General features: G+C 53.5%; 49 protein-coding genes. 13 read left to right on the top strand and 36 right to left on the bottom strand.

All coding sequences use genetic code 11. From position 1 onward, the window contains the following. Positions 1-49: 49 nt before the first annotated feature. Together VFO10_RS20685 and VFO10_RS20680 are read left to right on the top strand one after the other, a co-directional pair. Positions 50-2,593, top strand: coding sequence for a TonB-dependent receptor plug domain-containing protein (locus tag VFO10_RS20685; RefSeq protein ID WP_325143760.1), 2,544 nt, complete (start codon positions 50-52; stop codon positions 2,591-2,593). Positions 2,594-2,785: 192 nt separating this feature from the next. Beyond that, the gene (locus VFO10_RS20680; protein ID WP_325143758.1) at positions 2,786-3,844 is read left to right on the top strand and encodes a hypothetical protein; all 1,059 of its coding nucleotides are present in this window, start codon (positions 2,786-2,788) and stop codon (positions 3,842-3,844) included. Here VFO10_RS20680 and VFO10_RS20675 read toward each other — a convergent pair. The 3 genes from VFO10_RS20675 to VFO10_RS20665 all read right to left on the bottom strand — a co-directional run bounded on the left by VFO10_RS20675 (position 3,841) and on the right by VFO10_RS20665 (position 6,661). Continuing rightward, complete coding sequence (locus VFO10_RS20675) at positions 3,841-4,941, bottom strand: dipeptide epimerase (RefSeq protein ID WP_325143756.1); 1,101 nt, start codon at positions 4,939-4,941, stop codon at positions 3,841-3,843. The two genes, VFO10_RS20680 and VFO10_RS20675, sit on opposite strands and share 4 nt — an antisense overlap. A gap of 30 nt (positions 4,942-4,971) precedes the next feature. Next, complete coding sequence (locus tag VFO10_RS20670) at positions 4,972-6,129, bottom strand: phytase (protein ID WP_325143754.1); 1,158 nt, start codon at positions 6,127-6,129, stop codon at positions 4,972-4,974. A gap of 91 nt (positions 6,130-6,220) precedes the next feature. Further along, a complete protein-coding gene (locus VFO10_RS20665; RefSeq protein ID WP_325143752.1) occupies positions 6,221-6,661 on the bottom strand; it encodes a CBS domain-containing protein in 441 nt (146 codons plus the stop codon). A 304-nt stretch (positions 6,662-6,965) separates the two neighbouring features. On the opposite strand from VFO10_RS20665, the gene VFO10_RS20660 reads away from it, so the two are divergent. After that, on the top strand, positions 6,966-7,349 hold the full coding sequence (locus VFO10_RS20660) for a response regulator (RefSeq protein ID WP_325143750.1): 384 nt from the start codon (positions 6,966-6,968) through the stop codon (positions 7,347-7,349). 1 nt (position 7,350) lies between these two features. Here VFO10_RS20660 and nrdD read toward each other — a convergent pair whose 3' ends face one another. The 11 genes from nrdD to VFO10_RS20605 all read right to left on the bottom strand — a co-directional run bounded on the left by nrdD (position 7,351) and on the right by VFO10_RS20605 (position 19,298). Continuing rightward, positions 7,351-9,135, bottom strand: a complete 1,785-nt coding sequence (nrdD, locus tag VFO10_RS20655; RefSeq protein ID WP_325143748.1) for an anaerobic ribonucleoside-triphosphate reductase — start codon at positions 9,133-9,135, stop codon at positions 7,351-7,353. A gap of 10 nt (positions 9,136-9,145) precedes the next feature. Then, the gene (nrdG, locus tag VFO10_RS20650; protein ID WP_325143746.1) at positions 9,146-9,592 is read right to left on the bottom strand and encodes an anaerobic ribonucleoside-triphosphate reductase activating protein; all 447 of its coding nucleotides are present in this window, start codon (positions 9,590-9,592) and stop codon (positions 9,146-9,148) included. A 118-nt stretch (positions 9,593-9,710) separates the two neighbouring features. Beyond that, the gene (locus VFO10_RS20645) at positions 9,711-10,430 is read right to left on the bottom strand and encodes a hypothetical protein (RefSeq protein ID WP_325143744.1); all 720 of its coding nucleotides are present in this window, start codon (positions 10,428-10,430) and stop codon (positions 9,711-9,713) included. A gap of 14 nt (positions 10,431-10,444) precedes the next feature. Beyond that, positions 10,445-11,050, bottom strand: coding sequence for an SCO family protein (locus VFO10_RS20640; RefSeq protein ID WP_325143742.1), 606 nt, complete (start codon positions 11,048-11,050; stop codon positions 10,445-10,447). Then, a complete protein-coding gene (locus VFO10_RS20635) occupies positions 11,007-11,813 on the bottom strand; it encodes a formylglycine-generating enzyme family protein (RefSeq protein ID WP_325143741.1) in 807 nt (268 codons plus the stop codon). Before VFO10_RS20635 ends, VFO10_RS20640 begins: the two co-directional genes overlap by 44 nt. Positions 11,814-11,828: 15 nt before the next feature. Further along, positions 11,829-13,253: a copper-containing nitrite reductase gene (nirK, locus tag VFO10_RS20630; protein ID WP_325143739.1), complete on the bottom strand. Its 1,425-nt coding sequence runs from the start codon at positions 13,251-13,253 to the stop codon at positions 11,829-11,831. A 450-nt stretch (positions 13,254-13,703) separates the two neighbouring features. Further along, complete coding sequence (locus VFO10_RS20625) at positions 13,704-14,000, bottom strand: hypothetical protein (RefSeq protein ID WP_325143737.1); 297 nt, start codon at positions 13,998-14,000, stop codon at positions 13,704-13,706. A 167-nt stretch (positions 14,001-14,167) separates the two neighbouring features. Further along, positions 14,168-15,271, bottom strand: a complete 1,104-nt coding sequence (gene galK / locus VFO10_RS20620; protein ID WP_325143735.1) for a galactokinase — start codon at positions 15,269-15,271, stop codon at positions 14,168-14,170. Then, positions 15,268-16,350 carry a M24 family metallopeptidase gene (locus tag VFO10_RS20615; protein ID WP_325143733.1) on the bottom strand — a complete coding sequence of 361 codons (1,083 nt, stop codon included), beginning with the start codon at positions 16,348-16,350 and terminating at the stop codon, positions 15,268-15,270. Before VFO10_RS20615 ends, galK begins: the two co-directional genes overlap by 4 nt. Then, complete coding sequence (gene galT / locus VFO10_RS20610; RefSeq protein ID WP_325143731.1) at positions 16,343-17,437, bottom strand: galactose-1-phosphate uridylyltransferase; 1,095 nt, start codon at positions 17,435-17,437, stop codon at positions 16,343-16,345. The genes VFO10_RS20615 and galT overlap by 8 nt, the downstream gene beginning before the upstream one ends. A 1-nt stretch (position 17,438) precedes the next feature. Next, entirely contained in the window at positions 17,439-19,298 is a 1,860-nt protein-coding gene (locus tag VFO10_RS20605) for a glycoside hydrolase family 2 TIM barrel-domain containing protein (RefSeq protein ID WP_325143729.1), read from the bottom strand. Positions 19,299-19,616: 318 nt separating this feature from the next. Between VFO10_RS20605 and VFO10_RS20600 the strand changes: the two genes are divergently transcribed. Beyond that, entirely contained in the window at positions 19,617-20,798 is a 1,182-nt protein-coding gene (locus VFO10_RS20600; RefSeq protein WP_325143727.1) for a glycosyltransferase family 1 protein, read from the top strand. Here VFO10_RS20600 and VFO10_RS20595 read toward each other — a convergent pair whose 3' ends face one another. Next, positions 20,799-21,674: a 5'-3' exonuclease gene (locus VFO10_RS20595; RefSeq protein WP_325143726.1), complete on the bottom strand. Its 876-nt coding sequence runs from the start codon at positions 21,672-21,674 to the stop codon at positions 20,799-20,801. A 132-nt stretch (positions 21,675-21,806) separates the two neighbouring features. Here VFO10_RS20595 and VFO10_RS20590 point away from each other — a divergent pair, with 132 nt between their 5' ends. Then, positions 21,807-22,364, top strand: coding sequence for a hypothetical protein (locus VFO10_RS20590; protein ID WP_325143724.1), 558 nt, complete (start codon positions 21,807-21,809; stop codon positions 22,362-22,364). 1 nt (position 22,365) lies between these two features. Here the strand turns inward: VFO10_RS20590 and VFO10_RS20585 are convergent, their stop codons facing one another. From VFO10_RS20585 to VFO10_RS20525, 13 genes are all read right to left on the bottom strand, one after another. Then, the gene (locus tag VFO10_RS20585; protein WP_325143722.1) at positions 22,366-24,282 is read right to left on the bottom strand and encodes a 7TM diverse intracellular signaling domain-containing protein; all 1,917 of its coding nucleotides are present in this window, start codon (positions 24,280-24,282) and stop codon (positions 22,366-22,368) included. An 80-nt stretch (positions 24,283-24,362) separates the two neighbouring features. Further along, positions 24,363-24,857: a hypothetical protein gene (locus VFO10_RS20580; protein WP_325143720.1), complete on the bottom strand. Its 495-nt coding sequence runs from the start codon at positions 24,855-24,857 to the stop codon at positions 24,363-24,365. Positions 24,858-24,869: 12 nt separating this feature from the next. After that, complete coding sequence (locus VFO10_RS20575; protein ID WP_325143718.1) at positions 24,870-25,799, bottom strand: hypothetical protein; 930 nt, start codon at positions 25,797-25,799, stop codon at positions 24,870-24,872. A gap of 45 nt (positions 25,800-25,844) precedes the next feature. Continuing rightward, entirely contained in the window at positions 25,845-26,396 is a 552-nt protein-coding gene (locus tag VFO10_RS20570; RefSeq protein WP_325143716.1) for a 5-formyltetrahydrofolate cyclo-ligase, read from the bottom strand. Positions 26,397-26,470: 74 nt separating this feature from the next. Continuing rightward, positions 26,471-27,439: a hypothetical protein gene (locus VFO10_RS20565; protein WP_325143714.1), complete on the bottom strand. Its 969-nt coding sequence runs from the start codon at positions 27,437-27,439 to the stop codon at positions 26,471-26,473. Between the two features lie 137 nt (positions 27,440-27,576). Beyond that, entirely contained in the window at positions 27,577-29,412 is a 1,836-nt protein-coding gene (locus tag VFO10_RS20560; protein WP_325143712.1) for an ABC transporter ATP-binding protein, read from the bottom strand. Further along, on the bottom strand, positions 29,409-30,578 hold the full coding sequence (locus VFO10_RS20555; RefSeq protein ID WP_325143710.1) for a hypothetical protein: 1,170 nt from the start codon (positions 30,576-30,578) through the stop codon (positions 29,409-29,411). The genes VFO10_RS20560 and VFO10_RS20555 overlap by 4 nt, the downstream gene beginning before the upstream one ends. After that, positions 30,575-31,393, bottom strand: coding sequence for an acyl-ACP--UDP-N-acetylglucosamine O-acyltransferase (gene lpxA / locus VFO10_RS20550; RefSeq protein ID WP_325143709.1), 819 nt, complete (start codon positions 31,391-31,393; stop codon positions 30,575-30,577). The genes VFO10_RS20555 and lpxA overlap by 4 nt, the downstream gene beginning before the upstream one ends. A 12-nt stretch (positions 31,394-31,405) precedes the next feature. After that, positions 31,406-31,876, bottom strand: a complete 471-nt coding sequence (gene fabZ / locus VFO10_RS20545; protein ID WP_325143707.1) for a 3-hydroxyacyl-ACP dehydratase FabZ — start codon at positions 31,874-31,876, stop codon at positions 31,406-31,408. 15 nt (positions 31,877-31,891) lie between these two features. Then, positions 31,892-32,473, bottom strand: coding sequence for an OmpH family outer membrane protein (locus VFO10_RS20540; RefSeq protein WP_325143705.1), 582 nt, complete (start codon positions 32,471-32,473; stop codon positions 31,892-31,894). Between the two features lie 36 nt (positions 32,474-32,509). Beyond that, complete coding sequence (gene bamA, locus VFO10_RS20535; RefSeq protein WP_325143703.1) at positions 32,510-34,819, bottom strand: outer membrane protein assembly factor BamA; 2,310 nt, start codon at positions 34,817-34,819, stop codon at positions 32,510-32,512. Further along, positions 34,816-35,514, bottom strand: a complete 699-nt coding sequence (locus tag VFO10_RS20530; protein WP_325143701.1) for an ABC transporter ATP-binding protein — start codon at positions 35,512-35,514, stop codon at positions 34,816-34,818. Before VFO10_RS20530 ends, bamA begins: the two co-directional genes overlap by 4 nt. Then, positions 35,511-36,815, bottom strand: coding sequence for an ABC transporter permease (locus tag VFO10_RS20525; RefSeq protein WP_325143699.1), 1,305 nt, complete (start codon positions 36,813-36,815; stop codon positions 35,511-35,513). The genes VFO10_RS20530 and VFO10_RS20525 overlap by 4 nt, the downstream gene beginning before the upstream one ends. 194 nt (positions 36,816-37,009) lie before the next feature. Between VFO10_RS20525 and VFO10_RS20520 the strand changes: the two genes are divergently transcribed. Beyond that, positions 37,010-37,369 carry a response regulator gene (locus VFO10_RS20520; protein ID WP_325143696.1) on the top strand — a complete coding sequence of 120 codons (360 nt, stop codon included), beginning with the start codon at positions 37,010-37,012 and terminating at the stop codon, positions 37,367-37,369. A gap of 76 nt (positions 37,370-37,445) precedes the next feature. Beyond that, the gene (locus VFO10_RS20515) at positions 37,446-38,528 is read left to right on the top strand and encodes a tRNA-dihydrouridine synthase family protein (RefSeq protein ID WP_325143695.1); all 1,083 of its coding nucleotides are present in this window, start codon (positions 37,446-37,448) and stop codon (positions 38,526-38,528) included. Here VFO10_RS20515 and VFO10_RS20510 read toward each other — a convergent pair. Beyond that, the gene (locus VFO10_RS20510; protein WP_325143693.1) at positions 38,520-39,584 is read right to left on the bottom strand and encodes an SMP-30/gluconolactonase/LRE family protein; all 1,065 of its coding nucleotides are present in this window, start codon (positions 39,582-39,584) and stop codon (positions 38,520-38,522) included. The genes VFO10_RS20515 and VFO10_RS20510 overlap by 9 nt on opposite strands. Before the next feature lie 64 nt (positions 39,585-39,648). Continuing rightward, positions 39,649-40,362 carry a hypothetical protein gene (locus VFO10_RS20505; protein WP_325143691.1) on the bottom strand — a complete coding sequence of 238 codons (714 nt, stop codon included), beginning with the start codon at positions 40,360-40,362 and terminating at the stop codon, positions 39,649-39,651. A gap of 316 nt (positions 40,363-40,678) precedes the next feature. Between VFO10_RS20505 and VFO10_RS20500 the strand changes: the two genes are divergently transcribed. Then, positions 40,679-41,503 carry a hypothetical protein gene (locus tag VFO10_RS20500; RefSeq protein WP_325143690.1) on the top strand — a complete coding sequence of 275 codons (825 nt, stop codon included), beginning with the start codon at positions 40,679-40,681 and terminating at the stop codon, positions 41,501-41,503. Between the two features lie 74 nt (positions 41,504-41,577). Here the strand turns inward: VFO10_RS20500 and VFO10_RS20495 are convergent, their stop codons facing one another. The 3 genes from VFO10_RS20495 to VFO10_RS20485 all read right to left on the bottom strand — a co-directional run bounded on the left by VFO10_RS20495 (position 41,578) and on the right by VFO10_RS20485 (position 50,196). After that, positions 41,578-43,815, bottom strand: a complete 2,238-nt coding sequence (locus tag VFO10_RS20495; protein ID WP_325143688.1) for a cation:proton antiporter — start codon at positions 43,813-43,815, stop codon at positions 41,578-41,580. Between the two features lie 711 nt (positions 43,816-44,526). Further along, entirely contained in the window at positions 44,527-46,380 is a 1,854-nt protein-coding gene (locus VFO10_RS20490) for a hypothetical protein (RefSeq protein WP_325143686.1), read from the bottom strand. A 318-nt stretch (positions 46,381-46,698) separates the two neighbouring features. Beyond that, on the bottom strand, positions 46,699-50,196 hold the full coding sequence (locus VFO10_RS20485; protein ID WP_325143684.1) for a hypothetical protein: 3,498 nt from the start codon (positions 50,194-50,196) through the stop codon (positions 46,699-46,701). A gap of 283 nt (positions 50,197-50,479) precedes the next feature. Between VFO10_RS20485 and VFO10_RS20480 the strand changes: the two genes are divergently transcribed. Further along, positions 50,480-51,661: a serine hydrolase gene (locus VFO10_RS20480; RefSeq protein WP_325143680.1), complete on the top strand. Its 1,182-nt coding sequence runs from the start codon at positions 50,480-50,482 to the stop codon at positions 51,659-51,661. After that, on the top strand, positions 51,658-51,993 hold the full coding sequence (locus tag VFO10_RS20475; protein ID WP_325143678.1) for a hypothetical protein: 336 nt from the start codon (positions 51,658-51,660) through the stop codon (positions 51,991-51,993). The genes VFO10_RS20480 and VFO10_RS20475 overlap by 4 nt, the downstream gene beginning before the upstream one ends. On the opposite strand, the gene VFO10_RS20470 is transcribed toward VFO10_RS20475, so the two are convergent. Then, positions 51,990-52,586 carry a hypothetical protein gene (locus VFO10_RS20470; RefSeq protein WP_325143676.1) on the bottom strand — a complete coding sequence of 199 codons (597 nt, stop codon included), beginning with the start codon at positions 52,584-52,586 and terminating at the stop codon, positions 51,990-51,992. The genes VFO10_RS20475 and VFO10_RS20470 overlap by 4 nt on opposite strands. A gap of 193 nt (positions 52,587-52,779) precedes the next feature. On the opposite strand from VFO10_RS20470, the gene VFO10_RS20465 reads away from it, so the two are divergent. Next, positions 52,780-54,252, top strand: coding sequence for a sensor histidine kinase (locus VFO10_RS20465; RefSeq protein ID WP_325143674.1), 1,473 nt, complete (start codon positions 52,780-52,782; stop codon positions 54,250-54,252). On the opposite strand, the gene VFO10_RS20460 is transcribed toward VFO10_RS20465, so the two are convergent. Next, positions 54,249-54,659 (bottom strand): bacteriohemerythrin, encoded by a 411-nt coding sequence (locus VFO10_RS20460; RefSeq protein ID WP_325143672.1) that lies wholly within the window; start codon positions 54,657-54,659, stop codon positions 54,249-54,251. The genes VFO10_RS20465 and VFO10_RS20460 overlap by 4 nt on opposite strands. A gap of 155 nt (positions 54,660-54,814) precedes the next feature. Further along, positions 54,815-56,158, bottom strand: a complete 1,344-nt coding sequence (locus VFO10_RS20455) for a SpoIID/LytB domain-containing protein (protein ID WP_325143670.1) — start codon at positions 56,156-56,158, stop codon at positions 54,815-54,817. A gap of 207 nt (positions 56,159-56,365) precedes the next feature. On the opposite strand from VFO10_RS20455, the gene VFO10_RS20450 reads away from it, so the two are divergent. Both VFO10_RS20450 and VFO10_RS20445 read left to right on the top strand, forming a co-directional pair. Then, on the top strand, positions 56,366-56,872 hold the full coding sequence (locus VFO10_RS20450) for an AraC family transcriptional regulator (RefSeq protein WP_325143668.1): 507 nt from the start codon (positions 56,366-56,368) through the stop codon (positions 56,870-56,872). Positions 56,873-57,070: 198 nt separating this feature from the next. Then, positions 57,071-57,671, top strand: a 601-nt coding sequence (locus VFO10_RS20445; protein WP_325143666.1) for a TRAP transporter TatT component family protein, incomplete at its 3' end; no start/stop codon positions are given.

Here is a 57,671-nt window from a genome sequence, read left to right as displayed (position 1 = left end):
TCGCTTGGCATTCGCTGTCTCAGGCGGACTGGCTACGGGAACCTTGCTCATGTCGACTGCGCACGCCCAAGGCGTCGAGCCAGTCACGAAAGAGGCGGATTCCACGGCTGTCGAGAAAAAGGCCGAGAAAAAGTCCGAACGTATCCAGGTTACCGGCTCCCGCATCAAGCGCACCGATGTGGAAGGCGTTTCGTCCGTCATACAAATCGATAGCGAGGCGATTCAGAAGTCCGGCGTCTCTTCTGTATCCGAACTGATGCAGAACCTGTCCGTATCGATTGACGGCTCCTACAGTTCCTACTCCGTTGAAGATAAGCGCGGCACCGTGATGAACGTGAACCTGCGCGGTCTTGGTCCTGAAAACACCCTCGTCCTCCTCGATGGCCGTCGTCTGCCGGACGAAGGCGGGGAAGGCGTCGTCGACCTTTCCGTCATTCCCATGGCTGCGGTCGAGCGTATCGAAGTGCTCAAAGATTCAGCATCCGCGATTTACGGTTCGGATGCGACCGGCGGTGTGATCAACATCATCACCAAAAAGGATTTCGAAGGCAGCGCAGTGTTCGCTCGCGGCAGCAAGCCTTCCGCAGGTGATGGCGGCGTCGGCACGCAGTTTTCCTATATGAGCGGCGTGACCAAGGATAACTTCCGTAACCTTACGGTCCTTGGATACCAGCACACCGAGCCCACGTTCTACCGCGATCGCGAGTGGACGGAAAAAGGCCTGAGCATCTATGCCTTCCCAGCGAACCTTCAGACCAAAGGCCTGCCGCTGCAAGCGCATCCCAACTGCGCGGATAACCCGGATAAACTCACGGAAGAAGGTCGGACGCTGTGCGCCTATAACTATGGCCAGACCAGTGCCTTCTCGTCGGAATTCACGCAGATCAGCATCCTGAATAACTTTGAATACCGCATCAACGATAGCGTGAGTCTTTTCACAAGCCTTCGCGCCAACCGCAACACCAACTCCTGGAACCAGGCTCCGAACGCCGGTGAGTTCACCATTCCCCAGGCGATCGCCGCCTCGCGGGTCAATGAGCTGAAACTCAATCAGCTGGGTCTGACGACAGTGGAAGGCGACGTCGATGTGTATTATCGCGGTGTGCCCTGGGGCCTGCGCCGCTTCGAAGAGGAAAACACCGTCATCGGCGGCAACGTCGGTATCCGTGGCGAACTCGGCGGAAGCTGGGAATGGCAAGCGGTTGCCGGTCGTTCGGAAGGCAAGAAGGATCAGGTGAACCCCACCGGCTTCATGCTGAAGAGCGAGCTGGTGAATGCGGTTGCGACGGGTGAATTCAATCCCTTCGAAACCAACCTTGCTGATCCCAGCCTTGCGAACGTCGTAAATCGTGCGAGTTATCAGCCTTTCGTGATCACGGAAACCCAGATGATCACCTATGACCTGAACACCTCGGGCGAACTCTTCGATATGCCCGGAGGCACAGCGGCCTTGGCTGTCGGCGTCAACCGCATCGAGCAGGATTACAAAAAAACCATTGATTCCCAATCGGAAAACAATAACGTCTTCGGCGTTGTGAACGATCAAGGTGATCAGGGCGATCGCCAGGTGAATGCTGTCTATGCGGAATTGAGTCTGCCGGTTGTGAAGGAACTGGAACTGCAGGCCGCTGTGCGCCATGACCAGTACAGCGACTTCGGGGGAACGACCAATCCCAAGTTCGGTTTCAAATACCGTCCCGTGGATCGCGTCCTCTTCCGCGGTAGCGCGGCCACAGGCTTCAAAGCCCCTACTCTGCGCCAGATCTATAAGGGCAAGTCGGTTGGCCTTGATAACCTGAAAGATACCATCCTTTACGCGGGTCAGGCCGATATTCCGACCACGACGGAAGTCGAGATTGAAACGGCAGGTAACAAGGATCTACAGGAAGAAACTTCCCTGTCCTACAGCTTCGGTGTCGTGGCCGATCCTTTCGAAGGCTTCTCGGTCGGCGCTGATTTCTGGTACATCAAGATCAATGACATCGTTCAGGATATGGACGCCCAGAGAGTGGTGGATTCGATCGCCACCGGCCGCACCTATGATGGCGTTCAGGTCATCCGCGCCGGCAACACGCCCGATGGCCGCCTGGAGCGCCTTGTGATCCCGACCATGAACCTCGGCGAATCGGAAAACACAGGCGTGGATACCAGCGCGGAATATCGCTTCCGTGCGGGCGCCACCCGCGCTTCGATCGGTTCGGAATACTCGCGGAAGTTCTATTCGCGCGTCGTTCCCTTCCCTGGTCAGCCTCAGGAAGACGTCCTGGGTGAACGCGGCAAACCCGCCTGGCGTATGGTGAATACCGGAAACGTGGCCGTGGGCAACCAAAGCTTCCTGCTCCGCAATAACATCATTGCGAAGCAGACATCGGCTCTGGATCCTGAACTTGATATCGGCAGCTTCACAACCTACGACGTGCAGTATGCCTGGAGCCATCCTTGGAATGGTTCGATCGCGGTCGGTGCTTTGAACGTGTTCGACACCGATTTCCCACGGGATAACAGTGAACGCGCCGGTGATGACACCCGCGTGAAGGAACTTTATTCTCCGGATGGACGCGTGCTTTACGTCAATCTCAATCAGGTCTTCTAAGACATGACTGCGATTCCTTGAACGACAAGGGGGCCGGCTGCAAGCCGCTCCCTTTTTTTATCAAACGGCCCCCATTGCGGTCACCCGCGCTTAATCCTTCCCGGAATTTCAACCGAGAAAGAATCAGAGACTTTCCAGGGGACCACCTTGCTCCAAATTGATATAAATAGAGGCCTATTGATCCTGTGCATCATGGCAAGCGCCTGCCGTGCGCCCATCAAGGACGCTCGCTCGCAACTGCCTGTGATATTTCCCGACGCCGCGCGTGCCTTAGGGCCTTTTTCCATTCACCTGGAAAAAAGCCGTGAATCCAGCGCGCTATCCTCAGCACGCGTAAAAGTCGAGCAGACCGAAAGCGGCAAGCACATCACCGTTCAAATCAAAATGATTCATATTCAAGAGCAGGTGGCCTTGAGCTTTGTGCCTCAGAGTGAACCTTCGAACGGCTCTCTCAGCGCCTCCCAATGCACGACGTCACCTTCCATGCTTGCCGATGCCGTGGCCCTGCCCTCGGGTCATCGAGCGCCGCCTCTTCAGAAGGCAGCGGCCCTCTTTCACCTGCCCCTGCCCCGCTCCATTCGTGAGGCCTCGTCGCTTCAGGTCACCGGAGCCGGAGATACCTGGAGTGTCTTCGATGATGCTCTGGTCTGGAATCCGAAAAAAGATCGCTCCAGCGAGATTGCGCTCAGCTGGATACGGCAGGACATTCCGGAAACGCGTTATCCCCTGAGAGTGAAAGAACGCCCGCGTCACCTCCAAGCCCGCGTGATTCAGGATAACGAGGGTGAAGGCCTCAGTGTGGACTGGGTCGATGGTTTCGTGACACTCGATGCATCCGATGTGAAAGAGGGCGCCTGGCTTGAACTTCAGTATGATATCGAGGATAGGTCCTCGTCATTGCTTTTGCCGCAAATTCCAGCCTTTGGTAACATGAATATCCTGTCCTTCCAAACCAGTTGTCCGCGGGATGCGTTTCTTCTGGAGAGGGATGAGCTGAGCTGGAATTGTCCCATGGAAAAAGGCCCGCTCTGGGCCGTGTCATATTCCTTCCGTCAGCCCCAGGACGCCTGGGATTTTCATGACTGGCCGGAACTTTCAAGCGAAGCGCCGGCCCTCTTCAACGCCATGGATGATGAAGGCGAAAAAATCGAAGTCGTCGTGGAGCCCGAAGGCCGTGTGCTTCCCAAGAGTCCGCCGGATGCCGCGCGTATCTGCTTAAAGGCCAGCTGGTTTTCCGACAAGGCCCGCTAAACCCTGCGCGTCAGCCCATGACCCACTCCGGGCGGCAGCTGCAATTGGGCCCGGCAGGGGTGCCACGGACTGTCTTCACACACCCGCTCTTTAAAGAAAAAAGGCGTATCGAGATCCGCATAGGTCACAGCTTCCGTCGCACATGCGATCTGCAGCGAAAGTCCCATCGCGACCTCGCTTTCCAGCATGCCGCCTATCATCAAAGGGCAGCCCGCACGCTGTGCCAGAGCAATGATGCGAAGCGAGTCTTCGATCCCTGACTTCATGATCTTGATGTTGACGATGGGCTTCAGCCCCAGCTCCAAAAGCCTCTGCAGATCCTTATGCGAACGCACCGTTTCATCCACGCAGATGGGAATCGGCAGCTTCTGCGCCAGCCGCACAAAACCGGGTACATCATCTTCAGGCAAAGGCTGTTCGAAAAACAGCGGATGAACGTCGATCGCCTTCAGTCGCGACACCAGGGCTTCCGCATTCGCGACGGTGAAACCCTGATTGCCATCCAGGATGAAACGCATGCCCGCAGGAGCCACATGCTTCAGCTCCAGGATCATATCCAGATCATCCTGAACATGTCCCGAGACTTTGATCTTGATCAAACCAAAACCATAGGACTGATAAATGTCCCAAAAACCCTGGACCGCATGCGGATCCATAATAGGCAGCGTGATATCGGTTTCAAGTTGGGTCTGCCGGCCCGCACCCCAAAGCTGCGTCAAAGGACGACCCAGCTCCCGCGCATGAAGATCCCAGAGCGCGCCCTCGACACCCACATAGGCGGTGATGGATTGCGTGATCACTTCCGTTTTCAGTTTACGCAGGCGCTCAAAACCTTTCTGCGTGGTGCAGCCATGAATTTCGTCCAGAAGACCACGGGCGACCTCCGCTGCGGACTTCATCGTATCGCCGGTCAGCGAGGGGAAAGGCGCGCATTCCCCCAGGCCGACCAGTCCATGTTCGCTATGAATTTCCACCAGGATAATCTCTGCCGTTGGCAGGCTTTCCCGGGAAATGGTAAAGGGCACATGGATGGGAATGTTCATCGGATAAAGGGTACTGGACACCACAGCGGCCTTCACAGGATGTTCGGCAGACACAAGCTTAACTCCAGATTCGCAATAATCCTTTCATTTTCCCATGTCATGGGCGGGGCCGCCAGCGAATATATCCCAAAGCTTTTTCAGAGACACGATCTTATAGTTGGCGGGCTGGGTGTTGCCGTCCTTATCCGTGTTTTCATCATCATGAACCACAAGAACACCCTTCGGATAGCGCGGGCCAAGATTTCCGCCCTGGATGGCAAGTCCATCGGTCAGACTTACAGGATCCTTCGCATTCAGACGGATCTTGAAATTCCCCATCCAATTCAATCGATCCAGATCATAGAGAGTGAATTCCGAAAGACCCTGGCTCGAAAAGAGGAGGTAGCTGCGCCCCTTATGCGAGACGATATCCATGCCTTCAATATCATCGGTAACTCGCGGTACGCCCGGTTTGGCCCAGCTGTCCAGGTCCGTCCAGGAGCCTTGGACCGGAATGACAAGCTCAAGCGCCTTCGCCTTCAAACGCCAGATGCCAAGGTTTTCCATGCCGATATACAGCATGCCGCTGCGAGGATCATGCACGCAGCCTTCCAGAATAAAGCGTTCCGCAAGGTTCTCTTCCAGTTCCTCCTCTTCCCCTTCGGCTATGGTTTCCTTGGTCACCACGCTTTGCATTCGGGCGTCCTGCTCCGGCGTCACCACGGCCGCGAGGTCATAGGTGTTTTTCAGAGCGAGCTTTTTCTTTTTGTTCAGGGAGTATTCATAGAGAACGCCGGTCTTGGTCGGCAGGTAAATCCGAACGCTCTCATCATCACCTGGAGCGAGGCAAAGCCCGTAGGGCTCAAACGATTGTCCCTGGGCATCCAGCAGGTACGCGCGCTTCAGAAAGCTCACGCGGCCGTCCTGAATGCGATAAAGGTCAAGCGCGTTGTCGCTTCGATTCGTGGCCACAGCGAGGTTGTTCAGGATATCGACGCTATTGAGTTTACTGCCGGAAAAAAACTGCAATTCCTGGCCATCGAGCGCGTAAACACCTAAACCGCCCTGCCCTCCTTCGTCGTACTTGCTGGTCCCGAGTATGATGCTTTTCTTCGGATCTCTCGGATGAGCCCAAACCGCAGCATCATCGCTATCCGAAAAGCCGGCGGGAATGGGCGCGGTTTCCGTGGTGGCATCCAAAACAGGAACCTGAGCTGCCAAAGTCATGGGGACCAGACAGGCGATACCGAAAATAAAGCGCATGAAACCTCCTCATGTTGGACTGAAGTCATGAGGAGGATGGAAGCAAAATTAGCCCTAAAGATCCAGTATGAAAGGAAACTTCATGGAATCTTCATGAGGGGACCTGCGCATGCTGGCCATGATCCATCATGCTTTCCAGAACCTCACCGGCCAGAGCATGATCGCGGGCATGCGAGGAAAGATCAGAAAGCGAGAGAATACCCACAAGGCGCTTGTCACGATTCAGCACCACCAGCCGCCGAATTTGTTTCACCTGCATCAGGCGGGCGGCTTCCAGTTCATCCTGATCTTCGAAGATATAGACGATCTCGCGGCTCATCACCTCGCGCACGGGCGTGCTGTCCGGGTCAAGCCCTTGCGCGATCGCACGCGTGGCAATATCGCGATCGGTCACGGCGCCTAGAATTCGATCACCGTCAGTCACAGGAATGAAGCCAATATCACTGTCGCGCATAATTTCACAGGCGCGCCGGCAATGGGTTTCCGGACTCATCAAGACAGTTTCCTGGGTCATCATTTCAGAGATCTTCATCGAAAGATTCCTCCATTCAAAATGAAGCCAAGTTCAGACTCATTCATAACAATAAAAGCCCGGGCGGTATCTGGGGTTTTTTATGTAAGACACTTAAACATATAGCAGGAAAAAAGAGGGGGAGATAAATCTGGAACCGGCCTTGTCCAGTTAAGAAAAGTTCAGGCCGTGCAAAAGTATCAAGGACAGAGGGTTTTCACCCAATCAAGAAGACGATTGCGGTTTAGCGAATTCAGCTAAAAAACAGCCGGGACTTCAAGGCAAGCTGTCTTATCATGGAGCTTCCGACAAAGGAGAAATCCCAATGACCGATAAACAGCAGCCAACCATTTTGGTTGTTGAAGATGATGAATACTGCAGGGATCTTCTGGATCAGATCCTGACCATGCATGGTTATGCGGTCAAGGCCGCGGCGAACGGCCTGGAAGCCTGGAAACTCCTGCAAAGCCTGAATCCGGACCTGATCCTTCTCGACATGAAAATGCCGGTGATGAACGGCTGGGAATTCAGCCGCCGCCTGAAAGAGGAGCGTGATCGCACCATCCCCTTTGTGATCATCTCGGCCGCAGAAGACATTCGGCTACGCGCCCAGGAAACAGGAGCCAACGGATGGCTGGAAAAGCCGTTTGAGATGGACGACCTTCTCTCGGTTGTCGATGGTTTTATGAAAAAAGCAGCCCGAGGCTAGGCTATAAGCCGCGAACGTGCCCATAGAACCGTTCCGCATGCTCCTTCTGCCGAGCCTTTGAAAAACTCTTCACGCGCTTCAGATAACCGATGACCCGGGTGGCGTGATCCACATTCCCGCTTCCACAGCGCACGCACGCGCGATGGGTTCGCTTATCGGTATGACCGCATTCATTGCAGAGCGTGATCAGGATGTTGGTACAGAAATAATTGCAGCCGGTCCGTGCCGCAACGCGCAGAAGATCCATGTACTGCGCGGCGGACAGGTATTCTTCAAGATTCAAATGCAGCGCCGAGCCACCGTCCAGGTACTGGCAGGTCTCATGGCCGTGCAGGATGAATTTATCGATCGCGTTCACCCCCTCGGACTCCACGGGATAAAGATAGGAGTTATAGCAGTCGCGCGGCACGAAATAGCCATCCTTGCGATCCCATTGGGCGTTCTTCACGCCCAGGTTTTCGGCCGGGACGAGCTCGGTGTTGAAGAGCCGCCCATAGGTCCTGGAGGCCTTGCGATTCTCGTCATAGATCACCTTCAGATGCTTTTGAATGAACTCGATATAAGCCTCGTTACGGCCGGGCGTGAGACCCTCGGCTTCCGCAGCTTCCAGGAGACCATTCAACCCGATCGTCAGATACTGTTTTTCGAGCGTGATAAAACCAGCGTCATAAACGGGCAGCAGCCCCGCTTTCCGGTAGTCCCGGATCAAGGCGTCATGAGCCATCTGGTATCTATAAATCTTCTGGACCTCGCTGGCCAGATCGCGGCGGTCCTGAATGAGCCGATTCATGTTGATCGTGATCACATTGATGGACCCTGTCGCGATGCCGCCCGCACCCAAAGTATAACTGAAGGTCAGGTCATTGATTTCATTCCGCAGACGGCAGCAGCTGGAAAGGCTGTCGGCCCGGGGGGACGTGTAAACGAAGAAGCTGTTGCCTTCGCTCAGCTCCTGACTGCAAAAGCGGGCGAATTCCAGATCGCGGGGCCCGCTTGCGTCGATGAGCATGGCAGCCGTCACGACCGGAAACGTCAGCACGGCGCGCGTGCGTTCTTCGTTCAGCCAGCCCATGAAAAATCTTTGCAGCCTTTCCACAGATTCCCAGGAAGGTTGCGTGCCGTCTGGATAATAGAAATCGCCGAACATATGCGAGAAATAATGCTGGTCATAGATCGAAATATTCCAAAAGACGGACTGATATCCGCGCGCCGAGGCCGGCTGGTTGATCGAGTAGACGATCTGTTCGAATTTTTTGCGCACGATCTGCGGTGATTCCACAAGATAGTCAGAGCCCAGGGTTTTCTGCGCAAAATGATCAAAATACATCAGGAATTCCACAGTCGCGATAGCCCCAGCAAAGTGCGAGCTCAGGGCGAAGACGAGATTGATGAATGATCCACAGAAACTATCCAGATGCTGCGGCGCGGACGACTCTCCGCCCAAAGGCCTGAGTCCATGCAGCAGGAAGGGGTAAAGGCTGACGGAAGCGCAGTAAGGTTTCAAAGAGGTCTCATCATGAACATAAATCTCATGATCTTCAATCTGCCGCAAATATTCCGCGGCCGTTTCCTCGTCAAATAGTTCCCGAATCTTCTGGCTGATCAGATGCCGGTTGATCTGGATGCTGATATCTTTATGCAGCTCGGCTTCCAGGGTTGCAAGATTCTTGCTGGTCACATTCGCGTTGGCATCAAATCGGGACGAAGAGGCAGCGTTCTCGGGTGACATATAGGACTGAATGAACGCCACTTTATTCTGGATCTGGGGCAGGGACAGCTTGAGCATGGCATGAACCTCATCTATGGAATCGGGAATTAAGAACTTCACCTGTGTCGAGCCGTAGGAATCGTTGATTGGTTCCCGGTTGATCCAATCCACCGAGACGTGGATTCCAGGGACCTGTTTTCAGATAATCAAGATGCGTTTGAATTTCGGGACTCACGCGTTCAAGGCCGGTATAGAGGCAGGTTTTGAATCCCCTTCCCTGCGCGGTCTTCAGGAGTAATGCCAGCTGCTCCGGCCACCACTCGCCGCCGAAAAAAAGTATGCACGTGACAAGACCGGCATAACGGTCGAGCCATTCGCCATAAACATCCAAACTGAGGGAATCACCCTGCTCGGCATTCCATAGGCTTGCCGAATGACAGCCAGGGCAGCGATGCGGGCAGCCACAGATAAAAAAAAGGAGGGAAATTTCGTCGGGAACTTCCTGAAATACAACATCAGCAAAGGCATAGCGCATCACAGCAACTCCGCGCTGAAGAACTCATGCCTTTAGCATATCTAGTGTTTCAATTTCATTTCAACCACTAAATATAGCGTTATTCAGCGCGCCTGCGGAGAACTTCGCGCAGAGGTGATCAGAAGAAGGGAAAGTCTTCGTTGAACTCGAAGCTCAAAGGATCGGCCTCGTCAAAGAGAGCATTATAAAGCTGGCACGCAGGATCATCAGGCGTGCTGCAATTTTTCCACGCGGCTTTTAATTCATCCAAAGGAATATCCAGCGCGGGATTGGGACGCACAATCTGCGAGGCAAAGATCGTCACACCGCCTTGTTTGGAGTATTCCACTGTTGTCAGGTGACAGGGGGCACCGCAGCGTGTTTGATTTTGGCTGCTGCTGAAGATGGGGCCAATGCCGACAAAAGGTGCGTTATCCGCAAGGTTCTCCTGGATGGGAAAAGTCAGTTCGCCCTTGATGGAATAAATACTCTGCCAGGTTTCTCCGAACTCCAAGGTTGCAGTGCCGGGAACGACGGAAAGAAAGAGTCCTTCATGATGCAGGAATATGCGCGGCTTGTCGCGACTGCTCGCCGGCTGCGCGCTGATCACGCTGGCCGTCGCATTCAGTGCGAAAGGACGCCGGAGACTTGCAATCACGCAATCGAGCGTGACGGGCTTCGGCAGACTGTTGATGAGCGCGATCACATCAGTGATGCGCGTGATGGAGGAAGACACGGCCGCGCAACGCGCAGTCGCATCGTCCTGGGCCTCCTGCGGGGCCGGGCCTGACGAGCCGGAATCGCGGCCGCAGGCCAGAGTCAAACTCGTGAGCAGAATGAAGGAAAGGATACGGGACACGGCGCTCCTCCTTTTTATGGAGTCTTCAAAAGGTTCTGCATGACAGCCACGGTATCGGCCCGCCCTTTGAAAAGTTCCAGCTGCTGATGCTGCATCTGCCCCTTCTGATCCACCACGGTGAAGATATTCGAGTGGGCGAAATCACCTGTTTCCATTTTTTTGTAGCGGAACCCCAGCACCGTTCCGAGTTCCAGAACATCATCCTCGGCACCATTGAAAAGACGCCAGTTCGGGTTCAGCTTGCGTTCTGTGGCATAGGCCTTGAGGCGCTCGGGCGTATCGCGTTTGGGGTCCATGCTGAACAGCAGGACGTCCACCTTATCCTGGAGCGCCGCGGGCAGGGATTTCTGCAGAGCGCTCATCTCGCTCATGATCAAAGGGCAGGTCTGCTGACAGCTGGTATAGACCATGCTCACCAGCAGCACCCTGCCTTGGGCATCTTTCCATTGAAAGGTTTTGCCATTCTGATCCTTCCATACGCTTGTCAGTTCGTGAAGGCTGCCCTTGCTGTCCTTGCCCATGAGAGGCTGGGCGGTAACAACAGGCAGAACGACGATGAAGATCAGGACCCAAAGTTTAAGGCGCGACATCGCGCGCGCAACGGAAGCCAAGATTCGCAAGGGAAAACCCTCCTTTTAAGCTGCTGCGAAAAGCAAAGCGCATATAGCTCGCGTAATTCGTGGGATCTTTCCCACCCAGAGTCGATGCGCCACAGAATTCCGCAGTATTGGGCGCGGAATTATCCCGCTGTTCGGTGGATGCAATGTTGGAACTGAAATCAGCCGTCCATTCCCAGATGAGCCCATGCAGGTCCTGAACGCCCAACCGATGTTGAGTGGGCTGCCCCACAGGTCCCAGGACCGAAGGTGAGGGCCGGGAATACCATTCCAGGATCGTCTGCAAAAACGCCTCGCGATCGGTCGCGGACTTGCCAAAAAATTCCGGGCTGGCCGCATATTCCCATTCATAGGTCGTCGGCAGACGTTTGCCCTGAGCCTTGCAGAAAGCCCGCGCGGCGAACCAGGAGACGTGAATCACAGGACTTTGGTCGGGTGCCTGAGATCCTGGTTTTAAAGCGCCTTCCCAGTGGGAAAGATAGGTCGCATCCGCAAAAAGCGAAGTGACCTTATCCTTTTGCCACTCGGGATGGGCTTCCACAAAGCGAAGGAAATCGAGATTGGTGACGGGTGTTTTATCCAGAAGGAAAGCGGCCACCTGAATCAAAGGCGCCTTGAGCGGAGCGCTCGGTGTTTTCTTTTCCGGTACGAAGGACTCATAGACACCCGCTGGAATTTGAATCATGGGCACCGGCGTCTGAGCCAGGGTACGCTCCCTTGCGAAGAGTAGCATCAGTATAAGAGCGGAAACCCTGGTCGTTCTCATAGGCCGTTCCTCGTGTTACTTTTTAGTGGCTTTGGCAGCAGCGACTTCAGCCGGCGTCACTTCCTTGCCGCTGTTGCCCCAGGACGCGTAGACGAAAGTCAGCACGTTGGCCACATCATCGTCGCTTAAAGACCAGGCCGGCATCACGCTGTCATACTCGGCGCCATTGACTGTGATCTTGCCTTCCAAACCATGCACCACGGCTTTTACCGCCCGGGCCTTATCAGCATTCAGGAAGTCAGACTTGGCGAGTGGAGGAAAGGCACGGGGTATCCCCTCACCATTCGGCTGGTGACAGGCTGCACAGTTGGTGTCGTATACTTTTTTACCGACAGCGATGCGCTCAGCTTTGGTCTTGGCAGCAGGAGCGGCCTTGGTTCCCGTATCAATGGTTTGAATGCCTGAACCTTCAGGCAGGTACACATCGTCCCGCTCTTTACCGGAATAGATGGCCTTGTTGTCGTCGCCTTCCACTTTGATCTGAGCCAGTGCCCCTTTGTTGAAGGCGCGGAAGATGGAGTGGTCGACGATGATGAAGGTTCCGGGCACATCGGCTTTGAATTCGACGATAGCCGAGCCACCAGCAGGCACGAGAGTGGTTTGAACATCTTTGTTGATCGCCGTTCCGCCTTCAATGTAAACACGATCGAAGATTTCACCGATCACATGGAAGGAGGACACAAGGTTGGGTCCGCCGTTCCCGACGAAAAGACGGATGGTCTCGCCAACTTTGGCCGTCATGGGTTTGTTTGCAGACGCACCGACCGAGCCGTTGAAGACCACATAATCGGGTTGTTCCCGCAGGGCCTTGTCCATGCTAAAGGCTTGCAGACCGCGTTCACCGTATTTGCCTTTGGTATAGAATTCACTCTGCAGGACATAGTATTCGCGATCAACTGGAGGCAGGGGTTCCTTGGGCTCGACATAGATCAGGCCGTACATACCGTTGGCGATATGCATACCCACAGGGGCGGTTGCGCAGTGGTAAATATAGAGGCCAGGGTTAAGAGCCTTGAATGAGAACGTTGATTCATGACCGGGCGCTGTGAACGATGAGGCCGCGCCACCGCCAGGACCTGTCACGGCGTGAAGGTCGATGTTATGAGGCATCTTGCTGCTAGGATGGTTGCTGAAATGGAATTCAACGGTATCACCTTCACGGATGCGGATAAATTTTCCCGGAACCTGACCGCCGAACGTCCAAAACGTATAGTCAACGCCATCAGCGAGGCGGGATACGAGTTCCTTGGCTTCCAGACGGACGATGACCTTGGCGGGAGTATTGCGCTTCAAAGGCGGAGGCACTTCAGGTGCGAACGTAAGTTTTGCTTCTTCTGTTGGCAAATCAGCGGCCAGCCCCTGAGGAGCGATATTGTGAAGGAGCAACAAGGCCCCCAGGGCAAGGATGGATCGCCTGAGACACAAGCAAGAGGATTTCATGAGAGACTCCGTGAAAAGTGAAACATAAACCTATCGAGGGTTGCGGCTGCGAATGGCTGACCGCATTTTACCCAATGCAATGGCAGAGCCAAGCATTAAAGTATTGATATTATTAGATAAAAATATTTCCCGATCCTGCCCATGCTGAAATAATTAAATCATATGCTCCTTCCGCTGGAGCATTTCACACAAGGGGAGCAAAGGACGATCATGGATGTATCCCTTCACTCAAAACATTCGTTTCGCGTACCTATTTATCTGGCTTTACACGCTGAAGCGTCTGTTGCAAATCAAACGGGTCGCGGAATGTTTTAATATTTCCGGGCATCATCTGATTAAAGTCGTTCAGAATCTTGGGAGTTTTGGTTAAGTAGTATCCTATCGCGGGCGGGGCGGAGGAATCAAGCTGGGCATGGGACGGAATTCACCCCATGCCGCTGGTCCTCGAATTCACTGTTCAGGAAGTCCATAGCCATTGGTTCGCGGAACTTCGTTTTCAAGATTATGCTCTTTTAAAACTTCGACCGCGAACGAACGCGCTGTCTTTTGACTCTCGGGTTCACGGCTTTGAGCCTTCATCACAAAACCATCGGCACGCGATTCCAGGTGTATGGCAATCTTCGGATCCTGAATCAGCGTCTCCAATCGTTCGCAAAGACTCGCGTCAGCCAGTAAAAGAGTGGAAGGGAACACGCCTCCAAACAAGGCGACAATCCATAAGTAAAACCTTCTGAGAAATGCACTCATACATTTATCCTCCTCTAGTTTCGACTTCTGAATACAATGCAAAAGGCCAGCCATTATTACTGGCAGCATTTAACGTGCAGCAAATATGGAAAAAAATAGAGTGGGAATGCAGAGGACTCCTGGCCCATAAGCAGCAATTTGCGCCAGGAGACTAAAACATTGGCTGTTTAGAAACTTTCGGGAACCAGGATGGTAGGCGTTTCATCAAAGCGTTGCCGGGCTCGTTCCACGATGTGTTTTGCGACAAGAAGCGCCTGTTTCGGCTCGCAGATCCCCACGATGGAGCCACCGAAGCCGCCTCCTGTCAGTCGCGCTCCGAAAACTCCGGGCTCGCGCAGGGATTCCTCGACCAGGATATCGATTTCGGGCACAGACACTTCATAATCGTCCCGCATGGAAAGATGCGACTCCTGCATCAGCTTCCCAAGGCGCAGCATATCGCCGTTCTGCAGGGCTTCCACGGCCTCCAGAACCCGTTGATTTTCCGTCACCACATGCCGCGCCCGTTTTTGATAGAGCTGGGGCAGGGAACCCAAACGATCCGGGTCCGTGATATCCCGCAGCTGCTTCACGCCCAGAAGATGGCAGGCTTCTTCGCATTCTGAACGGCGGCTGTTGTAACCGCCGCCTTCGCTGAGCCGGTGCCTCACGCCGGAATTAATGACGAAGAGATCCATCTTATTCCAGGGCAAAGGAATCAGACGCGTACTGAGATCCCGCGTATCCAAAAACAAGGCATGATTATGATCGCCCAGGCTGATGGCCATCTGATCCATAATGCCAACGCGGGCCCCGACGAACTCGTTTTCAACTCTTTGGCACAAAAGAGCGATCTGCACATCGGTCAGACTCAAGGAAAAAGCCTCGCGCAGAGCCCGTGAAAACGCCACCAGGAGCGCCGCACTTGAAGAAAGGCCGGCTCCCATCGGCACATGCGAAGTGATCAGCGCATCAAAACCCTGGACGTTGATTCCTTCGCGCGCGTAAAGCCAGGTCAGACCTTGAATATAATCGCCCCACGCATCCTGAGCATGCTCTTCACCGATTTGATACGTAAAGCGGCGCATATGCCCGTCGCGATCCATGGTGGACAGTTGAACCTTGCGGTCCTTGCGCGGAGCCAGATGCACCAGGGTTTTTTGCGGAATCAGAGTGGGCAGGACGAAACCACCATTGTAATCGGTGTGCTCGCCGATCAGATTCACGCGTCCAGGGGCTTCCACCATGCTCGTTGGGCTGCGATCGAACAGTCTTTGAAAAGCAGTTTTCATAGTTTCACCAGAAAGTCAGGGCGTTTCCGATCCGCAAATTCAAACGTCGGCCAGCGCGGATCGACTGTGAGAATATCGGTCTGTGAACCACGAACCAGGATAGTATCCTCGATCTTTCCACCTTTCACACTGGGATTCCAGGCCAACGCGGTACCATCCGCGACAGGATCCGTGCTCTGCGGTGAAGCCACTTCCTCACGCGCCAGGTAACCCGTGGGGCCGCCCTGATGATGACGACTTGGTTCATCGACGTACCCCATGCTTTCATAGGCTGCGACTATCTTTTCATAAATCTTGCTGAGCGGCACACCGGGGCGGCTGGCCTGCCAGGCTGCAGCTTCCACATGCGCAAGATCGAGTTTGTGTTTTTCTTCGTCCTTGTCCGGCTTGCGGAAATAGACAAAGCGCGAGAGATTCGCATAAAGCCCATGCCGGCGCGCGCAAAAAACCAGCATGGCCCGACTCCCGAGCTTTTCGCGTGACGCGACAGGATGCCGATAACGAGGCAGGCGATTTTCACCACCGGCCATCGTTAATGCGGGATGAATGCCCCTTTTCCAAAGGGCGGCCGAACCCGCGGCGGCCAGATCGAATTCTGTCCAGTCGGGGTGAGCGGCTTCCAAAGTCTCGGTCATCGCTTCTGCCGCTTCCAGGCACAGGAGACGATAACGATCCTGCTCTTCAGGCATCAGCTCACGCCTTAAAAGCCAGAGGTCGCGCGGCAAAGCATACTCAACGCCGCGCGGCCGATCGCTTGCTAAAAGACCGCCTCGGGTTTGGTCCAGAACAAATGCTTTGCGTGCAAAAGGATCCTGCCAGGGCGCACTCCATACCAAATAAGGGGTGGGTGCCTCTTCATTCAGGAACCGTTCGGCTTCGATGGAATCTGTAAGGATATAAGCATCCCGCAGCGTGACCAGGACTTCCGCAACTCCTGTTTCCGCTGCGAGCAGCACTGTGTTGGAGCTGCCACCCGTGGCCCAGGCGAACCAGTCGGTCCCTCGCAAAAGGAAACCGGCCATGCCCTGCCGCGCCAGCAGCTGGCGCATCGTGGCCAATTTCTGATCTATTTCACTCAAAGGTCACCTCCACTCCCTGCAGCTCCCGGGCCTTGTCTTCCGGCAAGCTATCATTGGCGAAGAGGCCCGCGCCAAGCTCTGTGCCCGCCAAAAACTTAAGCCGATCCGAGCTGCGATAAGGAGGACTGAATTCAAGATAAAAATGGGACTCCGGATGTTCACGCCCATCGGTAGGTGCCTGATGAAAAGTCATCAGATAGGGAAATGGACGTGACCAGAGCGCATCAAATTTCAAAAGAACAGTTTTCAAAGCCCGGGCAAGATCCGCCCGTTCATGCTCTTCCAGGCGATCCATGGTGGGTACGGCGCGTTTAGGAGCCACCCACACTTCATAAGGGTAGCGCGCACAGGCCGGCACAAAAGCGACCGCATGGGGCCCTTCATAAATCAGTCGCATGCGTTCGCGAATCTCACGCTCAATGAACGAAGCCAGAAGCCCCGTGCCGTTTTTTTCATAATACGCGAGCTGCTGTGCGTTTTCACGGGCCGGAACCGGCGGTACGAAGGGGTACGCATAGATCTGGCCATGCGGGTGATGCAAGGTTACGCCGACTTCCACGCCTCGATTTTCAAAGGGCATGACGTATTTGATATCCGCGCGTGCACCGATCTCTCGGGTCCGGTCGCCCCAGACCTCAAGCAGCAATTGAATGTGATCGAGCGGCAAACGTCCCAGAGACATGGTCGGGTCTTTGGTGAAGACCACGACTTCGCAGACGCCCAGGGCCGGATAAGTTTCCACGCCGGGAATTTGCGGAGGAGGTACCGCTTTTTCACTCAAAGTCGGAAACATATTTTCAAAGACAGCGACGTCGTAATCCCCCTGAGGCAGTTCCGTGGGAAACTCGGGATTAACCGTCGGTGCCAGGGGATTGAATTCTTTCGGCGGCAGAAACGTCCTGTTCTGCCGGTGGCGCGCATAGGCTACCCATTCGCCACGCAGAGGATGCCAACGCATGTGCGAGCCCTCCAGCGACACCGGAGTCGGCGAGGGACTGGTGGCCACGATATTCGCATCGATGGGACGGCGGCTATAAAGCAGAAGAGTTCGGCCATCCGGTTTGGTGAAACGACTTTTATACTGCATCTCACTCACACCCCATCTGTTGTCCGGCCGTATCCGCGTCTTCCAAAGTGATTTCCGCGCGATCACGTTGGAAACCCCTGGTAAACATGGCCAGAGTTTCGATATCAATCTTCGGTGTTCGATCTGCAAAGAGCAGACCGTTGGCCTCCTGGAACGTGTCCGTGAACTGCGTATAGCAAAAACCACGGAAGAGCTTCAGCTGATGCACCACGCTCAAGAGTTCGCTGTACTGTTTTTTCAAATCCCGCGACGACGTGCATACGGCATAGCCCCAGGCGTTGCTCGTGCCGGGCTTTTCCTTGGTGAATGCGATGCCGCCGAACTCGGTCAGCATTATAGGCTGATTCTGGCTGTTATAGCCCTCGATGGTGATCATCTTTCCAGCCGGACTGCGTCGATTCAGAATTTCGTTCATCGAAAGCGCAGGATCGTAGCGTTCCTTGAAAGCCGCGGGATGATTATCGTAATCATGGATCCCGATGATGTCGGTGGCCGTGCTTTCCCAACCATCATTGCCAATGACGGGACGGGTAGGATCGAGAGTTTTTGTCAGGTGATAGAGAGCCTGCACACAGCTGCGGTGCGAGGCCTTTTCTGCAAGGTCGGGTACGCCCCAGGATTCGTTGAAGGGCACCCAGGTGACTATGCAGGGGTGACTATAGTCACGGTCGATGGCCTCGATCCATTCCCGCGTGATCCGTTCCACGCCTTCATGCGTGAAACGATAGGCGCTCGGCATCTCTTCCCAGACCGTCAGACCCAGGACGTCGGCCCAGAAAAGAAACTGCGGGTCCTCGATCTTCTGATGTTTGCGAACACCATTGAAGCCCATGGCCTTGACGAGTTCAATATCGCGTTTCAAGGCCTCGCCATCGGGCGCGGTCATGAAGCTTTCCGGCCAGTAGCCCTGATCGAGCACCATGCGCAGATAGTAGGGCCGGCCATTCAGCAGGAAATCGCCATGCTGTATGGAAACCGAGCGGAGGGCTGTATACGAATGCATACGATCCACGCACTCATTATCCGCATAAAGCTCGATTTGCGCTTTAATAAGTGTAGGTTTTTCAGGACTCCAGAGGAGTTCGTTTCGGAAGTCATCGACCCCGGGGTCGGAGAGCGCGATTCTGCGATGCACTTCACCCAGAATCACCTGGTAGCTGTCGTTCACCAGCACCTGATCATCGAGCGTCAGTTTCAAACGAATCTGCAGCTCGCGCCGCACGCAGCCCTCAATGAAGGCCTCGAAGCCAATTTCCCAACGCTCCAGATGCGGTGTCCAGCGCACGTTGCCGATATAGGTTTCAGGCACAGGCTCCAGCCAAACCGTTTGCCAGATCCCCGTCGTGCGCGGATACCAGATGCTATGCGGCTCCAACTGCCAGTCCTGCTTTCCGCGGGGCTTGGCCAGATCTTGCGGATTATCTTCCACCTTGACGGTAATGATCTGAGGGCCGTCGTCATTGAGACAATGCGTAATATCAAAATGAAAGGGGGTGTGACCGCCTTCATGCCGACCAACAAATTGATCGTTCACCCAGACCTGAGCCAGATAGTCCACGGCTCCAAAGTGCAGGAGCAGGCGTTCCTGATTCGTGAGAGGAAGCTGAAACTCGCGCTGGTACCAGCAGACCGAGTGAAATGTCACGTCGCCTATTCCACTGCGTTCGGTTTCAGGAGCAAACGGAACTTCAATCGTATGATCCCACTGCGCGACATCCGAGGGCTTTTGAAAGCGGCTGGTGTCATCGTAGCAGAATTTCCAGGGACCATTGAGTGAATGCCAGTGCTTCCGGCAGAACTGAGGTCTTGGATGGAGATGATGCAGATCCAAGTCCAACGACGTTCTGTGCTTCTCCTTCATATATTGCCCACCATGTGTAAGAAGAGAAAATCCGTGCTCTTTGGAGAACCGTTAAGCATCCTGCGAAAAGATAGCACAAGGTAAATTGCCAAAACAATAGGACCGCTTCCGTGAACACAGCCTCTATCCTTCGATATTTCATTATTGCTGGGTGAAGACTGCGTATCTGAATTATCAACAAGCGTCAATGGGTGAAGATTATGCGTTCCGAAGACCCTACTGAATCTGTTACGTCACTTCAGCAAAGAATGGGCCTCTTGGCTTTGCCTGCCTCGGTACAGCTATTGCAATGATGATGCCTGTAGCGAGGAGTGAACGATGAAAAAATTTCAGATGGCATTTGCAAGCAGCAGTTCCCCCGATCTCATTTGTTTTTCGCATCTCCGCTGGAACTTTGTCTTTCAGCGTCCCCAGCATTTGATGAGTCGTATTGCCAAAGAGGGACGTGTATTTTTCTTTGAAGAACCGATTACGAGTGACAATGCAGTCCCTGAACTTCAGGTCAGAGAGGAAGCCGATAATATCTTTGTCGCCACTCCTCACCTGCCCCGAGGATACGGCGAAATGGAAACCAATCTCTGGATGAAAAAGTTTCTGAACGAGATGATGGACGACCATGGCATCATTCGGTATATCACCTGGTACTACAGTCCCATGCATTTGAAGCATTCGCATCATCTGCGTCCGGTGGTCAGCGTTTATGATTGCATGGATCAGCTGTCGAATTTCAAAGGCGCGCCCCAGGAATTGCCCCTGATGGAGCAGAGTCTTCTGAATCGAGTCGACCTTGTTTTCACGGGCGGATTCAGTCTCTTCAACGCCAAGCGCCACCTGCATCAAAGGGTTTATCCCTTTCCCAGCAGCGTGGACGTCGCCCATTTCGCGCAGGCTCGCGACATGACGTCCGAGCCTCACGATCAGGCCGGCATTCCGCGTCCCAGGCTTGGATATGTGGGTGTGATTGATGAACGCATTGATCTGGAACTTTTGGATCAGATCGCCAGCAAACGACCCGATTGGCAAATCGTCATGGTAGGACCGATCGTGAAAATTGATCCGGCCAGCCTTCCCCGCCAGCCAAATATTCATTATTTAGGCGGAAAAACTTACGAAGACCTGCCCCGGTATCTGGCCAGCTGGGATATCGCGATTTTGCCGTTTGCGCGAAACGATGCGACCCGCTATATCAGTCCGACCAAGACTCCGGAGTATCTGGCCGCAGGCCGTCGGGTCATCTCCACCTCGATTCGGGATGTCGTGCATCCTTATGGTGTGAAGAATCTCGTGTCGATCGCCGATGATGCGGATGCCTTTATTATCCGTGCGGAATCCATTCTGGCTGATAAAGCCGGCTATGATGCCTGGCTCAGCCGTGTGGATGAATTCTTAACCGACATATCCTGGGAACAGACTTTCGCGGCCATGTGGAAACTGGTGAATGATCAGTTTGTCGTGAAGGATGTCATGGTCACCAGCACTGCGTATGGCACTCAGGCTTGATTATTCGGCCCACAGAGTCACTTTCTGAAGCCAGTTGCTTTCGCCCAGCTCCTGGCAGAGGGTTTCCAGTTCCTTGCGACGAGCGCCGCGCCAGCGAAGATCGGAAACGGTTTCCTGGAGCGGCACATCGTCACGCAGGGTTGCGAGCTGACGGTAAAGCTTTGCCTCCTTGCGATGCGCGTTCAGGCTAGCCGCCAGGGCCTCGGCGCCACGAACTTTCACGGACCAGTCGCTGGCCTTGGCCGGTATTTTCTCGAAGGAACCGTAAACAGCGAGCAATGCAGCCGCTGATTTCGCGCCCCATTTCGGAACACCCGGGATTCCATCCGCCGTGTCTCCGACCAACGCCAGCCAGTCAGGAATGGACGCGGGTCCGACGCCGAATTTTTCATGAGCTCCGGCCTCATCCGTTTCCACCTCCTTATGCCGATCAAACATCACGAGTTTCTGTCCGCGAACGCACTGGGCCATATCCTTATCCGGTGAACAAATCAGAACCTTGGTCACGCCCTGGGTTTCAAAGGCTCTGCGGGCTGCCGTAGCCAGGGCATCATCCGCCTCGAATTCAACCATCGGCCATACCACAAGCCCCAGCGCATGGGCCGCGCGTTCCGCCAGCTCAAACTGGGCATAAAGGAGAGGATCCATCCCCTCCCCTGTTTTATAGCCAACAAAAAGATCATTGCGGAACGATTCAATGACATGATCAAACGCGATGCCCGCATGCGTGATCGTGCCTTTTTTCAGAAACGACCAGAGGCTTTTCAAAAGCCCGCGTGTGGCGCCCACTTCGCGGCCGTCGGGGCTTTTTGCAGCGGGGGCTCCGTAATAGCTGCGAAACAGTTCATATGTTCCATCGATCAGGTGGATATGCATGGCGTTCCCTTCGAAAAGTCCGTACCGCGATACGCTAGGCGTTTCTATCATAATATTAACAGGACCTTGGATCAGATTTTGCAACAAAATGAGCGAGGGAAATAATTTCGGTCCGAACCATCGAGGAACTTCATGAGAAGCTTCGCGTTCATTGTTTTGGCATTCTGCTCAGGTCAGCTGGCAAGCTCTTGCAAAACCCAGCCTTATGGCAAGCAACGCCTTCAGGCCCGCGCGTTCGATCGCGAGCTGATGCGTGCCAATGGCTTTGAACAGAGTTTGGACATTGCCGCCTCCGAAGACATCGAATCCCTGCCCAGACTGGGCCTTGCCCAAAGCAGTGATCGGCTCGGCAGCCCCGCCTGGACCACGGGTAAATTCCGGGTGTCCGCCAGCTGCCGGGATAGTTTCCAGCTTACCATCGAAGGCCTGACGATTCGAAACATCACCAACTTCCAGCCCTTTGAAGGCTGCGTGGCCCTGGCCACTCAAATAGATAAGCTCGAAGTCCCCTCCCAGGAACCCACCGAAGACACGCCTATCGGCGGCCTGCGGGTGACCTCCAGCTGCCGCGAGGAATACTTCACGCTCCGCGTGAGCGAAGGCAATGTGCATATCAGCAGTGATTATCTGGTGCCGAATCCCGAGGCCTGCCAGGAGCTGCGGAACAGGATCAATGGTTTGAAGCTTTGATTCAGGCGCCGCGCAGCAACTGCCGCTGGGTGCGGCCTGAAGCCAGTTGATAATAGAGTCGAGTGGCTTCTTCGTCATCGCGGACCTTAAAGTCGGACGCGGTGAGATCCACTTCCACGAATTCCTGGCGATAGGCATCGGAGAGCTGATCAAATACCGGCTGATGCAGAATAATAATATCATCGCGCCGCTTGAGCCAGCGGAAGAGAATATCCCGCATGCTCTCGTACCGGTGCGCAAGGATAATGCCGCGACCGAAGAGATCGTAAACCTGCGTTCCTGATTCCGGATAAAAGGCCTCGACAGTCCCGTAGGCAATCCCGATCGCGCAGTGAATGCTGCCGGGCGCTCCCACGCGTTCCACATGCCTTTTGAAGATATCCAGAAATTTATGGGCCATCTTCACGCTGTGGTCGGCCGCATTGGAATCCGGACAACCAAAGGGAAAGCCTACACTGCAGAGAAAGCCATCGCCCATTTCCTTGACGCGATATCCATTCGCAACCAAAGGATCGGTCTGATAATTTTCCATCATCAAATTGGAACAGTCATGGAAGATCGCGGAAAGGAAAGATCGGGGGTCAGCGATCTGCATTTTACTGCTCGCCACGACGTCGAAAACCAGGATGAATGCATTCTTCTGACCGACAGGCATGGTTTGATCCAGCGGCATTCCATCCCAGATCTGCTGCACCTGGTGCGGGTAAACAATCGTTTTCAGTTCCGTATAGGCGTGATCAATTTTACTGCGAAGCCGCTCCTGCTCGCGGTTAATCTTAAAGCCGATGGTCATCGACATCAGGATCATCTCGATATCCAACGCCAGCATCTGAGCGCAGTTGATAAAGGCATGAGGCAGCCATTGCGCGAAGAATTGATGCATGAAATGAATCATGGTGCCCAGGCTGGGAATGACGGCAGCGATCAGCAGAATTCGTGCGCCTGGGACCTTTTTTAGAGCAGAATGGACACCGATCCCCATGGTGAGCGGCGTGGAAAAGATCAGCATATTGATCAAGGCCATCTGAGCCCAGGTCAGGTTGATGAACGAAAATACGATGATGAATGGCCAGCACGCAAAAACAATGCGCAGCGGCCACTTCCAACCTGGCAGATTCTTCCGAATATCCAGCATATGATAAAGGAAAGTCAAAAATAGAAACGAGGAAGAACAATTGATACTGATCAAGGCCGCCCGTGGAATTTCAGGAAAACCAAACTGTTCGGCTAAAACCTGATAACGCCCCTCATAATAAAGCAGCAAGGCTATATTATAGAAAATGTAGATGACATGAGCGCGATGCCTCAGGGTCAAAGCCAGGACAAAGTTATACGCAATAAGAGCGAGGCATATGCCATAGGACATTGTAAGAACGTGTCGCTCGGGCGAATCGTGAAGGAGACCTTGCGGTGACTTGATACTCAGGTTTACAACCGGCATTGAAAATTCGTCAGGGAGGATTTCCACGTAAACACGCCAGGCACCCGACGGCACAGGAAAACCCTGCATCGAGCGACGCAGACGATCCCCCGGGACAAAAGCCTGACGAATCTCGCGAGTCCTGGCGTCCTGTATAAAGATCCGACTGAGACTGGGAGTCATTCCATTTTCACTCAGGAGAGTCAGATCCTGGCCGGTCTGATTATCAATTTCGATCCGCACCCAGTAATCACCCTTCATGGGGTTATTGGGTATTCCCAGCATTTTTGCGTAACGGTCGTGAGTTGTGAACAGCGCATCATGCTGCCCGGAAAGGATGGCGTCAGCATCAAAGCGCGTTTCACGATTGTCGAGCGAATGAAAGTTCGAGATGTGAAGGTAGTGCGTGCCGGGCGTGATCACAATAGGTTCAAACGCAGCAGCCAGAGTCGCAGCCGCGTGCAGAAAAAGCAGCACGATGAAAACCAGGATTCGCATGGGTCCCTTTACCAGTCCAACTGGCTAAGGGATCGGTATGCCAGGGATTTCACTTGAAACCCCTGGTCTTGAATCCTGAATTAATTTTGCAAGTGCTCTATTTTGCTGGATTTTTCACCATACCGCTCCCCCAAAAACTCCGTCGCCTTATTCAGCTCGTTGGCTGCTTCATGAAAGGCATCATTCTTTCTGAGGTTGGTTCGGTGGGTAAAATTACCTTGCTGAAGAGCTTCAAAGTGCCGCTTGAACGCCACCATGGGGCCGACGAGGCGATGCGTATACCAAATCGAAATCGCCAGAACGAAAAGAATATAAGACCCCAGCGCAAGGTAAATCGACGTCTGTATGCTCGACAGGTAGCTCAGGATGATCGTCTGAACCTCTTCCGGAGCGTCGGTCATCTCGATGATGAACCCGAACAGCTGCCCCAGGTGGACATAAACGATAGCCGCGATCACGCCGGCGAACAGAAAGGAAAGGAGGATGCAGTAAAGCCCAAGCCTTGTCTGGATGATCGGCTGCAGAAGAAAATTGGACAGCCGCCGCTTCAAAAGTTTTTCACTATAAAAACTCACGTCGAATCTCCTTCAGGTGCCCACCTGGAAAATGAGCGACAGTTCACCGATCATGCTTTCCTTGATGGGGAAGCTTAAGGCCATCAGCTTATAATAAAGGCACTCTAAAAAACGTTCATCCTTGATTTCCGCCTGCTTCACTTTCAAGGATTTAATGCTGTGGCTTTGATGCGACAGCAGCATCGTATAGCTGATGGTCCCCTTGCCTGGTGTCCCGCGGTCCAGAAAATCGGTGTAGCATGTCCTGAGGTCGGGATCGTTGCTTTGGATAACGCCGATTACCGTGGGCGCGTATTGATTCTGACGGAAGAGATTCAACTTATAAAACATGCCGATGGTCCGCGTGGAACGCATCACGGCGCGGATCTCACCCTGGCGCGCGGCGGCCTTCTGCTCGAAGGTAGCCTGCTCGCGGCCGCTCACGGCGTCGATGACCCGCGCGATGCTGCCCTGGGATTTCGCGGCCTGAAAGGTGTTCGGGGATGGTTTGATCAGAATGCTGAGCTGACCCGCCTGCTTCAGCTGAACGAGGTACCAGATGCCAAAGTTGGAAAGGCTCTTGCTTCGCACCTGAAGGGCGGTCCGATAAGGACCCTTCCAAATCCAACGCTTGCCCTGGCTATCCACATGCTGAACCTGGGCGATCTGATAGTCATCCTCTTTCAGCTTCCAGACCTTGTCGGGATGCTGGCCGAGCGCGGCGGTATCAAGCTGAACGCTATAGGCTTTCTGATGATTCTTGCCGAAGATGATAAAGGAAAAAGACCCGCCCTTATGCTGGGCGTTCGAATCAATGATGGAACCTTGAAGATAGAAAAGCCCCTCGTCTTTCGCCAGAGCCTCTCCATTCCAAACCTTGGGCGTGAGCGTGGTCACCTGCGCCTGCAAGGGAAACAGGGACAAAAGTAAACAACAGCCCACGATGGCTGCGATGCGTGCCACCCCCAGTGTCCCCCTTATCTGATTACGGTTCATATTGTAACAGATTTAGGAAGATCGCGTGAGCACTCGCTTGTCGGTAATCACAGTCTGAACAGGTTGATCATGAACCTCCCGCGGGAGTTCCTTCACCACGAAGTTATCGAATGAGACGCCCAAGGTCGTAAGGACCTTATGATCCAGAAAGCGATCAAAGAAACCTCCGCCATACCCCAAACGAAAACACTGAAGGTCATAGGCGACCGCCGGTATGATCAAAAGCGTCTTGGCAGAAAAAACCTGCAGCTCGCGCGCTGGATGGGCATGAGGCTCTTCCAGCCCGAAACGGTTGGTCTCAAAGCCCCCCGCGGTGGAATAAAAATTCATGGCCTTGCCCTGGATGCGAGGATAAAACGTGTCATCGGTCGGCAGGATGGAAGCCAGGCGCTCAAGCGAGGGTTCACGGCGAAAACTGCGGTAAAGGATATAGTGATCGAAGGTTTTGCCCTTGAGCCACGCGAGCAGCTGATCGACGAGCGCATCGCTTCTGTCCGTCCATTCCGATTCGGGCATGGCCAGGCGTTTTTGCAGGAACTGTTCGCGGAGCGCGGCTTTATGCAAGGCATCCCCCTGAAAATAAAAAAAAACGCTTTCCTAATGAAAGCGTTTACGGAATTTCCTAGGGAGTTGCAAGACTATTGGACGGTCACGTTTTTGATAACCTGCCATTCCCAGCGCCCTGCGACTTCCGAGAAAGCACCAACCCGCACATCATAACTGCCGGGACTCACACCTTGGATAGCGACGCTGGTTCCCGACGAGCCGAAGCGGTGGGAAGGCGCTGCAAAGGACTGGCCCGCGGGAGTGAACTCCACAGAATAGCGGGCAATCTTCTCGCCGGCCTGCCAGGAGACGACTCCACCATTGCCCGAGATCGAACCGCCCGATGTCGGCTGCGTGACGGGGAAGGAGCGACGTGCAGGGGCCGCGATCTTAAAGCTGCGAACTTCGCTGGCACCGCTGGCGTTCTTCACCTGCCAGTACCAGGTTCCAGGATAAGGATTTTCAAAGCTAAAGGTGCTGGCACCATTCAAAGTTACGACTTTAACCGGTGGGTTCATGGTCTGGCTGCGCGAGAACACGATTTGATCCGCAGGACCTTCCCACTGGAATTCCGCAGGGCCTTCGGTTTCATCGTAGGTCTGCGCAGCGCCGTTGGCAGGCGATGTCAGGGCGATGGCGCCGGTGCTGGTGGCAGGCGCTGTTTCAGCGGCAGGCGCGGCCATCTCAGTTGGTTTCGCGGCTTCAATGGGTTTGGCGTCAGTGGGAGCGGTTTCGCCCATGTCCGCCATACCCTCTTCGCCCATGCCTTCTTCTTCATCCATCGCTTCTTCAGCGGTCGTGGCCTCGTCCTCAGAAGGAGACGCGACGAAGAAATAAGCGGCGCCGAGGATTGCGATCACGGCGACAGCGCCGAGGATCAGCTTGGTTTTGTTTTCAGAAGCAAAACCCCCGCTTTTGAAAATCTGCGACACGGCGTTGGTATTCGTACCGAAGTCGCTCGAGAACTCGCCTTTCAATTCGCCCGTAAAAGGATTGGATTGCGCGCCTGTATTCTGACTGAAGGCGGCATTCGAATTTGGATCGAGATTCGTATCGTTCATCCTTGTCTCCCTGGAAGCAGCAGGGCGGGCGCCCATAATAAAGTCTGCATAGAATGATGCGTGTGGCAGTCCTAGAATTATTCTAAAACCTCTCAACGCAGGACGCAAGACAGCCGCGTCCGTCAATGTTTTGGCAGTCAAGGAGAATGCTGGTCGTCGATGAAGCGATGGATGCGGGAATCCTGGAAGAGATGATTGTAGGAGGCGAATTTCCTTACGGTTCCCGCCTCGACAAACCAAATTTCATCAAAATATGGGAGCTGCTGCAGACGATGGGTGACGAAGAGCAAACAAAGATTTTTTTCATGACAGCGTTCGATCACGCGTCGCGTAATCGCTTCTTCCGCCAGGGGGTCGATGGCTGCTGTGACTTCATCCATCAAAAGCAAAGGCTGCGGCCGCAGCATGGCGCGCGCGATCGTGAGCCGCTGCATCTGACCACCGGACAGGGGCGTTTGAATGAAATCGACCGGGCTGTCGAGAGTCTGATCCATCGCCTTTAACTCAGCGCTCAGACCGACGAAATCCAATTCTTTCAGGAGTTCATCATCCGACGAACCAGTAGGATGTCCATAGAGAAGATTCTCGCGAATGCTCGCAGAGAAAAGAAAGGGCTTCTGACTGACAAGGGTCGCGGCTTTCACAACCGATTCCAGAGTCTGGTCCGCCTGCCAATCCTCAGCCTGCAAAAGTCCGGCAAGAACCTTGATCAGACTGGATTTGCCGGCGCCGCTGGGGCCGATCAGGGCCACGGTTTTACCCGGTTCCAATTTCAAGTCCGCGGCCGTCAGGCGAAAGCCTTCCTTGTACGCGACTGATATTTTTTGAATATGGAGTCCCTGTTCGGGGTTCCATGCTTTGACATCCTTCCCCCGTGTCACATCCGGTTGGATGCTGCGGGTTTCTGCAAGTTCGCGGACAGTGGCAAACGTTTGAAGACTCTGCTTCAGTATCCCCTTCGTTTCATGATAACGCGCCAGCTGCTCGCCCACGCTTTTCAACGGCCGCAAAACGATCCCGAGTGCAGCAAAGAACTGCAGGAGCTGGCTGGCTTCCAGGCGAAAACCCTGCACCTGCCGCGTCACCGCCCAAAGGATGGCCGCGAACATCAGAAAACCCATAAGCTCGACGCTGGGAGCCAGGGCCGCGCGGATAAATATCGAACGGCGAATCATGCGATAGTATCCATGATTCATCTGTTTGAACCTTTCCTTTTCCAGCGCCTCGCCACGCTGGGCCCGAATGAATTCAAATCGTTTCCGCAAATCCAGGACGGCGCTCACCATGCGGCCGAGTTCCCGCTGCCAAAGCTCGGCAAACACGGCAATGCGCTTGCCGGTGCGGCCGGTGCTCGCCATCAAGGGAATGGCCAGTACGGTCAGAATCAAAGCCGAGGGCCAGTGGATAAAATAAAGCGCCAGCACCGAAGCCAGGACCATGATGCCGTCACGAACCAGTCCCGTCAGAAGATCGGAAAGTCGCATCTGAAGAAAGGCCACATCATTCATCACCACCGACATCCATTCACCCGGTGACTTCAGCGTCGCCTTCTGAAAGGGCAGCTGCAGGATCGCCGCGAATAGTTTTTCGCGATAGCGCCGGCCCAGATGCAGAGCCATCACCTGCTGCTGGTGCTGATAGATGAAGCCCGCGAAGCCATTGACCACGGCCGCGAAAAAAATAGCGAAAGGCAGATACTTCGCAAGCTCCGCGCGGGTGATGGTCATCGGACCCAGGTCCTGGAACCATCCGGCCACGGCGCTCGGAAAAAGGCTATTCAGTGTGAAAGTGCCATCGACCGGGGTGTCGAACATCGCTTTGAAGAGGGGGCCGATGAGCAGAAGAAAAAGACCCTGCGCAGCCGAGAGAAGGCCGAGCGAAAGCACGATTTGAATGAGACAGGATTTAATTTCGCTGAGGGGCTCAAGCACCAAAGGCTTGAACCAGGTCCGCAGACTGATCCGGGGATTCATGCAGTTTTGTTGCCCTTGGCGGCGCGTTTGCCCTGCTTCCATTGTCCGATTTCGCGGCCGATGTAGTCAGCAGCGTTTTCGGCCGCGAAGCCCTGCAGGCTAAGCTTCACATCAAGCAGGTCTTTTAGCATCTTATCGCGCTCAGGGCCAGCACTGATCAGCTTTTTGGCCACAGCCAGCAGCTGATCGGCGGGGGTGTCGGAACCGTATTCGTTGACCACAGCCTTCCCTACCGTCTGATTCAAAAGGCTGCGCGATCCATTCTGAGTCATGCTGCTGGGATAAATCGGCATCACAGGAACCTGGAAAAGACCACATTCCATGGTGATCGCCCCGCACCCTGTAATGGCCAGGGTGGAAAGCGAAAGAAGCTCCAGGTGCATGCCAGGCATCACCCGCAGACCATCTTTCTTGGTTTTCCCCTGCTCCATGAGCTGTTTCAGGGTCATATTTCCGAATTTGATGCTGGAATCTTCGATCAACTGATCCGCAACCGAAAGCACCACCTGCATGCCCTTGTCCTGCGAAAGCTTTTCAGCCAGCTGCTGAAAAACCGGAAAGGTGGCCTGAAAGCCTTCCACGCGCCCGCCGGGAAAGATGGAGACGATGGGCAGCTGCGGCTGCAGTCCGAGCGAAGGCGCTTCCACGATCACGCGATCCACGCGGTCCTTATGCGGACTGCCGATATAATAGTATGGAACGCCCGACTTCTGGACCAGATCGCTGCCCATGGGACTGATCCCAAGAGCGATCTCAAGCCGCTGGCCGACCGTCGCGAAGTCGATGCCCTTGATCGCACCGACCGGCGTGATTTCATAAAGCACGACTGGAATGTTTTGGGCTTTGAAAAAACCGGCCAGTTCATGGTGCAGAAAAGAATAGCCCACCAGGATCGCGACCTGGGGCAGGTTCTTTTCCAATTCCTGAATGAGTTGGTCGTAAAAAGTTTTGGCCGCTTCCGACATTTGCGCTTTGTCATGCAGGCCAAGGCTGAGACAGGTTTGAAGGTCACCGAGTGGGGAGGATCGCGTACGACCCGACCATTCTCCGAAAATCCCCAGGCATTCGACCTTGGGGAATTGGTCGTTCATTGCCAGGACCAGTTCAGAAGCCAGAATATCGGCAGACGCAGAACGGGCGGAAATGAAATAGCTCGACCTTTTCAACGACAGACTCCCCTTTCACTTCGTTTGAGGAAATCAATGAACTTTCGTCGCTGTTCGGAATCGGGAATTTCCAACTCCATGCGGCTGACTGCATCTTCGATCGTAAGATTCTCATTAAAGAGGATTTTGAACATATTCTTTATATCAGAGATCCGCTGCTTTGGTAAATCAGAACGACGCAAACCGACCACATTGAGGCCAGAAATACGAGCACGATCGCCCTGGACCATACAGTAAGGCGGCACATCCTGGACTACGATGGCTCCCGCGGCTATCATCGCGCGCTCACCGAAGCGGCAGAACTGGTGCCCGCCGGACATGCCCCCAAATACCACGAAATCCGCGACTTCCACATGACCAGCAAGGTGCACACCGTTGGCCAGTATGCAGTTGCTTCCGATGTGACAGTCGTGGGCGATGTGGGAGTAGACCATGATAAGATTATTATCACCGAGCGTGGTCTTGCCACCGCCGTTCACTGTGCCAGTGGAGATGTTCACATACTCGCGCAGCCGATTGTTACGACCGATGATGAGTTCGGTGTCCTCGCCGCGGTACTTCAGATCCTGGGGATCGGAGCCAATGCTGGCCATAGGATAAATATGAGTGCCTTCACCGACCGTGGTCTTGCCTTCCACCACAGCACCCGCGCCGACCACTACGTTCCGGCCCAGCTTAACCTTGGGACCAATCACAGCCCGGGGACCGACGCTCACGCCTTCGTCCAGTTCCGCGCCTTTATAAATGATCGCGGTGGCGTGAATGGAAGTTCCTTGAGGCGCCTCTTTTTGCTCTTCAGCTCTGTAGTCCAGCATAGGTTTTACTCATTAGCTCAGCTTGGCAGTAAATACACAGGACGCAGCCAATTCACCAGAAACCTTGGCTGTGCCGTTAAACCAGAAGAAGTCCTTACGCTGCTTATCCACAGTGATATGGAGTTCCAAAGCGTCGCCAGGAACGACCTGACGGCGGAACCTCGTCTCACCGATCTCTGTGAGCAGGCAGGAATTTTTTCTTTCAGGGAAAGTCAGGCGACCCAAAATACCGGAAGCCTGGGCCATGGCTTCGACGATCAAAACACCGGGCATGACAGGGTTGCCTGGGAAATGACCCTGCAGGTAGGGATCCAGCCCTGACACCATCTTGAGTGCGCGGATGAATTCACCCGCGCGATAGTCCAGGACTCGATCGACCAGAAGGAATGGATAACGATGGGGCAACCAGTCTTGAATGGAACCCAGGCCGGCTGCGGGCGTGGTTGAGTTAACGTTGCTGTTGGCCGATTCTGAATTCACCATGGTGACTGCTGCTCCTTATTTCTTGGCCGTATTGCCTTTCTTGCTTTGTGCTTCAAAAGCGGCAATCACGTCCTTGGTCATATCCACGGGATCTTTGAGGTAAAGAAGACCAGCGCTGTTGGTCTCAAACACCATCTCAAAGCCTCGTTGCTTCGCCATATCGTTGACCAGTTTGCTGACTGCGATCGCGATTTTCTGCGTGGCAGCCTGCTCTTTGCCTTTGATCTCGTTCTGGAAGCTCATCTCTTCATTGCGAAGCGACATGAACTTCTCTTGAAATTCCTTTTGCTTGCTCATCCGAGCTTGTTCGTTCAGAAGTGGAGCTTGTTTTTCCCACTCCTTGTTCATGTTGTCGAGTTCTTCCTTTTTCTTAAGCAAATCTTTTTCTTTGGCTTTGATTTGCTTTTCCAGATCCGCGCGCGCGCTCTTGCCTTCATCCACATTCAGGATAACGGCCTGCATATCAACAACGGCATACTTGCCGCCGGCGCCGGGTGTAGCGACAGCCTGAGCCGGGCTTGTCCTGGCATAGGCAGTACAAAGAACAAGCACAGGCAACCACTGACGAACCTGACGTAGAAGTCCCGAAAAGTGCATGGGCGACATCCCTTTTGACGAAGTTGAAAAAAATGATCAATAACCTAAATAGAAAATAAATTTTAGATCACCGGGTCGGCCGTTTTCAATGGGATAAGCCCACTCGAAACGGAAAGGCGCCACCGGCGTGATCCAGCGGAAGCCGAAACCGACGTCCCGATTGAAACCTGTGAGTTTCATTTCCTCGGTTTCATCATAGACCCGGCCCATATCATAGAAGAGCAGGCCTTTGATATTGGCTTCCTTGATAATCGGCATGAAGTATTCGGCCTGGAAGAGCAGCTTTCTGTTACCGCCCTTGTTGATGACCTTGGCTTCACTGTTCGGGGCCTGAAGGATACCGTACTTCGGACCCAAAGAAAGGTTATCGTAGCCGCGCATGTTCTCGGCACCGCCCAGGCGATAACGGGTCAGCATGGGGATCGGCTTGTCACCGTTCGGCCACAGCAGTCCGAAATCACCGAAGAAGCGGAAATACGTGCGATACGTATCCGTGTAATCCACGGGCACGAAGAAGGCCGCCGATGCTGTGGTTTCAAGGTACTGACGGGTACCGCCGAGCAGGCTTCCCCCCGTGAATTCCTGGGCGAAACGAACATCCGAGCCTTCGGAAGGATCTATATAGTTGTTGGTGGCGTTACGCGCGACGCCCAGGATGATGCTGTTCTCGCGACCGGCTTCCACAAAGCTGCCGACCAGGGCCGTCTTCGACTCGATGTCGATGATCGAGGTCCGGTAGGTGATCGACGCGCGCACCAGTTCGATGATACGGCGGCCGACGGTGATACTGCCGCCTTTGCGACCTTCCTGGATATCCACGCCGTCGGCGATCAAGCGCACTTCGTTGCGAACGAAGGCCGAGAAGCCCAGCGACCAGAACGAGTCGTTGACGCGAGGATCGGTCAAACCCAGTTCCAGCGAGTAGTTCTTGCCACCGTTCCAGCGGCCGGTGACGTTCGAACGCCAGCCTTTACCGCTCTGGTTTTCTTCCGAATAGCGGCCCTGACCGAACCACTTGTTTTCCGCAGCTTCCGCGCCAGGACTGAAACCAAGGGCCGCCTGCAGCTGACCCGTGGGTTTTTCCTTCACTTTGAAGCGGTAATGAAGAATGGACGGCTGCTTCTCATCGCGCTGACGCACGGTCTGCACTTCCTCGAAGAAGCCGAGGCGTTCCATGTTGGCTTTCGAAGTCGCAAGGCGCGTTCCGCTGTAAAGCTCGCCATCCGCGACTTCCAGTTCGCGACGCAGAACGTTATCGCGGGTTTTCGTGTTCCCGATGAACGTGAAGTCACCGAAGTATACCTTCTCACCCTTGGCGATTTCATAGTTCAGATAGACCAGCTTCTTCTCGCGGTCATAGCGGTGCTTCGGGTTCACGTCCACGAACGCGTAGCCCTTGTCCCCGTATTTATCGATCAGCATCTCGACGTCCTTGCGGAAGTTCGAGAAGCGGAACAGTTCATTCGGTTTCAGCTGCATCCATTCTTTCAGCTCTTCCACCGGATAAAGCACATCGCCCGACACCTCGATGCCGCCGACGTTATACTGGATGCCTTCTTCCAATTCAAAGGTCAGACGCACGAAACGGCGATCCTCATCGATCACCTTCACCGGCGCGCCGACATTCACCTCGGCAAAACCCTGGTCTTTGTAGAGATAGCTGATGACTTCCGTATCGCGCTTGATGAACTCGTCGTTATAAACCGAGCCCGGCGCCGAGATGTTCGACATGCGCGTGAAAGGACGCGAGAAGAAATTCCCGATCAGATCCGCATCCGAGAAGAAGTGGTTGCCCATGATGTGCACGTCGCCCACCAGGACTTTCCCGCCTTCTTCGATATTGTAAAGCAGGGTGACTTCGTTTTCGTTCTGCGGATTGACTTCGATTTTATACGAAGCTTTGGCGAGGTAGTAGCCTTTTTCCAGGTACTGCTTCTCGATCATCCTGAGGTCGTTGTTGATCGTGCTCTCATTGACGATCGTATAGACCTTGGTTTCGAGCTTGTCTTTGAAGTCGTCTTCCTTCAGCTCTTCGATGCCGTTGAATTTGATGGCGACGATCGCAGGTTTCTCTTTCACATCTATGATCACCCGCACGCCGCCGGCGATTTCTTCCCGGTACACCTTGATATCGGAGAAATAGCCGAGTTCGTGCAGTTTCTTGATGTCTTCGCGAATGGTCGTGGGATCGAGATTCTCGCCCTTGGTCGACTTGATGCTGGTCAGGATCGCATCAGCCTCGACCTTTTTATTGCCGCGAACGACCACTTCCGTTATGCGTTCCGCAGCCACGAGACTGGGCTGTAAAGCCGCCAAGAGTGGAAGTGCGATTAAGAATCGTCTCACCAGGGTCCCCCAAAATCCACAATATTTCCGTCTTCCATCACCACCTGGTAAGGCAGTCGTTTCGCCAGCTCGTTGTCGTGTGTTACAAGGAGCATGGTCAACTGATTCCGTTTACTCAAGTCCATCAGCAGCGATTCCACGAGTTCCCCGCTTTTCTTATCGAGGTTCCCTGTAGGTTCGTCAGCCAGGAGGATAGGTGGTTCCATGAGCAAGGCTCGGGCGATCGCCACCCGCTGCTGCTCACCGCCCGAAAGTTCCGCCGGACGGTGATCCAGACGATGGCCAAGCTCCACGGCCTGCAAAAGCTTAATAGCCCGATCCCGAAGCAGGCTGCGGTTGCCGCCTGCAATGAGTCCGGGCATCATCACGTTTTCAATGGCCGAGAATTCTGGCAGCAGATTGTTCATCTGAAACACAAAACCCACCGTCCGATTGCGGAAGGCTGACGCTGTTTGATCGCTAACATGCGACACATCCTTGCCGTTCAGCCTCACCACACCAGCACTTGGAGTATCAAGAGTGCCGATCACATGCAACAGCGTACTTTTCCCGGAACCAGATCGGCCGGTTATCCCAACCATCTGGCCTTTGCGAACTTTCAGGTTTACACCGCGCAAAGCCTGGACCTGTTGCTCTACGACTTGATAAGTCTTAAAGACACCTTGAAGCTCAATAATCGGGGTCGTATCAGTCACGAATACCTCAGTCCCTGCGAAGGGTTTTGTCGCGCCGCGATCGCAGCTGGATAGAATGCGCCGAGAAGGCTCAGAATCCAGACCGCACCGCAAATAATCATATAATCGAAGGGTAAAAACCGAACCGGCAGACTGCGCAGGGACAGGAGGTTGACGGGAAGTTCAGCGAAGCGCAATTGCTTGAGCAGAAAACAGAGGCCGAGTCCCAAGGCCAGACCGAGGATGATGCCGACGGTGCCGATGGTGAAACCCTGGACCAGATACAGCCGACCGATATCGCGCTGGGTCATCCCCAAGGACCGCAGAAGGCTGATCTGCCGCTTTTTATGATAAACGGTCATCATCATCGTGCCGCTGATCGAGAACGCGGCAACCAGGATGATGAGCATCAGGATCGAGCCCATCGTATATTTTTCCAGCTGCAGGGCAAAGATGAGAGCCGAGTTGGTCTGCTTCCACGTCTTGCCGCTCAGGCCTTTGACCTGCTTCAGGCGTTCCGCGAGCGGATCGATGTGCATGGGGTCTTTCGTATTGATGCCGACCCCGATCACATACTCCTCATCATCCAGCGAGGGATCGTAATCGGACATGAATTTCCGGCCTTCGCTCAGGGACACGACGGCCCATTTCGAATCATAATTGAAAAGCCCGGTATGAAAGGTCCCGACCAGCACATAGGAACGCGTAATGGTCCCCCCGCTCATGATCGTCGACGAGGAAGCGGCCTGCGGACTGAGCACGGTGATCTCATCACCGATCTCGGCCCCGAGTTGACCTGCAAGGCTATCCCCCAGGACGATGCCCGGCCAGCGCGAACGATCCCCGTCGGTGGTTATTAAAGGAGCATGTTCGGTCGCGATGTCCGCGAGCTTGCCTTCGGTCATCGAGGAGTCGAAGGCCCACAGGTCCCCGCCCACCTCGGGATCGAGTCCGAAGAGGACGACGGCCGACAGATGCTTGCCCTGCTTCAGCACCACATCGGACTGAATGAAGGGCGCGATGCCACTGGCTTCTGGAAACATTTTTTCAAAGGAGCTGAGCGGATATTTCTGCAGACTGAAACCGGCGACCGCGTTTTCGGCCAGGACCTCCAGATGAGGTTGGCCGCGGAGCATTTTGTTTTTAAGATCCTGTTCGAAGCCACCCATGACCGACAGCACGACGATCAATGCGGCAACGCCGATCATCACACCTATGATCGAGAATGTGGTCATGAAAGATAGACCGTGCCGCCCTTTGCGAGCAATAAGGTAACGCCAGGCGGCCCACTGAATGAAACTGAAACCGGCTCGATCTGCCACGCATCCATCCCCGCTTACCCGAGGCGATTCGTGAGGTGCCCCCGAGGTTTAGGGGACATAGTATGTTGAATTCGCGTTAGATTTCAAGGATTCGATACAGGAACTTACGAGTGGGGCTTGAGTCGGCAGCTTTTCCCTGTCAGGCGGATGTGCTAGAGTGGAGGTAGCTAAGCCATTGAGCATAGGAAGTGCCCATGTACAGAGTGCTGATCGTCGATGATGACCAGGAACTGGCTCTTGTCATTCAGGACAAACTCAAAGACCTGGGTGAAACTGTGACTGCCGCTGCCGGCTATGAAGCTATCAATCTCTTGAAGCTCAAGACCTATGATCTTGTAGTCTCGGACTACAACATGAAAGACGGTGACGGCGCCTCCCTCGCCCACTACTGCGTGAATCACGGAATTCCTGTGATCGTCGTCTCGTCATTCCCGGAAAACCATATCAAACCCTATCTGCCGGAAGACGTCGCATTTGTTAATAAATTCAATGCGATACGTGGCCGCTCTCTGGAAGAGTTGGCCCTGCAGAAAATCGTGAAAAAACCTGCCTGAATTTCTTCAGGGCAAAGCGTCGGTTGACCTCGCATCAGGCTTCGCGTAACACGATGTCTGTCGAACCGGAGCTCTGATGTCTTACGAAAAATTCCAAAGTCATTGGCAAAATTCTCGATTCGCCGCCCTCGGTGCGGCCTTTCCTGTCACTGTGGCACCGATGGTGGGCCTCAGTCATGTGGCATTTCGTCACATGGTTCGCCATTACACGCCAGAAGGACTCAACCCACTTCTTTTTACCGAAATGCTTTCCACAAGGCGACTTCCTTTCGAACGAATCGACCGGGTTGATGAATTGCGCGTCATGGACCAGGAGTCGCATTTCGTTCCGCAGCTCCTGGGCAACGAGGAAAGTTACATAGCCCGCTCGATTGAAAAGCTGATGCCGCTTGAGCCTTGGGGTTTTGACATCAATATGGGCTGCCCGGCACGTCAGCACCTCAAACATAACTGGGGTGTTCGTCTATTGGGCGATCCTGAATATGCTGCCAGCATCGTGGGCATGACCAGACGTTATTCTTCGCGACCTGTCAGCGTAAAAATGCGCTGTGGCCAGGACAAGGCCGACCCGGATTTTCTGGTGCGCTTCACCGATGGGCTCGAAGCGGCCGGTGCCGACTGGTTGACCATTCACGCCCGAACCCAGTCGCAGAAACATAAGGGCGAGGCCGACTGGAGTCTGGTCACGGACCTGATTCCAAGGCGCGGCATTCCCATCGTTGTGAACGGCGATATTCAAACCGCCGATGATGCCCTGCATCTTCTTCAGGATGTTCAGGTCGATGGCATCATGATCGGTCGCGCCGCCACAGCCCGACCCTGGATCATCTGGCAGATCGCCCATCGTCTCGGCTACACCACGCCGCCGGCGGCCTTTCCCGGGCAAACGCCACCGGAAACTCCGGAAGAGGAAGGCCGGGCTTTTCTGGACGCGATGGTCCTTTACTGTGAACTGCTCGATCAGTACTTTGACGATGATGAGAAAAAATTACGGCGCCTGCGCTTTCATGTGATCAACGCCTGCAAGTGGCTGGTCTTCGGTCATTCCTATTATTCGCACTGCATGAAGTCCAAAACTTTGGCCGAAGTGAAGGCCATGACTCTGCACAGCCGCGACACCTATCACTTTCCGATGACCCGACGCATCAATCTACTTTAAAAGAGCCTTGGGCGTGATGCTATAAAGCGCCTTGCCCTCCAGGCTTCCGAGCCACAGTTTTTCACCCTGCGTCTCCACCGAGCTGATCGCGGGCACGACCTGCCCGATCGGATCGTGAAGACTCTGCAGCCACTGCCCCGTTTCCGTCATCGATGCGATCAGGCCATAGGGTTTGTCCTTGGGCAAAAGCCCGGCAGGCATTCCGGCCAGGATATTTTTCATAAAGGGTTTCGGATGCAGCTTGTCCAAAAGAGCATTGCGCGGCGCAATGAACGCGACCCAGATCTTCCCATCCACCATGCGGCTCAGGCCATCGGGAAAACCGGGAAGATTATCCAGCAGCACCACGTTCTTCCCGGATTCGGGACCGCTTAACCAATACTTTCGTATGCGATAGCGTGACGTTTCCGCGACCAGCACATAGCTTGCATCGTTCGCCACGGTTAAGCCATTGGCAAAACCGAGTCCATCCAAAAGCACGACCGTCGTTTTGCTTGCGGGGTCGTAACGCAGAAGCCGCCCGGTTTCCACGCCTTCCAGAATGTCCCGCAGATAGGTTCGCATCGTATATTTGCTTGAAGCTTCCGTGAAATAAACCAAACCATCCGGCCCGACCTTCACATCATCCAAAAGCCCGAGTTTTTTTCCCGCATGCGAATTGACCACAAGCTCTTTGCGACCGTTGGGATCGAGGCGCCACAGCCCGTTTCTATCGACGCAAACGTAAAGGTTCCCGTTCGCATCGAAGTCGAGTCCCAAAACCTGACCGGGAAACTCGGCGATGACTTGGGCCTCGCCGTCTTCCGCGAGTCGCTGCACACGCCCTTGCAAAGTGCCGGCATAAACCCGCCCCGCGCCGTCCACTGCAATATCTTCGGGTGCATCCCAGGCGCCAGCGCCAACGGCCGTGGCCTGTGCAAGGTCCTGATTGGGCGGCAATGTTTTAAGGAGACCTGGGTTTTCAGGAGGAAGCCAGGCCTGGGCATCAAAACCTGTCGGCCGACAGCCGCTCACGAGGACCATCATCATAATCGGAACGAGGCGAAAACCCGGCATGGCAAGCTCTTAATTCAGGATGAATCGAGTCTCGACATTAGCAAAGCGCGGATCAATTGCAAACTTAGTTCGGCAGCATCTGGATCTTTGCCATGTTGTTGCTGGAAAAGACTGTCTCCTTGCGTTCAACCCGTATCACATCGTTCGAACCTAAAAAGGCCCCTTCGAGCAGGATACGATCCTGGGAAACCGTGTGGGGCGTGGGTGTCGCCACATTCGTGGACTTCGTCCTGGTCGCGCAGAGCGCAGCCCCCACAAGGTTATAGGCGGATCTTTTCTGTCCCAGTGGCGGAGTCAAAGCCGGATACATCGGAGCAGACCCACCTGCAGGTGGCGTCGGGACTTCAATGGCGAGACTGGGATAGGTCCCACTCGGACAGTTCAGTGCCTTGATGCATTCGCTGTTGGTTCCCGTGAATTTTAAACTGCTCAGCTTACTGTTGCTGGGCAAGGCTTTGCAGGCGCTCGTATAGGTGACCGTATAGGTTCCCGCGCCGCCTGATCCCAAGCGTTCTATAGATATTTGTGTACAAATGTTAGCTGTGCAAAGATCGCTGAGATTTTTGATATCGCGAAACTTCAAATCCTTTTCCAGAAGACTATTGATGTGGGCCAGCTCGGATTGTGCTTTGGCCTTGGCACTGACCTCGGCGTCGCTTTGAGTCAAACGCGAGTAGAAGTGCATGGCGCCATAGGCAATCAAAGTCATGATCCCCAAAGCTATCATGAATTCTAGGAGGCTCATTCCACTCGTGCGTCCTGGTCGTGTCCCGCTCATGACGTCCTCTTTTTTGTCCTGTCCTCACGTAAATATCGGTATAATGTGGGGAAAAGCTGAGTTCCTCCGCTTGAAAGTGGCCTTGTGCCTCATTAAAATAAATACAATCTGGTTATGGTAAGTATCTGGTAAGGGTTGCAATGGGGTGAGGCAAATACCCGGGATGACCGCACTAGTCGCGTCTTATCAAGTTTGGGTCAAGGGTCGCCGATCAGTCCTAACAGATCACACTGGAGTTTGTATGTTATTGGGGCACAGGGCATGGAGCTTACAGCTGGGACTCTTGTTCCTCGGCGCTTGTCAGAGCGAGGCCGAGTTGGAACAACGTCGCACAGTTTTACAGGGTCAGACCACGGATGATGGCCGCAATGCCACTGTCGATGCCACGGCAGACCAAGCGGATACCGAAAACAAGGATACCAGCCTGGGTACGGTCGATCCCAATTTCAGCCCGGACGATCCCAATACCTTCTCACGAAAAGCCGGCGTGGCCTTTCCTTCCGTAACATTTACCGTCGAAGGCGTGCCGACCGGCGCGACCGATCGTTACAACTATTCTTTCCCCGTGAAAGCCGATCCCAGCATCAGTCATTACGCTTACAAGCTGGATACCAGCGCGACCTGTGATAAAACCGGCGGTTATACCGTCGGCGAAGTCAAAAAACCTATCGTCATCAGCCTCGATAAAATGCCCATGGGTCCGCAGTATCTCTGCGTGATCGCCTTTCATTTCCCGACCCGTCAGTGGCAGGATATGACCAAGGCCCTCAGCTATAACTTTGAAAAAATCGTCTTCAAAAGGTCGATCGACAGCTACTACGAATACGTGGACACCGGCTGCCAGGCCAATGCCCGCGTCAACGCCAAGCTTCAGATCGAAGGCGAGGGAGGTATGTACTCCTGGGTCCGGGTGACGGTCCCTGGGTGCCGCTCCAATGACAACACCAACTATATCGACCTTATGTCGATGATCAAGACCAACGAAACGACCATGGAAGGCGCCTGGCATGAAGGCAACGTGGTGGCAGGCTGGTTTAAATTCACCTGGACCAATCCCGAACGTACGGCCTTTAAAGGCATGTGGGGCTACGGTGCACCCGGCGTGAAAGCCGAAGGCGTTTGGAACTCGGTCGGTAACTAGTGGTCACCCATGGCTCTGTCCATACGAAAGAGGCCCTCTTGCGAGGGCTTTTCAGTGGCTGCCTAAGGATAACATTATGCTTCCTGAAGCTTGATTGACTTGATCTTGTGACGGTCGCCGACAATCCAAAGCCTGTCTTCGGCCTGGAGGTTGAGCAAGGAATCCGGATTCAAAATGCGCTGGCCGTCACGTTCGATGCCCACAATTAAACCAAAAACCATTTCACGCAGTCCGCAGTCCCGTATGGGCTTGCCGATAAATCGCGAAGTTTTGCCCAGAACCAGGGAATCAAGACCAAACGCACTTTCGTCCGTGAGTTCCATGGATGATGGCTCTTCAACTTCGATCAAGGATCGCGCCAAGGCCAGCTGTTCATCGTTGCCAATCAGCGAGACGCGGTCAAAAGGCATAAGCATGGCCGAACGACCTGGAGCCAGTAATTTTCGCCCCCCACGGTCGATCATGGCAATGGTTGCGCCCGTTTTTCCCTTGATATCGGATTCATCCAGTCGATGGGCCACCAGAGGTGAATGTGGTGAAACGACAAATTCAGCGAGCACAGCGTCCCACGGAGCCAGGACGGGTTTGTTAGTCGCGGCGCTGTTGCTTGCGTCGTTGGCGTTCAGGTTGGCCAGAAACCTTTTCTCGACGGATTGATAGAGAGGTTCCGAATAACGTCCATAAAGGACAACGGCTGCACCAAGAGCGGCCAGGGCAATTCCAAACAGAGTCCTTATGCCTACGAACTGGCCAATAACAAAATCAATCATGACAAGCCCAAGGATCACGCGGACTACCACAATCCCGAAATTAAGTCGGCGCAGCTGCTCCAACTGCTCAGGAGGACGATTGCTCAACTTAAGTGGTGTGCCGAGCAAGATCGCCCGAAGAAAGGGAGCACACAGGCCAAGGGCCAGAATACAGGCTGCGATGCGAATCCAAAGGTGATTGCCAAAGATCTCAACAGCCTTTGGCAGTAGAAGCTTGCTGACAATGAGCGCGAAGGCGATGACCACTACGCTATTCAATAGAATTCTGGGTCCATATTCCTTCAAAAGCATGGCCAAACCAGCGCTTTCGGATTCCGTTGACATAACTGCTTCATAACGGGTCAATCGATCGTGCAGGCGAGCAGGAATGCGCCTTTCGATCCACGCGCTGATTTGCGCAGAATATTTGATCATATAAGGAGTTGTAAAGGTCGTTACAGCAGAGACTGCGATCACGATAGGATAAAGAAAGTCACTGGTCACTTTAAGAGAGACCCCGAGGGCTGCGATGAGGAACGAAAATTCACCGATCTGAGCCAGGCTGAGGCCGGCTTGCATCGATTGTCTGAGGCTGCGACCTGAAAGGAGCGCGCCGAGCCCGGAACCAAAAAGCTTGCCGACGATGGTAACGATAATGATTAGCAACACCACCCAGAAGTTGTCGATCAGGATTTTGGGGTTAATCATCATGCCAACGGACACAAAAAAGACAGCCGCAAAAAGATCTCGGACTGGCAGCATCAAATGCTCGATGCGTCCTCCTTCTTTGGTTTCTGCCAGAATGGAGCCCATGACGAAGGCGCCCAGAGCGGGTGAGAAACCGACCTGGGTGGCAATGATGACCATGGTCAAACACAGACCAATCGAAACAATCAGCAGGGTCTCGTCGGAAAGATAGCGTTTCACTTTCTTGAGAACCCCGGGTACAAAATAAATCCCGACGGCAAACCAAAGCAGGAGAAAGAAGCCTAAACGCAGAGTCGAAATGAGAACTTCGCTGCCCGACACCGGCGCTGGCGAGGCGATGATCGTCAGCACCACGAGTATGAGGATGGCGGCCAGATCCTCCACAATCAGCACTCCAAAGACCAGGGACACAAAGCCCTTGGCTTTAAGCCCAAGTTCGTCAAAAGCTCGGATTATAATGGTCGTCGATGACATGGAAAGTATACAGCCTAGAAAGAGGCTATCCATCATTTTCCAGCCCAGCGCGCGACCCAGAAGATAACCCACAGTGGTCATTGTGAGGATCTCAAAAAAGGCCGCTATGCCAGCACTTTTCCCCACTTTCGCCAGCTTCTTGAAACTGAACTCCAGCCCCAGTCCAAAGAGAAGAAAGATAACGCCGATCTCAGCCCAAACATGGACACTTTTTGTATCAATGACATTGGGCACAAAGCTGACATGGGGACCCACCAAAAATCCGGCAATGAGGTAGCCCAGGACCACGGGCTGTTTGAGCCACTTGAAAAGGAGCGTGGTGACAGCTGCGGTGATCAGTATGATCCCAAGATCTCGAATAAGCTCGGGCAAGTGAACCATGTCTAATCCTCATGGACGGATAAAGTTGATCATTCGACACTTTGTAGCGAATAGGATAGGGCTCTGAAATATCAAAGAGCCAGAACTGCAATTCTGGCAATATGCCTCCATGAAGTATGCAGGTTGTAAAAAACGATCGTTTTTGGCACGCGCGAGAATACCTTTGTCTTTGCAGCTGGAAAAGACCAATATTCATTGACAAAACAGATGCCAAAATCAAAGTGACAAAACATCCCATCGAATACCACTTCGGTCATCTTTTGGAGAAAATGTCGTCATGCTTATAGGCTATGCGAGAATTTCAACGATAGAGCAGACACCTTGTAGCGCAACCTATGAAGCATCAACTACAGCAAGCCTAAGATTTTCACGCAAACCGACCCGATCAAGTCCATGTCGCAGATAGCGCAGCTGTTTGACAAATTCTGTCGATGCATTATGCCTTTATCAATTTGCAATAGGAATCCCGCTCTTCCCTTGGAGCCTTCTCGCGAGACCTCTTGAATTTAAGAGGCTACGTAAACTGCACTGGGATTGACCGGCAAGGCTGAGCCAGCTTTCGATGATAAAGAAGAAGCAGGATGGGCGCCTGCAAATACCGAATTCCGCGAACGAAGTAACTCAGTTTGGGCCAGAGGTTCCTGGAGGGTCTGTGGAAATGAAGAGGCCCTCTTGCGAGGGCCTTTTTGCATGAAATTGGAACCAAGCTGTTTACTGCTTAACCATTTTGAACATGAACTTTGACGTCTTACCCGCGCCATACTCAGCGATACAGGCTGGTTTCGCACTCATATTGGCTTCCGATGAAATCATCTCAACCAGAAGGTTGTCAGAGTCATCATACTTGCGCAATGACAGCGAGAACGACTCACGAACTTCGCAATCTGTCCAGCTTTCGCCGACTCGTATACCAGCATAATAAGTTTCTTCGCCACGGATTGAACCTGAAGTGGGAGCTGTATACTCAAAGAGGTCGAAGACGTGCAGGCCATCAGCACGAGCTGGACCTTTGCTAGCCAGGAACTCTTCAGGAGTTTTGGCCGACCAGTTCGTATCAACGCGACGCAGACACTGAGTCTCAGAACCACCATCGCGGCGGCTATTCATGTCGTCGGCATAACAGCGAAGTTGAGCTAACTTACCAGCCGCTGTAGCCGTGTTAATGTCTTTACAGAGGTCGCCCTGCATCAGAGTCCCGCCACTGGAGCAGGAAGGCCCAGTACCGTTATACTCTGGCCACTCATCGCCATCAAATTTGGTGTTGCCATTCTTGTCACAAAAGGCGCCGTTTGCAAAGATATCATAATCGGCGGGGAACTGCGTCCACGCATTCTGAAGAACTGTACCATCGGTGAGATACTGACCGCTGATATGCACACAGGTCACGGTGCTACCGCTCACATCTTTTTTGCAGGTTTGTTTCTGAAGCCCGCCAGTCAGCGCAGTTTGTTCGCAAGTCATGTTATTCCAGTCATCAAGCTGAAATGGCTTTCCAGCGGAGTCACGACAGCCGGTTTCTTTGGTATTGGCAAAGAAACTGAAACCAGTGCCTTGCGTTGGGGTAACGTCGTTCCAGTTGCAAGGCTGATTCGGAGCGCAGGTGCGATACTGCTTGAAGTACTGCTTTGTACCAGCATAGCCGTTGAAACTTTCGACATTGTCCATATTCATGAGAGAGTTGCGAGCGCGAGCTTCTGCGGTATTCTTCCAACCATCTTCGAAGCCAGTCGTCCAGGTGAAGGCACCTTCAGCAACGCCTGAAGCGCTGAGATCGATCCCAAGTGCATTGGCATCGCTATAGGTCATACCCAGTTTGCTACCGCAAGTTTTGAACTTTTCTTCAGATGACCAGATCATGGCGCCGTAAACTGCGCTGCCATCAGATGTTGACTTGCCTGCGATGCGTTTCAGCCAAAGAAGTTCGCCTTCGCGTGGCCCCCGGCAGTCCCTGTCGTTGTTATCCGTACAGATTCCGCTGTAACCTTTGGGCAAGTCAATACCAGCGGAAGCGGCCTTGTACGATCCTGTGAAATCAAAGCCTGATTCTGCAACCGCCGCTGTGTTTTTCAATGTCACGTCAATTTTGCTGACATCGACTTCGGCCTTCCCAGTCGTCAAATCGAGCGTGATAGCACCGAGGTTTGCGTTGCCGCCAAAAGCCAAACGATCGGCGGTCTTGGCACTACCATTCAGAGCATTCTTGGAGGTATCTTTGAAAACTATCGTTCCTAGAATTTCATCCTGTTTGTTGATAAAGCAACCAACAGACACGTTGTAAGCATCGATAGAGACCGAGAAGGAACCATCAGACGCGACATCACCGGTTCCAGCCACTGGGGGAATGGTAAAGCTCACGCAATAGACACTGAGATCATCGACGGCGGGTGTCGATCCCAGCAAGCGCAAACCCACAGATTCACCCGACAAGGACAGTTGGCCAGCAATCGTGATCGATGACCCCTCTTCCTGGGCCGCGGCGTCCGAGCTACTGTCTGATTTCTTTCCACAGGAAAACGCCAGTGTAAAGCAGGCGCTAATCCCCACAAGTTTCGTAAAACGCATCATAACAACGTAACCTCCGTAGAATACCTCATATATTCAAAAGCAATCGAATCGGCATTACTCAGAACACAGACTCCATGATGCATTCGGATAGGAGTTTTTTTTATTGAGAAGAAAATGAATCGCGGCGGGATCGGAGTCAAACAACGTGCTGCACTTCCTTTGACTTGCTGTAATGTCTAACCTTTCTGGTTACATATTATTACTTTTCATCATTCCTCGAATTGCCTCGTACCTACGAGTTTTCAAGTTTAGAGTGAACACAGGTGCATCAATTCAGAATCTGTCAAAGGGTAATTATTCCCGCATAATCTTTGCAATTTAATTCGCAGGGCAAATCTTAAGTTTACTTTCTCCAGCTGCTGCCAGGAGACTGCCGCTCACCTTTTGACAAAGATCATCGAATAGTTTGCTGGGATCAAAGTGGAGAATGAATAGTTCTTTATCCAATTCTACAAAAAGCTCCGCGTTGCTCCTTCCCAAACCATAAAGGTTTCCTGGCAAATTCAAATTCACCAGGGTTTGTCCTTCTGGACTTTGCAGAGCAAGCTTCATGTTCTTTTTATCGCCTAGCGCATGCACCTGAGGGTTCATCACGAAAGCAGACAACTCGATATTATTCAACGCCGTATCAACGAAACGGTCATTGATGGTACGTGTGGGATCGTAAATTCCCATCACGCCTTGTTTGCTTATTGAGTAAGCATAGGCCGTCGCGGCTCCAAAGCCTATGTCCATGACAAAGCTCGAGTGCCCTTTCACTTCCCAGGAATTCATTTGATTCAAATCCCAAAGGAGGATCTTACCAACATAGAAGCCCAGTATCGCAAGATTTTTATGAGGGTCCATCGATAGCGACTGAACGTAGCGCGAATTCCAGTTTTGACTCGATGTATTAATATCCTTTGCAAGGCTCAAATCCCTGCTGGATAAAAGAAGCAGTCTGGCATCATCATAACTTTCTTCAGCAACCCCTGTGACAACTATTTTTTCGTGATCAGCCGACAGCTTCATGTTCATCCCTGAACTGCCTATGAAAGCGGATCCTAAATTTTTACTGGCAATCTCGCTAAAGTTGGCTGACGAATATTTCACTAATTGCCCACTGTAGTAAAGCACGAGCAGGGATTGGTCGTCACAAAATTCAACTTGAAGGACGGATTCCGATCCCAGCCTCGTCCTTTCCGCGAGGATTTTTTGAGTCTTGAAATCATATAAAAGCAATTTCTTTTTGCTCTGGACCAGCACAAGCTTGCCAGTCCTTGGCTCCAGGAACATTTTCTCAGGCTTATCCTCGGTGGAAGACCCCCACCATGGAGCTGAATCCATTGTTCCAAAGTTGAGTTCGCTGTCTTTTTTGAAGAGGATGAAGGGTCGATTCGAATCGTCACTGCCTGACAGCAGCAGGGCATTTCCAGAATCACTTGCTTGAATATCTCGAACCACCGACGATAGGCGAATGATTTGCCCAAGGCTCTGGGTTAAGTCAAACATGCCTATTGAATTATTACGGTTTTGGGCATAAGCGATGCGCTCATCAACAACAAGAAAGTCTAATGACATTGAGCGGGGAGGAAGAATCCCTAACTGCTTTAGGGAATCCGCCGCCACGATTCTAAAATAGGAATTTTGTTCGATAGCTATTGCTCTTTTATTCAGGCTGAGCTTCGAGCTTTTTGCAAACTTGGAGTAGACGGAAGCTTTCTCCTCCAGACTATGGATGTCATAGGCTATCACGACTATGCCCTCGGCCATGCTGCGCTCGACCAACACCGAGTTCTGGGCGCTTATTCCCCTTAAAACCCCTTGCTCTGACTGTTTAATCTCGGATATCTGATTCTTCGTCAGGGAAATCAGCTGGATGGGTCCGTCCTTTTGCTTAAAAGCGATAGTCTGCTGACTGTAATCAACCCTACCGTCCACCAATAGATCAACAATCGCCTCAGCTTGTGAAATCGAAGAGAAGCATCTCAGATGCCGGACCCCGCCTATGGCATTTCCAAACAAACCTGTAAGGATGGGATTGGTCTGGTAAACACCACAAAAATATTGGGAGTCTGATATATAGAACGGCCGCTGCAGAGTTGTTCCTCTTTCAATCGTCGGGATTTTGAACTGCTGCTTAAGCCCACTCTCGCTATCGTACACGTTGAGTGTGTCGCTCCCGGTATCCCACCAAAGAAGATGAGTGCCCATGAGCTCCAGTCTGGAGTTGATCGTCCACTTGCCCAGCTCAACCCAGACCCCATCGGTGGGATTGTAGCGGTAAAGTTTTCGATTGCATGGAATCGCCACGGAAAGATTATCGACCAACATGCGATCAGGTTCGCATTGCTCCTTGTTCGCAGGCGATGGAAAATCAACGGGAGCCGTGTTTTGTGCCGCAAGAAGAGTGATTCGTTGCGAGGAACTGAAATAGGCCATTGACTTATAAATGGAATTCTCTTCATAAACGGCAGCAAATCTCTTATCGACGCCAGAGATCTTGTCTGCGATTTGATCCCTTCCATCAGCTTTTGTCCAGTACCAGGTTTCCAGATTGTCCTCGCCCTTCCCTGAATCAGCGACAAGCACTCGCTGAGCGTCGTCGCTTGAAATGAGTCGCAAAGCCTTTTGATTATAGCTGAGCCAGGCGATTGGCAAAGCACTAAAGCTCAAATTCAAGGTTTTGAGAAGGGCTTCCTTTTGCAAAGCATTGCGATGCTCCTCATTTGAAAGCGAATTGATTTCACTTTGCGTTGCCATGACTTTGGCTAAACCTGCAAAAACATCACCCTGATTCATAAGAAATTCGGCATTGGATAGTGAGCCGCGCAGCCGCCCAATTCGCTCTGAATTCACAACGCTAATGGATGCTGACTGAACGGCAGATCTGTTTCCCGCCAAATCCACGGCGAAATAACAAAGCTTCCATTCACCATCCAAGGGCGCTTTAATCTTGGAGCTCTGATTCAAATAGTTAACGCAGTCCTGCTCGCATCTATCTGACGAGGATTTCATCCAACAGCTGAGCACCTGTGCGCCTTGGTCATCTGACGTCGAAATTTCAATCTGCTGGCCAGGATTGACAGTCATTTTTTTGGGACTGCGCGCAGTGTCGCTCCCTGAAAGCAAGGCTATTCTCGGAGCCTGTCTGTCAACCTCCCCTGCGCATGTCTCCACCAACGAAGGCCATTTTTGATTGGCAAGCAAGAGGTCATAGAGGGAAATTGTAAGTGTCGTTTCGCCTTCCCCTCCATCTTTCAGATTGAATTCAAACCCGCTGGGATCTTTCAGCATCCCCTCCATTTTGACAAGACGAGGTTCTTTCGCCTTTTTGGTGGTGGCCTCAGCGCGATAGAATATGTTAGCTGTCGATAGCAGATTTTTTATGCCGACTTTGGCCGAATGCTGTACTTGAAAAGTACTCGCTCCCCCTGTAACAGGACATAGAATGCTGGGCTTCTGCTCCTCATAGGGCAGCAGTTCAATTGAATTTCGGATCTGCAGCTCTTTCAGCGGCAAGACGCGCGCTCGTCGATCCTTTGATATATATTGAATTGAAACCCAACCTGCATCGGAATGATGAGGTATCGAAACACAGGATCGACTTGAAGTATTCAATGGAGTGAGCTTCATGTCATCATCAATGGCGACTGCTTTGATATTTGAAGAGTCGGGAGCGCTTCGCTCTATCAAAATCTTCTTCCATTGAAATCCTGCACGAGGAATGGCGTCCGGACCACACTCTAGAGAAATTTCGTCGTAACGAAGATTAAGTTTTTGGCAGGCAGCCAAATGCCAGATGCATATTGATAAAAGAACGTATGCGGTTTTCATACCCTCTATCCCTAAAGCACCGTGATTGTTGATCTTTCACGTTGCCACGTCTAGCGTTATACCCTTAAGGTGATACCAGAGGGACTTCGGCGAATGGAGCTGGAAGTGAATGGAAAATAGTTGCCGATCGCTGGGCGCGACGAGGACTACGGCGGGCTTCCGGGTAAACTTATCGCAAGCTGAAAGTTTTCCAGGGCTGCAAGGGACGCCTTACAGCCCTTTCTTTTTCCATGATATAATGCCGAGGATAACGAAAATCAAAAACTTCTTAGCCGGCGATGCCATGCGAAAGCTTTCCTTGGGTATACCCCTCGCGTTTATCCTTATGAGCGGCCCTCTTCGGGCTGTTCCCTGCACGAAACCAGGTTTTGATCCCAAGGCATGGACCGACGCCCAAGCCCCCACTCCCGATGCCCATGATCAAAAGTTGATCGACTTCATGCAAAAGCCCACAAGGCCCGATGGGACCTTTCAAAAGGAATGGCAAACGGATGCCGTGGTCATCGCCTATCAAGACAGGATCGAGCTGGAAGCCTATTTCAACGGCTATGGCGCCGATAAGAAACATCTGCTCTGGTCCGGCACGAAAAGTATCTTCAACGCCCTGGCCGGCATCGCGGTGGCGGATGGCAAACTCGATCCCAATAAATCCGTAGCCGATTATCTGCCGCGTTTTCCCCATCTCAACACCGTGAAGATAGACCATCTCCTCAGCTATTCCTCGGGACTGAATTGGAAGGAAACCTACGAAGAAAACCTTCTGCCCCAGCAGTCCTCGATCACCAATCTTCTTTATGGCCTTGGCCCCCGCAGCATTGAAAAGGCCCTGCTGCCCTATCGCCCCAGCTTTCGTCCCGGCAGTCACTGGGCCTATTCGAGCGGTGACACCGCATTTCTCAGCCTGGTCCTGAAAAACATCTACGGTCCCGATTATAAGGACATGCCCTGGAAACGACTCTTCGATCCGCTGGGCATCACCTCGGCCGTCCTGGAAGCCGATGCCGAGGGCACCTACTTCGGTCCATCCTATGGCTACATGAAGGCCCGGGATTTTCTACGTTTCGGCGCCCTCTATCTGCATGACGGCTGTGTTGCCGGCGAGGCTCTTCTGCCGATGAAGGGAACCATTCCAGGTTTCACGAATCTCTCCTGGGTCGAATTCTCGATGGCTCCGACTGAAGCGGTGCTGAATCGCATCAAAGGCAAGGTGCCCTGGCCTGACCAGACCGGCCGTCATTTCTGGATCAATCTTCCCAGTGATTTGAGCGGCAAGGCTCCCCCATATTCGCGGGCACCTGTGAACATTCTGATTGCGATGGGTCATTGGGGTCAAAGGCTCTACGTTATCCCAGCCTGGAATATGGTGGTCGTCCGTTTTGCCAACGACCGGACCGAGGAATTCTGGGCCGAGGATAATTTTTTCGCCCAGCTCGCCAGCTGGCGTGAAGCCAAGGGGTTTTTATGAAACGCTGGATCGCCCTCATCATCGCGCAGCTTGCGATCGTGGCCCTTGTGCTCTGGCCCGACCCTTACACCGATCTGCGCATACTCGATATTCTCAGTCTCGGCACCGGCTATCGCGCCAAGGAAGTTTGCACCTGCCTCTTCGTTTTGGAAAGGTCGGAAGAAAACTGCAATGCATGGACGCGCGATATTGCCTTGAATGCAGCCTTCAAAGTCGATGCCGCGCAGAAGAAGGTCACGAGCAGCTATCAATGGCTCGGATCCAATCTTCCTCTTTTCCCCTCTCTCGCGAAATTTCAGGATGAACGGCGCGGCTGTCTTTTGCTGCGCTAAGGATTTTTTTCGGCAAACTGCAGACGCGGGATGCTGCCCCAAGCATTAGGCGCGGCTTGCCAACGCTGAACGATGATCATCCAGATTTCATCCCGTGTCTCCGGTTTGAAAACCAGCTGGAGCTTTTGATCCATAAAATAGCGCAGCAAGGGGAAAACTGTAAAAATACTCGCCGTTTGAACCCTTTGAGCCCGCCCGGGCGCATACTTCGGCGCGACGATGACCCGCGACATGCTGTGAAGACTTGCAAGCTTTACGGCATAGCCGTCAGGCCGCGGCGTCAACCCTTTCACCAGCAGGACATAGCTGCCACGGGCCAGAGGCTCCTGGACGCCGCCCGTAAGGGGCCGGTAGTCCCGCCAGGGCTGACTGATCTCGAGCAGAAGATCGGATCCCAGCCGCCTTTCCGCCGGTTCCAGAAGGGTCTCTGCATGAAACTCCCAGAGTCCTCCCAAGGCCAGGGCCGAGGTCTCAGGAGCCCAGAATTGCAGGTCCAGCATCCGTTCCGCACGAGCCTCCGGAGTCAGCACCGCAAGGTTCAGGCAGACTACTGAAATCATTTCTAAAAAGGACCGTAAACGGGCAGGGATCATCCCGGGCATCCGATCGTGCGAGTTGGTCCTTTCATTCTATCGCACAGTTTAATTGGCGCGGAAGATGAGCCGCGGCATCTCACGGCCTGCAAGGCGCGCAGGACGCGAAAAAAAACTGTTCGTAGGAACGGATTGGTTCCTGTAAGAATGGAGCATCCGGACAAAAGAGTGGTTCAAGATAGGAATCGGTACTATGGGGTCACACGCCCTTTCGCGAAGAATACTATCCCTGATATTAGCGACTTCGACGCTTATCACCACTGTCCTGACCTGCATCAACCTTTACCTCGACTACCGCTCCGAACTGGGACTTCTCGAAAATGCCTTCAATCAGCTGGAACGTCTGACGCTGAACCCACTGAGCGCCGCGGTATGGAGCTTCGATGACGGTCAAATCCGGAAATTTCTGGACGGGATTGTTGCGACCGGCGACTTTATCGAAGTCACAGTCAGCGATATTGATGGATCGCCGCTCTACATCATGCAAAGGCCGTCGCATCCAGGGCCCGGATCATGGTGGGAAACTTTGATCGCCGAGCCCAAGGTCACCCGGCGCTATAATCTGAATCTGCAGCAGAATCCTGAGCCGCCGCGGATCGTGGGCTTCCTGACCGTCAAGGCGTCCAAGATCAACATCATCGAACGCCTCATGGAAAAACTTCAGGTGATCTTCATCATGCAGGGGATCAAGACCCTTCTGATATCGCTCATCATTCTCGCCATTTTTCAGAATTACGTGACCCGGCATCTCGTTCATGTGGCTCATTATCTGGAATACTACCGCAAAAATGGATTCCGTTCCGGTCACACGCTGCAGCTGAAGCGGCGCTCGACCAAAACTGATGAGCTGGATTCCCTCGTCACGAGTTTGAATATCGTGATCAGCGAACTCGACCGTCATCACGAACAGAACGCCCAGCGCCTGCAGGCCACAGAACGCGAACTGGAAACGCAGCGCATCAGTGCGATTCAATCCGCGCGTCTGGCCAGTCTTGGGGAAATGGCGGGCGGCATTGCCCATGAAATCAATAATCCGCTGGCCATCATCATGGCCTCGGCGCAAAGGCTGTCGCGGGAACTCGGTCGCCAGAATCTGGACCAGGTGCAGCGTTGCACCCAGCAGATTCTTTCCACCGGCGATCGCATCGCCCAAGTCGTCAACAGTCTGCGCAAACTTTCGCGGGATGGCACCAACACACCACGCTCGCAATTTCGCGTGCGGCAGCTGATTGATGAGGTGATGGGACTTTGTGAGGAAAAAATTCGCAGGGCCGGCATCAAACTCGTGGTCGATGTGCCTGAGGACGTGATGCTTTACGCCAACGAAGTCGAGCTTTCCCAGGTTCTTTTTAATCTTTTGAGCAATGCCTGCGACGCTGTGGATAAGCAGGAAAACCCCTGGATACAGTTGATAGGTCGTCGCGAAGCCGAACGCTTCACGCTCTCGGTGATCGACTCGGGCAGCGGCATTCCTCCTGCGCTCGCCGATCGGATCATGGAACCTTTCTTCACCACCAAGGAATTGGGCAAGGGAACCGGCCTGGGCCTCAGCATTTCCCTTTCGATCGCCAAACGCCACGGCGGGGATCTGCGTCTTGATCCTGCGTCCTCGCACACCAAGTTCGATCTGCAGTTGCCGCTCCGCCCCATGCAGCAGCAGGCTTAAGCCGTCCTCCGCACGCTCTGCCCGTGCTCTCCGTATTGAATATCAATGCCGCGAATATGAGCATTAAGCCACATCTTCAGAAAATCGAACAGCGCGACGCTCACAGTGCCATCACCGTTCACGAAGGCTTCATAATGCCCATCAAGCTGGGTCAGAAGCTTCGCATGTATCAGCCTATGCGTGGGCAGCCCCGGATAGTTGATGGAATACATGTAATTTTCTTCGTCCTGGAAGTGGCGGCGGGTGTAGGTCACCAGTTCTTGAAAAGTCAGCTGTAGAATATCTTTGGGTTTGCTGGCTGCGGCTTCGTCATGGAGTCGGTTCATAAGGTCGATCAGAACCTTATGCTCGTCGTTCATTTCCGTGACGTGAATATCGAGGCTCTTGTTCCATTCATACCAGGCCATGCGCTTTCCCCCTAACCAAGGTGGAGCCGTGAAGGCTTGAGGGAGGCATTGCAAGGAAATGGCCAGGGATATTGAATTTCATCCCATGAAGTTCATTGGCGAAAAGCAAAAGCACGGAACCCCGTTTTACGGAATCCGTGCTTGTTTTCGCGCAATCACGTAGCGGGTCCACGCAGCGCGCGATCGGCCGCGTATTTTTCCGATTCCTTACCGCAATCGGGAAGAGCTTTTTTCTCGCCATCGAGTGAGCAAAGAGTGGTGCGCACATAGTAGTAATCAAGAATCTGCTTATAGGTCCAGGCGCGCTGAGCCGCAAGAGCCGCAGCCCCCATCTGGCTCATGCCGACGCCGTGGCCATTGCCAAGGCCTTTCACCACGAACTGTCCTGGCTGGCGGGCGCGTTCGATCGTGAAAAGATTCGAAGGAAGACCAGCGACGGTGCGTTTGAAAGCGTTCACGGAAATGAGTTTGTAACGGCCTTTCTGGTCGATGATCGCCAGTGAACGAACACGGCCGGTCGGCGTGCGGCCCACCATGGGAACCACGATATTGCGGACGCTGCGATCCCCTTCCAGACTGCCCGATGCATGTAAATCCTGGGTCAGGGCGGCCAGTGAAAAGCTCTTTTCCCACATGGTCTTATTCAGGTTCATATCGCTGGCTTCAGGACGGGCCACAGTGAAGGGCACGGACTGACTCCAGACGGCCAGGGCTTCCTCGGTCTGCCCGCCGCTATCCGCATGATAGTAAGCCTGAATAACTTTGCCATGATAGGTCAGGATCTGACCGTCGGTCTCACGCACGGCGATGTCGGTGCGCTCAGAAATCAGGGAGGTGCCGGTATAGGCCTGGAACTGGATGGTGTCATCCACATCCCAAAGACGCCCCGATTCAAAGCGACGAGCATAGACAAGGTGATAGACCGCATAGGTGCGGGCCGCCACAGCCTGGGTCTTCAGGGCTTCCATGGCCCACTCGCGATAGACTTCCGACGGGACAACGCCCCGTAAGTAATCGCGAAAATTGATTAAATTGATGGCTTCGAGTTCCCGGGCGCCCGAGTTGCCTGTGACAGGGCGCACGTAAAGGCGGCCTTCATAGGTATAATTCGGGGCTCCGCCGGCGCCCTTGCGCTCCAGCTTGAATCCGCCTGGGCAATGGACCATGACGGGGTGCTGCATTTCAGCCGCATTCAGAGCAATAACAGGCTCTTTGGCGGTTGCAGCGCCCTGAGCGACAGCCCGGTCGGGGCTGGCGTTATATATAGAACATGGACGCTCGGCGCGGATCGTAATCTGATCCCGGACGCTATCCAGCCCATGGGGGGGATAAGCCCTGTCATGGGGGAAAACCTTAACACGAATCACAGATTGCGACGTTATACGCTGCGAACCCAACTCCAGCATCACAGAAGAACCATCATCAACAGCAGCAGCCCGTCCGGTGTTTGCGTTGGCTAACGCGATGATTGCGCAGGCCTTGATTACCAATTGCTTCATGACATTCACCTCGGTCTGACTCCAGTGCCTGCCTATCTAGCATGCACTTTTCAAGACCGGCAAGTCTGGGCTTGCGGTAAGGGATAAGATGGCTGAAATCATTGGTTTTTTATTTTTTACCAAAAGTACTTGACTGGGAAATCTGACGTATGTATAAAGTGACTCACCTGCCCGATCCCGGGCAAACTTACTCAGTGGAGCCGACCTATGCTGTACGCCGAAACCTTGACCACACCCGCATCCCAAGCTGAGTTGCGTGAAGAGAACGCCCCGCGACTCATGGAAATCCTGGATCGCTATATCATAGCCAACATTGGTGAGGACATGACTTTGGAAAACATGTCCGATGCGGTCAAAATTTCCAAATTCGCACTGACCCGTCTCTTTCATAAGCACTACAAGCAAGCGCCCATGCGTTGGCTGTGGTCGTTCCGGGCTCACCTGGCCAAGGACGTCATTGAAATGGACCTTGGTCTTCCCTTGATGGATGTGTTGACCCTCTGCGGTTTCAACAGTCCACAGCACTTCTCGCGCTTCTTCCGCAAGACGTTCCAGCAAACGCCATCGGCTTTGCTCAAGAACCTGAACCGCGAACCTACGGGCCCGCGCGACGTGCAGCGTCTGCAGCAGGAACTCTATGATGCCTTCGATCGGGTTGTGACCGGTTCTTTGGAGCGCTACAAGGCGTCCTTCAAACAATCGACCCCTGTTTAATCAGGCGGACATTATCCGTTCAAAGTCCTCTCTTGATCCCATCGAATTTCTCGTATCTCACAGGGGAGCCCACTTAAGGGCTCTCTTTTTTTTGGCCCTGCCCCATTTCCGGCTGCGAGGCCGCACCTTTTCCGTTAATATAATTGACAATTCCTTTGGTCAGAGACACGGTCTCACTTCTGGTTGAGGTGCACGGGTATGAACATGCGTATGGCGAATTTCTCGATAGTCGCGCTTTTTGCAGTCCTCCTTTGCCAATGTTCGGTCCGAACCATGGCGATTCGTGAGGTCACGGACGTTGTCCAGGCAGGCGTTCCAGCCTTCGAGCGCGACGATGATCTGGAACTGGTCAAGCAATCCATGCCAGCGAACATCAAGTTGCTGGAAGCGATGCTGGAAAGTGATCCGGAAAACATCACGCTGCTCACCCTCCTCTCTCAAATGTATGGAAGTTACACCTTCGGTTTCATCGACCCCTTGCTGGATGAACCCGATCTTCAGCAGGAAGACCTTGTGCGCGTCCGGGTGAATCGTCTTCTGGGCCGCGGCATAGCCTATGGTGAGAAAGCCTTACGCCTGTCGGAAAAGGCCTGTGAAAAGTCGATAAAAGTGGCCACTGAGGTGAACAACTGCTTCGACGCCCTTTCGCGCGATGACGTTCCCGCGCTTTTCTGGTATGGCTTCAACCTCGCCGCTTACATCAATCGCAACCTTGATAGCGTCGCCGCGCTGGGACAAGGCGTCTTCGTCGAGAAAGCGATGCAGCGTATTATCGCCCTGCAGGAGGACTATATGTTCG

It is taken from the genome of Oligoflexus sp. (genome assembly GCF_035712445.1).
Taxonomy (GTDB): domain Bacteria; phylum Bdellovibrionota_B; class Oligoflexia; order Oligoflexales; family Oligoflexaceae; genus Oligoflexus.
Note: the sequence above shows the minus strand (reverse complement) of the source record. Positions and strands in the feature narration are given on the sequence as shown.

Excerpts from the sequence above, each read along its gene's own strand:
- VFO10_RS20635 (WP_325143741.1), bottom strand. The coding sequence starts at position 11,813 with ATGAGAACGACCAGGGTTTCCGCTCTTATACTGATGCTACTCTTCGCA.
- VFO10_RS20590 (WP_325143724.1), top strand. The coding sequence starts at position 21,807 with ATGAGAAGCTTCGCGTTCATTGTTTTGGCATTCTGCTCAGGTCAGCTG.
- VFO10_RS20475 (WP_325143678.1), top strand. The coding sequence starts at position 51,658 with ATGAAACGCTGGATCGCCCTCATCATCGCGCAGCTTGCGATCGTGGCC.
- VFO10_RS20470 (WP_325143676.1), bottom strand. The coding sequence starts at position 52,586 with ATGATCCCTGCCCGTTTACGGTCCTTTTTAGAAATGATTTCAGTAGTC.
- VFO10_RS20510 (WP_325143693.1), bottom strand. The coding sequence starts at position 39,584 with ATGCCGGGTTTTCGCCTCGTTCCGATTATGATGATGGTCCTCGTGAGC.
- VFO10_RS20605 (WP_325143729.1), bottom strand. The coding sequence starts at position 19,298 with ATGAAGGAGAAGCACAGAACGTCGTTGGACTTGGATCTGCATCATCTC.
- lpxA (WP_325143709.1), bottom strand. The coding sequence starts at position 31,393 with ATGCTGGACTACAGAGCTGAAGAGCAAAAAGAGGCGCCTCAAGGAACT.
- VFO10_RS20505 (WP_325143691.1), bottom strand. The coding sequence starts at position 40,362 with ATGAGCGGGACACGACCAGGACGCACGAGTGGAATGAGCCTCCTAGAA.
- VFO10_RS20600 (WP_325143727.1), top strand. The coding sequence starts at position 19,617 with ATGAAAAAATTTCAGATGGCATTTGCAAGCAGCAGTTCCCCCGATCTC.
- nrdD (WP_325143748.1), bottom strand. The coding sequence starts at position 9,135 with ATGCTCAAGCTGTCCCTGCCCCAGATCCAGAATAAAGTGGCGTTCATT.
- VFO10_RS20460 (WP_325143672.1), bottom strand. The coding sequence starts at position 54,659 with ATGGCCTGGTATGAATGGAACAAGAGCCTCGATATTCACGTCACGGAA.
- VFO10_RS20670 (WP_325143754.1), bottom strand. The coding sequence starts at position 6,129 with ATGCGCTTTATTTTCGGTATCGCCTGTCTGGTCCCCATGACTTTGGCA.
- VFO10_RS20520 (WP_325143696.1), top strand. The coding sequence starts at position 37,010 with ATGTACAGAGTGCTGATCGTCGATGATGACCAGGAACTGGCTCTTGTC.
- VFO10_RS20485 (WP_325143684.1), bottom strand. The coding sequence starts at position 50,196 with ATGAAAACCGCATACGTTCTTTTATCAATATGCATCTGGCATTTGGCT.
- VFO10_RS20515 (WP_325143695.1), top strand. The coding sequence starts at position 37,446 with ATGTCTTACGAAAAATTCCAAAGTCATTGGCAAAATTCTCGATTCGCC.
- nrdG (WP_325143746.1), bottom strand. The coding sequence starts at position 9,592 with ATGCGCTATGCCTTTGCTGATGTTGTATTTCAGGAAGTTCCCGACGAA.
- VFO10_RS20595 (WP_325143726.1), bottom strand. The coding sequence starts at position 21,674 with ATGCATATCCACCTGATCGATGGAACATATGAACTGTTTCGCAGCTAT.
- VFO10_RS20660 (WP_325143750.1), top strand. The coding sequence starts at position 6,966 with ATGACCGATAAACAGCAGCCAACCATTTTGGTTGTTGAAGATGATGAA.
- VFO10_RS20625 (WP_325143737.1), bottom strand. The coding sequence starts at position 14,000 with ATGAGTGCATTTCTCAGAAGGTTTTACTTATGGATTGTCGCCTTGTTT.
- VFO10_RS20495 (WP_325143688.1), bottom strand. The coding sequence starts at position 43,815 with ATGGTTCACTTGCCCGAGCTTATTCGAGATCTTGGGATCATACTGATC.
- galT (WP_325143731.1), bottom strand. The coding sequence starts at position 17,437 with ATGCAGTATAAAAGTCGTTTCACCAAACCGGATGGCCGAACTCTTCTG.
- galK (WP_325143735.1), bottom strand. The coding sequence starts at position 15,271 with ATGAAAACTGCTTTTCAAAGACTGTTCGATCGCAGCCCAACGAGCATG.
- VFO10_RS20665 (WP_325143752.1), bottom strand. The coding sequence starts at position 6,661 with ATGAAGATCTCTGAAATGATGACCCAGGAAACTGTCTTGATGAGTCCG.
- VFO10_RS20585 (WP_325143722.1), bottom strand. The coding sequence starts at position 24,282 with ATGCGAATCCTGGTTTTCATCGTGCTGCTTTTTCTGCACGCGGCTGCG.
- VFO10_RS20560 (WP_325143712.1), bottom strand. The coding sequence starts at position 29,412 with ATGAATCCCCGGATCAGTCTGCGGACCTGGTTCAAGCCTTTGGTGCTT.
- VFO10_RS20685 (WP_325143760.1), top strand. The coding sequence starts at position 50 with ATGTCGACTGCGCACGCCCAAGGCGTCGAGCCAGTCACGAAAGAGGCG.
- VFO10_RS20450 (WP_325143668.1), top strand. The coding sequence starts at position 56,366 with ATGCTGTACGCCGAAACCTTGACCACACCCGCATCCCAAGCTGAGTTG.
- VFO10_RS20680 (WP_325143758.1), top strand. The coding sequence starts at position 2,786 with ATGGCAAGCGCCTGCCGTGCGCCCATCAAGGACGCTCGCTCGCAACTG.
- VFO10_RS20455 (WP_325143670.1), bottom strand. The coding sequence starts at position 56,158 with ATGAAGCAATTGGTAATCAAGGCCTGCGCAATCATCGCGTTAGCCAAC.
- VFO10_RS20540 (WP_325143705.1), bottom strand. The coding sequence starts at position 32,473 with ATGCACTTTTCGGGACTTCTACGTCAGGTTCGTCAGTGGTTGCCTGTG.
- fabZ (WP_325143707.1), bottom strand. The coding sequence starts at position 31,876 with ATGGTGAATTCAGAATCGGCCAACAGCAACGTTAACTCAACCACGCCC.
- VFO10_RS20465 (WP_325143674.1), top strand. The coding sequence starts at position 52,780 with ATGGGGTCACACGCCCTTTCGCGAAGAATACTATCCCTGATATTAGCG.
- VFO10_RS20480 (WP_325143680.1), top strand. The coding sequence starts at position 50,480 with ATGCGAAAGCTTTCCTTGGGTATACCCCTCGCGTTTATCCTTATGAGC.
- VFO10_RS20490 (WP_325143686.1), bottom strand. The coding sequence starts at position 46,380 with ATGATGCGTTTTACGAAACTTGTGGGGATTAGCGCCTGCTTTACACTG.
- nirK (WP_325143739.1), bottom strand. The coding sequence starts at position 13,253 with ATGAAATCCTCTTGCTTGTGTCTCAGGCGATCCATCCTTGCCCTGGGG.
- VFO10_RS20565 (WP_325143714.1), bottom strand. The coding sequence starts at position 27,439 with ATGAACGATACGAATCTCGATCCAAATTCGAATGCCGCCTTCAGTCAG.